The sequence below is a fragment of the Proteiniphilum sp. genome (genome assembly GCF_034331125.1).
Classification (GTDB): Bacteria; Bacteroidota; Bacteroidia; order Bacteroidales; family Dysgonomonadaceae; genus Proteiniphilum; species Proteiniphilum saccharofermentans.
In genome coordinates, this window is record NZ_JAXQGC010000006.1 from 1 (window position 1) to 41,319 (window position 41,319).

The window sequence follows — 41,319 nt, forward strand, 5'->3', positions numbered from 1 at the left end:
TGAACAGGTCTGACTGGTATGCTGTAACTTGCTGTCGCTTCATAGAACAAATTTTTATGTTTTACAGAAATATATATCAAAGATTGAAAGAATGGGCGTCGAATCCGCACCGCAAGCCGCTTATCCTACGTGGAGCCAGGCAAGTAGGGAAAACAACCGTCGTAGAAGAGTTTAGCCGGGAGTTCGACAATTACATCCATCTAAACCTTGAAAGGCCGGGAGATGCGCGATTGTTTACCGAATCAGATACGGTTTCGGAAATAATGCAGGTTGTTAGTTTTCGTCAAAATATATCTATAGAAAAAGGCAGGATCCTGCTGTTTATCGATGAAATACAAACCGAACCGAAAGCGGTGGCGCTATTGCGTTAATTTTGGGGGCTCCGGTTATCTTTCCAAGGATGTCAGGGAGGCATTTACAATAATGGAGAGGGCTTTTCTGTTGGAATTGGTATATCCCGCTACCAGCGTGCAGGTTCCTATTGAAGTGTCTTTTCGCCGAGCGCCAAAATTGTGTTGGGTAGATACCGGGCTTGTTAATTTTACGGCTAAAGGGACTATTGCCGAACAGATTGTAGCACAAGAATTGCGCGTACTATTAAACAATGCACATATTGAGCATCTCAACTTCTGGATACGCAACAAAAAGGGATCCAATGCCGAAGTCGATTTCATTTGGCAACAGGGCACCCATATTATTCCCATAGAGGTAAAATCGGGGACTAATGCCCATTTACGCTCCATACAATCTTTTATGGATTTGTCAGCAGGGAATACAGCCGTTCGTATATGGAGTGAAAAGTATTCTGTGGACACGGCACGGACTCCAAAAGGGAAATCGTTCAAATTGCTCAATATCCCTTTTTATTATGCAGGAGCATTACCCATGCTGTTAGGACGTGAGATGTAAGACTTAGCCCCTTACAGAACCGACTCCATCACCCTGTAATTCAGCAGCTTTACTTCTGAAGAATTATTCTCAAACTCCCCGGTATAAATAATAGTTTTGTCAATTATCCTATCCCCAAGGGAAGAGGTAATAGCACGAATCCCTTTCTCGAAATCGGGATGATACGTTTGAGAAGATTTTATTTCAATAGCTTTATAGTCTTTTCCTTGTTTCAAAAGCAAATCCACTTCATTGCCGTTACTGTCCCTATAAAAGAATAAATTACTTTCTTTTCCCCGATTATATCGGGTTTTAAGTGCTTCGTTGATAATAAGGTTCTCAAATAAATGACCCCGCATTCTATCTCTTTCCAATTGTTGTTCTGTTTCAATTCCCAACAGATAGCAAGCAAGTCCCGTATCACAAAAATAGAGCTTCGGGGTCTTGGTTAGCCGTTTACGTATATTTTCAAAGAAAGGAGGCAATAAGAGAATTACATAAGATGCCTGCAAAACGGACAGCCATGATTTGATAGTATTAGCCGAGACCCCGACTTCGTTTGAAAGTTCCGAGGCGTTAAACAAACAGCCGATACGTCCGGCACAAAGCCTTAAAAAAGTTTGAAATTGCATCATATCTTTTATTTGTAACAAATCCCGCACATCCCGTTCTAAATAAGTTTTTACATACGATGGATAAAATAGGGAAGGTATGTTCTTTCCTGCATATATAACCGGATAAAAACCATCCAGTATCAATCTGTCTACTGTTTTGTTTTGCGCTTCATTTTTCACTTCGGCAAATGAAAGCGGGAGTAGTTCCAGTACAGCGGTACGCCCCGCTAACGATTGAGTTATTTTCTCAAGGATGGAAAATTGAGAACTACCCGAAAGGATAAATCGTTTTTCAGGATCTTTATCGACCATACCTTGTATAAAAGACATCAGGACGGGAGCATTCTGCACTTCGTCCAAAATCATTCCTTCGGGATGCTGGGTAAGAAAACCCATAGGGTCATTTATGGCAAATTGTCTGACATCAAGATTCTCCAATGAATAGTATGGCAGGTTGGCAAAAACTTTTTTCAACAAAGTGGTTTTCCCTGACTGGCGCGGGCCGATTAATGTTATTACCGAAAAATAGTGGTAAACTTCATGCAAAACAGCGGTAATTTTTCTTTCAATAAACAATTTACTCATCTCTTAAATCAATTTATGTAATTTCGAAGTATAACTTCAAAATTACATATAATTACTGAAGATAGAAAATAATTCGCATCAGGATTGTACTATACCCTGTTTAAGTTTACTTATTCTTTATGCAGTAAACTCTTACGGTTTTCTAAGAAAAATCCATACATTTGTAAACTATGGCACGCATACTTAAATTATTGAATGATGAACAGATTCCTTTACCCTCACCGCTGATCAGGGATTAAGTGGTTTTTACATCCGGGTAGCGAATGCGGGGTTGTTTACAAAGAAATGCGGAATGCCCCTAATTTCTGTGATAGATCAGAAAATGCTTTGTTGAGCGTATCTATTTCTTCGGGTGTAAATTGAGCTTGTCTGCCGTTCACATCGTGCCCATTTATACGCTGGCTGAGCCAGCTTTTTGTTTTGTTGAAATAATTCTTCGCGATATACGACATGGATACGAATTGTGTAATCTCCTATATATCCCACCTGACGGATATTTTCCGCATATCACCAAAAAAGCTGCCTGGATTTCTCCAGACAGCTTTTCCTATTAGTTTAATAACAGAATCTAAACTATGTTACTTTTATAATTTCAACTTTTTAGTGATTGGGTAAATTATCGCTCCATCCTTCGTTTTGCGTCACACCAAATCCAGAATTGATCTCCTCAGAAGGGATTGGATATACAAAGTTGGCAGCTACAAACTGATCATCACCTGCAATGGTAGCGACTGCTCCGGTTCTTCTCAGATCATAGAAACGATGTCCTTCTGTGAAGAACTCACGAATTCTTTCGTCCGCTATAAATTCCAATAAACCGGCCTGGGTAGCAGGTAGATCTGCGACTGTGGTTATATCGGTATTTCTTTTTGCAGTATAAAGCAGAGCAGTCTGGGCAGCACTGATATTATTCAATTGTGCTTGAGACTCAGCAACGATCAAATACATTTCAGATAGCCTGAAAACAGGAACGTTACTAACTGCAGCAGCAGAAGGTATTCCATCATATTTTCCGGGATGATTCGTAGCAGAAATTAAACCTCCACGGATATCATTAGCTGCAAATTTTTCTTTTGTAAATTGAGATACCTGTCCTCCATATGATCCGTACAACGTGTTCAATGCATTAGCGGACAAGTTATCATCATTTGATTTTACCAAAGTGAATATATCCTCACCACTTATAGCCGTACTTCTCCACATTGACAAATAGGTCGCATTATCGACTCCATTAGAGTTGCGGAGCTCAATGGCTTTATTGGCTGCTGTGATTGCAGCTTCATACCTATGCATATAGAGATTTACACGTGCTTCCAACGCATAGATGGCCGCTTCATTGAAATAATATTGATTGATCCCTCCTGTTACATACTGCTTGGCACTGTTGATATCTTTCAATACTTGTGCATAGGTCTCTTCTACTGTCGATCTTGAAACTTGTTGAAAATCTTCAATAGGCTCCTGATCTACAATAACTATACCCAACTGAGAGTTATTTCCACCTGCCTTATAAGGAAGACCAAAAAGATTTACTAAGTCAAAATGTGCTAATGCTCTCAATGCATAGAATTGAGAGAGAGCTGATTCCAACCTGGCATCATCACCCTCAGGCAGATTTCCGCCATTAAGCAATTCCAGGGAACCGTTGATCCCTCTTGTGGACTGGTCTATTACTTTATAAGCATATGTCCAGGCATCCAATAATTCACCACTGGTATCGGTAAATGTCCACATATTGATTGCGACGAAGTGACCTGTACTAGCATCCGCTTCAGCTACATCTGAAGCCATATCGCCTATAGCAATCACCCTGTTTCCCCTATAGTAATAACTTCCCACATTTCTATATGCTCCATTCAATGCATTTTCTATATCCTGTGCCGATCCGAAAGCATTATCCATGTCAATGGCTGTGTAGATATCCGTTTCGAAATCACAAGACCAGAATGTCGATAATCCGACAACCAGACTAAATATATATATAAGTATTCTTTTCATAATCTATCAATTTTAAAATCCTAAAGTTAAACCAAACACAAATGAACGTGGAGTAGGATAATTCCACCATTGAACACCATTAGCATCAACGCTTCCGGGATCAAAACCCCTATAATCTGCATCGGCAATCGTGAATAGATTTTCAGCATTGAAAAACAGACGGGTCTTACTCAATCCGATATTCGATACAATGCGATTAGGCAAGGTATAACCTAAAGACAAAGATCTGAATTTCACATAAGAGCCGTCCATCAGGAAACGGGATGAATGCGAATTTTCGGTTACACCGGTGGTAAACATTAACATCGGCACCTTTGCAATATCCCCAGGTTTTTGCCATCTGTTTTCAGCCACATATTTTGTAAATGGAGATCCGAACGAATTACCAATTTGTTCATCATAACGCAGATGGTTTCCATATATTTTACCGCCTACAGAGAAATTAATTTGGAAACTCATATCAAACCCTTTCCATTGGAGATTATTGGTAAGTCCACCTTGAAAATCAGGAGTCGCTTTACCCACATACCGTTTTTTAGCAGCATTATAATTGGTGGTAGTTTCATCTCCTTCTTCGTTCAGGTACCACATACCAACTCCGGTTTCCGGATCAACCCCAGCCCACTCTTTCATCTTGAAAGTATAGTAATCTTTTCCCGGTTCTACAATTTGATAAGTGTACTCAATAGGGTTATCAGTACTTAATTTGATAATCTCATTCTTATTGTGAGAACCGTTTAGGGTCACGTTCCAGGAGAAATCATTCCGGTTGAAGAGACGTGCCATTATGGAGAATTCCACACCTTGGTTTTCCAATTCTCCCACATTGAGGTAAGAAGAACTCATACCTGTAGTGCGTGAAAGCGGTACACCAAATACCATATCCTTTGTTCTGTGTTTATAATAATCGGCAGACACAGTCAGGAAATTAAATAACATAACATCCAATCCCACATTAAATTTGGCAGTTCTTTCCCATTTCAACGAACTATTTCCAATCTGCAAACGGTTTGAACCCGGTTGTCCATTGTAGTTATAACCAAAATCATAGAGATTGCGTGAAGCATACCAACCCTGCATTATATCAAGATTTCCTACTGTTTGATTACCTGATGTACCGTAGCTGGCACGAACAGTCAAATCATCCAACCATTCAATTCCTTGCATAAAGTTTTCACTTGATATACGATACTTAGCACCGGCTGACCAGAAAGGAGCCCATCGGTTTTCCTTTGAGAATCTGGAAGAACCATCCATACGAAAACTTCCGGACAGATAATATTTTTCATTATAGTTATATTCAGCTCTTGAAAAATATGAATTTAAAACCAACTCCCTCCTGGTTGTAGAAGCACTACCCGGAGTAGCTGCCAGTTCAACATCTTCCAAATAGTCAACGGGATAATTTGATCCGGCCAGATAAGTACCTTTATAGTTGGTTTTTTGTCCTTCCTGTCCTAACAATACATCCAGATTATGTCCGTCAAAATTTTTGCCATAATTGAGTGTGTTCGTAATGGTTGTAACAAAATTAGCCCTGTAACCATTTTCACCCAAGCCTCTCATATCCTTACCTTGTGGTTGCAGGAATGACCAGGTTCCAAACTCATCAATCAGGTACCCATCCACACCTAATCGTGATGTAAAACTTAATTCATCAATAAATTTATAAGTTACATAGGGAGAAAAGATAAAACGATACTGTTTTGCTTCACTTTTATCTCCTAACTCACTTCTTTGGGCAACCGGGTTATAACCATTAATGGTATTAAAATTCCATGTGCCGTCTTCATTATAGACAGGAGAAAGCGGACTTTGCATAATAGCCTGCGTGATGGGATCGGAGAAATATCCTCCTCCGGCTCCCATATTGGTAATGGTATGTGCCACATTGGAATTGAATCCATAAGCTACTTTCTCAGTAGGTGCCTGATCAAAATTAAAACGGAAAGAATACCTCTTCATGTCTTTTCCTCTCACGATAGCCTTCGTATCGAAATAATCCACAGAAGTATAATAACGTGCCGCTGTAGCAGTTTCACCGCCTCCATTGAGTGTCAGGGTATAATTTTGAATCAATCCCGTACGTGTAACCTCTTTTAACCAGTCAGTATTATAAGGAGAGTCGTAATCAATTTCGGTATACCAACTGAAAAAATCTTCTGCTCCCGATTCATTATAAGGAAGTCCTAATCCATAAGCGTCATTAAATCGTTGGAAGTTACTTTGTCTTCCTACTGTCGAAGCATAATTATAACCATTCAACAATGCTTCCTTTGAAAGTTGTCTATAGGTATCGGCATCCACAAGTTTATAATTATCTGTATAACTCGGCATACTCTCGGTACCCACTCTTGCCGTAAAATCAATATTCAATCCTCTCTTACCTTTTTTCGTGGTAATCACAATTACACCATTGGCAGCCCTTGCTCCATAAATAGAAGTAGCACTTGCATCCTTCAGCACCGTAACACTTTCAATATCCTGCGCACTAATGGTGGCCAGAGGGCTCATCTGTTGCCCTTCACTCTGACGCATTCCCTGTATACCCGTCTCGAAGGGAACTCCGTCAATTACATATAAAGGTTGTGTACCGGAGTTTACCGAATTTCGACCTCTAATAAAAATATTGGCCGGCGCACCCGGCTGTCCGGAACCTACATTCATCTGTAAACCGGGAACAGTTCCGGCAAGTGCCTTAACAGGATTAATATCAATCTTGTTTTCAATTAAATCATTGGAAACAGAGGAAGCGGCACCGGTGAAAGCTCTCCGGGTTGTTGTTCCATACCCAACCACAACCACCTCATCCAATAATTCTGAATCAGCACTTAATTGCACACTCACATTCGCACTCACGGGCACTTCCTGTGTTTGATATCCCACATAGGAAATTACCAGTGTCCCACCGGCAGGGGCAGACAGGTTGAAATTACCGTCAATATCGGAAACGGTTCCCTGCGATGTACCTTTAATCTGGATAGTAGCCCCAATCACCGGTTCGCCCGCTTCATCCACCACGGTACCGCGTACCTGGGTCTGAGCCACAGCAAGCCCTATCCCAATAAAGAACAGGGCTAAAAACATAGTTAGCTTTCTTTTCATAAACTCTACTTTTAAATTAAACACTATTATAATATCATCTTTCTTATCCTATCAATTCAATAGGCTGGAAGGGTTTTAACTAATAATACAAGATTAATTATCAAAATAATTAACATACAAACACCTTTCCTATCATAGAGACTCTATAACTCTACTATCTTACAACACCACTCTACATTATTTTAACATTTTTGTGGTTATCTATACGTTGCGCAAATATAAATCATTTATTTTAATTACGTGGTTTTTTGCACTTTTTTTTAAAAAAAAACGTCAGACTGAAATTTCCATCCCTGTTTTTGATATATTTCATTAATAATTCCACCGAAACATAATAGCAAAAACGATCATGGAATTTTAACAAATCCAAATACTACAACCTTACAATCTATAATAGTGCAAATATACACCCTCAAAAAACATTATGCAAGTAAAAATTGAAAATTTCTTTATTTTTTATTGAATATTGAAGAAATCAATATAAAAAAGATAAAACCAATCGATTATTCAAAAAACAACAAAACAAAAAAAAGAGTGACCTTTTGGCCACCCTTTCCTTACTTTTATTCCGAGAATTGTTTATTCTTCTATTCCCAGTAATTCTACATCGAAAATAAGATTGGAAAATGGTTTGATGGTTCCACGATCCTGTGCTCCGTATGCCAGATCATAGGGAACATATAATCTCCATTTCGATCCTACGGGCATCAGCTTCAACGCTTCAGTCCAACCGGCAATCACCTGGGTCACGCCAAAAGTGGAAGGCTCCCCTCTGTTTACACTGCTGTCGAAAACCGTACCGTTGATCAACGTACCGTGGTAATGTACTTTCACACGATCGGTATCAGTGGGAATCGGCCCGTTACCTTCACGAAGGACCTCATATTGCAATCCGCTGGGGAGTGTAACCACTCCTTCTCTTTTAGCATTCTCGGCAAGATACGCATCACCGGCGGCAATACTATCGGCATACTGTACCTTAAGTTCTTCTTCCTGACGAGCTTGGCTGGCAGCCTGGGCCTCCTCCATCTTTTTCTGCACTAACGCGTTGGCATCCATCGTACTGATAGCCAACTGTTGATTTTTCAATACAGAGATCAATCCGGCCATAATCTGGTCATTATCCACTTTTTGTGTGGAGTCGGATCCGAAAAGCATCGAATTGAATTGAGGAAGCATCATCTGGGAAAACTGTACTCCAATACTTAACCCCTGGGCATAAGGAGACTTCTCCTCAAGATTCATTGCTGCTTTTAACCCTTTAATAAATTCATTAAGACGGGGAGCATTGATCTTGTTCACTGAGTCGATCTTTGCGGCCATCTCTTTTTGTAATGCTGCCTTTTGGGTAGAATCGGCAGCAGCAATCCTCATCTGATAATCGTATTCGATGTTGGATGCACTTTGCAATACTCCTTGCTGTTCGAGGTATTGCACTAATCCCTGCTCTGCCATACTTACACCATAGGCATAAGAGACACTGTCCACAGAATTTTTCAGGGAGGTCTTCGGCGTGGAGGCTCCTCCGCAGGACACCATCAACACTGCCAGCACAGTCATGGCACAAAATGCGCCTAAAATTGTTTTCTTCATTTTCTTCTATATATTAATAATGTATTATGTTGATTTTGTAAGGGAAAATAAGAAAGTAATATAAGTATTGTTACTCTATTCCCAATAACTCTACATCGAAAATAAGAGCGGAATTAGGTTCAATGGAGTTTCCTGCACCCTGTGTTCCGTAAGCAAGATCGGAAGGAATATACAATCTCCACTTCGACCCTACAGACATTAGTTGAAGCGCTTCTACCCATCCTTTGATCACCTGATTTACACCAAAAACAGCAGGTTGGCCTCTCTGTACGGAACTGTCAAAGACTTGACCATTCAATAATGTGCCGTGATAGTGGCATTTCACTTTGTCGGTAGCTTTCGGTGTAGCTCCGTCTCCTTCTTTCAGCACTTCATACTGTAATCCGCTGGGAAGCGTAACTACACCCTCTTTTTTACGGTTCTCTTCAAGAAATGCTTCTCCCTCTTTCAGATTATTCTCCAACATCTCATCCTGTATCTTGCTAAAATAGCTTTGAATAACCTGATTTGCCTCCTGAGGGCTCATGGAGGGGGTGGTATTATTCATAATTTCCGTAAAGGCTTTCACAAATGATTCCACATCAATCTGCTTCAATCCTGAATTCATCAAATTTGAAGCCATACTCATCCCTAACGCGTAACTTAATTTGTCCATTTAACTTTTTCTTTTGATTTAAACTCACAAAAGTACGATTTTAATATGAAACAACGCTGGTTTTAAGGTGAAAAAAGCTATATTTGAACCAAAAAGAAATCGTATGAAGAAAAAACTGGTCGTACTTACAGGAGCCGGCATGAGTGCGGAAAGCGGCATTGCCACTTTCCGCGACTCGGGAGGTTTATGGGAACAATACCCGGTAGAACAAGTGGCCACACCCGAAGGATTTGAAGCGAATCCCGAATTAGTCCTGAACTTCTACAATATGCGTCGTCGTGAACTAATGAAAGCCAAACCCAACGCAGGGCATTATGAACTGGCAGGGATGGAAAAAGATTTTGACCTGCACATCATCACCCAAAACATCGACAACCTCCATGAACAGGCCGGCAGCACAAAAGTATTGCATCTGCACGGTGAACTGATGAAAGCTCGTTCCACCGGAGATGATTCGCTCATCTACGACATAGATCCGGAACATATAGACCTCCATTTGGGAGACACTTGCGAGAAAGGGTTCCAGTTACGACCGCATATCGTCTGGTTTGGCGAAGCGGTTCCCATGATCCCTGAAGCCGAAAAAATTTGTAACCGGGCCGATATCTTCGTCATCATCGGGACCTCCATGAACGTGTATCCGGCAGCGGGACTACTCCATGACGTGAGAAAAAATGTGCCGGTATATTTAATTGATCCGAAGGATGTGTATACCAGTCGTTATGATATCCATCATATTCAAAAAGGAGCGTCGGAAGGAGTCAAAGAATTAAGACAACTGCTACAGTAATTTTGGGTAATCATGCTTTTTTTGTAATTTCGCTTCTCAGATTCAAGATTTAAGATTCAAAATTCAAGATTCAACAATTTAATGTACTGTGATAATTAGTCATTAGTAATTGGTAATTGGTAATTATAAAAAAGATCTGTGGGAAAAAAGATAGCAGAAACACCGATGATGAAGCAGTACGTTGAGATAAAAACACAACATCCCGACGCTATATTGTTGTTTCGTGTAGGTGATTTTTATGAGACATTTTCGGATGATGCCGTCGTGGCAGCTGAGATATTGGGCATTACACTTACACGGAGGGCGAACGGTACGGCGCAGTTTGTGGAACTGGCAGGTTTTCCTCATCATGCTCTGGATACCTACCTGCCCAAATTAGTGCGTGCCGGCAAACGCGTAGCTATCTGCGACCAGTTGGAAGACCCGAAGATGACCAAGAAACTGGTAAAACGGGGAATCACCGAATTGGTCACCCCCGGAGTCTCCATCAATGACAATATACTGAACCACAAAGAAAATAACTTTCTCTGTGCAATGCATATGGAAAAGGGAAACCGATTCGGAGTTGCTTTCCTCGACATCTCCACCGGTGAATTCCTCACTGCTGAAGGTACGGTCGACGATATCGATAAACTCCTTTCCAACTTTGCTCCGAAAGAGATACTCATTGAACGAGGCAATAAAAAGAAGTTTGAAGAAGCCTTCGGCTCCCAATGGTTCCTTTTTGAACTGGACGACTGGATTTTTACGGAAAGCAGTGCCCGCGACAGATTACTTTCCCATTTTCAGACAAAAAATCTGAAAGGCTTCGGGATCGAGCAGCTTACACAAGGAATTATCGCTTCAGGTGCCATACTCCATTACCTGGATATCACGCAACATAAACATATTGGACATATAACTTCCTTGTTACGTATTGAAGAAGAGCGTTTCGTAAGACTCGACAGATTCACCATACGCAACCTGGAACTGATCAACCCTCTCAACGAAGGAGGAAAAAGCCTTCTCAATGTGCTTGACAAAACCATTTCCCCAATGGGTTCACGACTGCTGCGCAGATGGACGGTGTTTCCCCTGAAGGAAGCTAAACCTATCGAGTCACGCCTGGACGTAGTAGAACATTTTTTCCGGAATCCGGAACTGAAAATGTTGCTTGAACAACAACTCCCACTCATAGGCGATTTAGAGCGGATCATCTCTAAAGCCGCCACGGGGAGGATCAATCCGAGGGAAGTAGCGCAATTGAGAGTAGCGCTCACTGCCATCGAGCCAATCAGGGAAGCTTTCCTCTCATCCGATAACCAAAGTATTGTAGAGATGGGAGAGAAACTCGACCCCTGCCTCGCGATCCGGGATCGTATTGAAAAAGAGATTGTCCCTGACCCACCGACCTTGCTACATAAGGGTGGATATATAAGGAAGGGTGTGGACAAAGAGTTGGACGAACTGCGCCAGATCGCCTATTCAGGTAAAGATTACCTGATGCAAATCCAGCAACGAGAGAGTGAAAGAACCGGTATACCATCGCTAAAAGTAGCTTTTAACAATGTATTCGGCTATTATATAGAGGTACGCAACACACATAAAGACAAAGTCCCGGCTGACTGGATACGCAAACAGACATTAGTAAACGCCGAACGGTATATCACGGCAGAACTGAAAGAATATGAAGAGAAGATACTGGGAGCCGAAGAGAAAATTATCTCACTTGAGAACCGTATTTACTCCTCATTGGTTGAAAGCCTGCTTGAATATATTCCCGCTATCCAGACCAATGCTAACATAATTGCCCGGGCCGATTGCCTTCTCTCCTTCGCCAACGCAGCACAAGAAAACAAGTATATCCGGCCGGAAATCAACGACTCCGAAATCATAGACATAAAAAGCGGCCGCCACCCGGTAATCGAAAAGCAACTCCCTGCCGGAGAACCGTTTATTGCAAATGACCTTTATTTGGATAGTGAAACCCAACAGATCATCATCATCACCGGGCCCAATATGGCGGGAAAATCGGCACTCCTCCGCCAGATTGCACTCATTACATTGATGGCACAGATAGGATCATTTGTACCGGCCGATTCCGCAAAGATCGGACTGGTAGATAAGATATTTACCAGGGTAGGCGCATCGGACAACATCTCACTAGGTGAATCCACTTTTATGGTAGAGATGAACGAAGCGGCGAATATCCTTAACAACTTGTCGGATCGCAGCTTGGTCCTTTTTGATGAACTGGGACGGGGCACAAGCACCTACGACGGTATCTCTATCGCCTGGGCGATAGTGGAATATATACACGAGAATCCGAAAGCACGTGCCAAGACACTCTTCGCTACGCATTATCACGAACTGAATGAGATGGAGAAATCGTTCAAACGCATTAAAAATTATAATGTGGCGGTAAAGGAGATCGATAACAAGGTGATCTTCCTGCGTAAATTGATGCCGGGCGGAAGTGAACACAGCTTCGGTATCCATGTGGCAAAAATGGCCGGTGTTCCACAAAGTATTACCAACCGGGCGGATGCGATCCTTGCCCAGATGGAATCCTCCAACCGGAAAGAGATGATCAAAAAGCCCATTCAGGATTTTGTGGAAAAACGGGAAGGCTACCAGTTGAGTTTCTTCCAACTGGATGACCCAATCCTCAGCCAGGTGCGTGACGAGATCATCAACCTCGATATAAACAACCTAACCCCCATCGAGGCACTCAATAAACTAAACGAGATCAAGAAAATTGTCAAAGGAAAATAATCTCCCTTATATTGCCATACCGGGTAAATCGTCAGAAAACATATCAGGAAAGAACCATCCGAACAGAAGATGTATAACGAAAACAAACTAAACGAAACAGCACGCACCGGACGTATCGAAGTTATTTGCGGATCGATGTTCTCAGGTAAAACCGAAGAATTACTGCGCAGATTACGCCGTGCCCAGTTTGCACGTCAAACGGTAGAAATCTTTAAGCCCGCCATCGATACCCGCTATTCCGGAGAAGAGGTGGTATCGCACGATAAAAACGCCATTCTCTCCACCCCTGTGGAACACTCCAGCAATATCTTACTTCTCTCCTCGGGAGCGGAAGTGATAGGGATCGATGAGGCACAGTTCTTCGACATGGGATTAGTGGATGTGTGCCAGAATCTGGCCGACCAAGGGATCAGGGTGATCATTGCCGGGCTCGACATGGATTTCAAACGTATTCCCTTCGGCCCGATGCCGGGATTATGCGCCATTGCCGATGATGTGATAAAAGTACATGCCATTTGCGTGCGTTGCGGTAACCTGGCGAACTATTCGCACCGGTTGGTAAAAAACGATAAACAGGTGATGTTAGGCGAGACCGACGAATACCAGCCTCTCTGCAGAAAATGCTATCTAGAAGTGAAAAGTGAAAAGTGAAAAACTAATAGTGAAACCGGGAAGAGGTTGGGATGATAATTCGATAATGTTTTTAAATGACAGCAAACAATATGCACGGTTATTTGTTATCTTCCTATATAAACCAATCGTATGAAACAAGTCTGAGAACTGTACTCACACGAGAAGATAATTAAAATGTCTTGTGTCTTGTGTCTTGATTCTCGGTTCTTGTGTCTAATTCTTAATCGTATGAAACTAAAAAAACTACTTTTCGCAGCTCTTCTAATGACAGCTTTTGCAACTACACTCAATGCACAACAGTACAACACCGCCCTCGGTGTGAGATTGGGTTATGACAGCGGTGTAACGCTGAAACATTTTTTCGCACCCGCATCGGCAGGTGAGTTTATCCTTGCCGCATCACCCAATTACTTCTTGCTTACCGGGTTGTACGAATATCAACAACCTATCCCCGGTGCACCCGGCTTAGATTGGTATGTGGGACTTGGCGCCCATCTCGGGGGAATACGCAAAGATAAAAACCGTTACGACAACGCTTTCCTGCTTGGAGCCGATCTGATTGGAGGTATCGAGTATGTCTTCCCCTCGGCTCCGTTTAATGTCTCTTTAGACTGGAAGCCCTCGTTTAATTTCACCAACAGCTATAACGACTATTGGTTTAGCGGATTTGCACTCAGTTTGCGCTATACATTTAGATAAACTTAGACTATTTGAGTCGCAGGCTCCTCGATTTTCAATTCTCGCTATGGCATAGTATAAGCAAGCTTATCATTTGCTCATTTAGCTTAACAAAATAGTTCAGATAAACCTAGACTATTTCTGCGCTCGGCATAACCAAAGCAAGCTTTGTTTCTGCTCTTGCTTAACGAAATAGTTCAGATAAATTAAAAAGGAATCTTCCTTGAAAACCGCCCTCATTTGAGAGCGGTTTTTTTATTCTGTTCTGTCGAACATTCATATTTTTATAGTTATGTAGAAGATCAGTGGCTTTCACCCGAAGGGATCGCCAATGGCTCTCCCCATCCCACGGGAGTTCCAAAATCAGGAGTTCCGTCAGCTTTCCACCCGAATTTTTGAATGAACGTCGACCGGCCTGACGACCAACCGTCGTCATTGCGGTTTTTCACGTGGTAAACAATCCAATCCTCCGTATCATCGGGTGATTTTGTAAAGCTACAATGCCCCACCCCATTGACTCCGTTAGCATGGGCCGTATCGTCGTTGCGGTAAAAGACCTCTGTCACTGATTTAGTCCAGTTAGCCGGTCTGGTCGGATCGGCCAGCGTATCACTGAGCATAATGTAACCCAGTCGATAATGCTTCGTCCATGAACCGTTGCAGGAATAGACCACAAAGAATTTTCCATGCTCCTTATTTTTTAAGAATGCAGGCCCTTCATTGATTTTCGAATTGTGTGTTTCCCAATATTTATCAGCGCTCGATATGGCAGTCCTTGACGAAGAGATGGTCAAGGGATCCGACATTGTCGCGATATAAAGTTTTTGCTCCGAACTCCCTGCCGGATAACCCGACCATACAGCATACAACTTACCATTCAATTGAAAAACCCCTAAGTCAATAGCATATTGGGTATTGTCAGCAGAAGGAACTATCCCCGGTTGATAACCATCACCTGTATAAAGCATTCCCATATCTTCCCATTCACCCATCGGGTCATCGGTTTTAGCCCTTAATACACCACTACGCTGATAGCTGTAGGAATTTGTTTCGGCATGAGGGCGTCCTGCAGCATAATAGATGTACCATCTACCGTCAATACGGTGTAATTCGGGTGCCCAGACATGCGAGACGTTCCACGGCTTGTTGTTTCCCATATCGTACGGGCAACTCCAGACCCTGCGGGTATGGGGAAATTCAGACAGTTTATCTGATCTGGCAATACTGATCCCGTTCCCGTCCGCTTTACACAAATAATAAGACCCATTGTGCTTTATTATCCACGGATCGGGTATTCCAGCGATGGGATTGGAGAAAGTAAGGCCGGTCTGGGTCACGGTCAGTTCAACAGGATTCAGTCCGTCAGTTATAAACCGAACAATACCGGTACGCTTATCCGTGGTACTTCCTTCATATTGGATCCTTACGGATATATTCCCCTGCCCTTCCTGTCTCTCCGGCTTAAGCCATGAATTTTTTGATTCAACCCTCCATGAGGTATTGGAAGTCACGTAGATCTCAAAAGATCCGGCTGTGTTGGCGATCAACTTTTCCTGCGTATTTATTTTTAAACTGGGTTGCTTAGTATCGACGGGATCATCCGAACCATTTTCACAGCCAAAGCAAACAAGAAGGGAAAAGATACATAAGTAACAATATAAAATTCTCATAAATTGGAGTTATTTTAACAAAGTTGGATTTTTTGTGACCCTATTTATCCAGTAAGGCATGGGCACACCATAATATAGGTGCTTGTCCATGAAAATCACCTGCTATACGAGGGCGATCCAGATAATATTGCTTGCTGTTCTTTTTTCCTGTCCCGATACAAACTTCCGTAAGATCATTTTTATCATTAATATAATTACACAATGAGAGCCATGCTCTGCGTGCAACAGGAGCGAACTCCTCTTTGTCAAGCCAGCCATTCTTCACTCCTACGATCATGGCATAAGCGAACATTGCCGACCCGGAAGTCTCTGTCCATGACTCAGGATCATCTATCAATTGATTCCAAAGTCCGTCTTTGTTTATGTATTTTTTCAGATTGTGCATCATCAAAAGATATCCATTCAATATTCGTTCCCGGTGAGGGTCGTTTTGGGGTAAATTGAACAAAAGCTCAGTCATTCCAACGGCCATCCATCCATCTCCACGACCCCAATAAAACGGTACATCCGGAGCATGATAGAAAAGCCCGTTAGGATGTTGCAGCTCATCAAGGTACAAAACCATTTCTTTGGCTGCTCTGTCCATATACTTGGCATCACCGGTAATATTATGCGCTTCCGATTGCACAATGGTAATCATGTACATATCATCTATCCAAAGGCGGGTTTGCCATGAGTATCCTTTCTCATGCCATTTACGCTCTTCCTCGTTCGCATTATCCGGTAAGATCCATTGAGAGTCGGCATACGGCAATCCAAGATCCAGATAACGCTGATCCCCGGTTATACTATACAACCTGAGAGGCAGGCAACCGAACATATTCTGATCTACATGGATCGGTGGGGGAAGGAGATCTTTCTCTATATGGAACAGCAATTCAAAACGATTCCTTAACTGCTTTATCAACTCCTGATTATTGGTTAACTCTGCGAATCTGAGCGCTCCATACCAGGTACATACTTCAGCATAGTGTATGCCTTTGTCGAAATACAACTGATGTTTGCTCTCCAAAAAACGTTTACTCAGTTTTTCACCAACAGTTTTAGGATCAGCATTTACAGGGAAGTCTTCAAAATAATTCTGCGCAGTAGTTACAATTGTTACAAAAAAGAGGGCTACAAATAATAAATAATTTTTTTTCATATGATTAAAATTATTGACTTTCAAATGTATCATATGGAACTCGCTTTTAATCGTGTTCTTGTGTGAGAATGATTATCATGCTCGTTTCATACGATTATTCTATTTTTTACATCAATGTGTTTAGATAGTTCATTTTTTCGTTATAATCCAGTTATCGGTATCCATTTAGCCGTATTTGTGGAGGAGGTATCATGAATAGCATCCAGCCCTCCCTGATTATCGGATATGGAGAAATTGACAAGTAACTCTCCTTCTTTGATAGACAACTTGGATCGTGGAATGGAGATCTCGACGAAGTATCCATGATCTTCATCATGGTTTCTGGAGATAGTGCCTTCGAATACGGCACTTGCCGACACGCCCAGGTTTGCATCCTTCCAGCCGTTTTCATAGATACCCGTACTTCTCAATCCGTCATGCGAGACCCTTATCCGGCAAGCTTTGTCAGTCAGTTTATCATCATCGGTAACAGGGCATATAAAAATTTCAGTATAGTCGTCTTTCGCGATATCCTTATCAAGCACTTCGGCAAGAAAATACAGATTGTCGTTATCGAATGCACACCGGAGTGTTGCCTGTGCCTGTGATTTGCCACCCACAAAAAGCGCATGATCGGTATTTGCCCACTCCGAATTATCGCTGTCCACTTTCACACTCCGTCGTACGGCCTCAATGCGGTGATTGAGGATGAATTGCGCCAGCATGATCTTCCCGGTAGAGGTATGAGGCATTATCCCCAGGAGTTGGTGGGAACCATCGGTTTGCAGTGATCCCCAAAAGCCGCCACCGGAAAACGGAGCATAAGCTTCTCCAAAGTTTTGTGCCCCGACATCACCCATCTTCATATAGAAGGTGGAGGATTTATTGTATGAAACAACTGTTTCTCCCGACGGGAACTGTACCAAATAGGGTGCACTTCCTTCGAATGAAAGATTATCGCTATCTACCGGTCCTTCCTGATCCATATTAAGATGCTGCCATTCGCCATTTTCTGGTGAATAGGCAAACGATATATAATATTTTCCAAAATAATTCGTCTCCATAGCAGCCGCCAGCTTATTGCCGCCATTGAGTTTTATGACAGAGGGCATCTGATGATTAAAGTACGTATTACCATCTTGCTCCCATTTCATCCGTATCACATAGTAAGGAGGATTACTGAACGCAGGAGTCCATGTTTTACCGCCATCTTTCGAGACGATCATGGCTGTTCCTGTGTCGGTGGCATTGGTATTTGTGCGGTTACTATCGGTAAAATAACAATGTATTTCGCCCGAAGGTAACTCTAACAGATACGGTTCCCAGTTTACCCCCTGATATATTTCGACAGGAGCACTCCATCTTGCGCCATTATCCGTACTGACACTTAATGCGATGCCTGCATCAAGAGGAAGTTCCTTATACCCCTTGTCAGCCCGGTACGAAGCCACTGCCAAGATATTCCCGTTGGAAAGAACGAGTGCATCGCAGTTTGAAAAGCGCCTTTCATTGGCATTGCCCTTACTGTCGGTAATACTGTAATTACTGAATAGTTTCCCTTTGGGAGTCCATGACTTAAGATTCTGGGCAACTGCGTAATAACAACTGGCTCCGATCTGGTTATTGTGAAAGAACATAATATAATTTCCATTGGCCATCTTCTTAATTCGCGGATAATGAGGTTTATCTACTCCAAGCGAACTATTGTCCAGTTCGATATAGCTCCTGAAATTCATCTTTAGTGACGACCGCGATACAACACCGGCATGCGAATTAACGGCCAAAGTACCCTGATTAAGCTTCTCAACAGGGGTAATACTGAAAGTTACAGGTTCCGGTGTTCCTCCATTCCCGGGATCTGTATTCTCAGGACCATTATCCTTGTCGCCACAGGCTATAAAAGCACAACATATTGCCAGTAAAACCGTTGTTCTAAAAAATCGCTCCATTATTAATCCTTATATTATTGCTATTCTCCGCTATATCTCCATGCTACAAACCTTTGAACCTGTTTTTAATGACCCGTGATGCAAATACATGCACCACGAGTCAAACATATTCTCAATTCACCTATTGAAGATTGCTATTTTCCTATATAAACTTCAGCTAATTGAACAGATCCCCTGTCTGTTGCAAAGCATTCCTGCTTTTGACAATAGAATTTCAGATACCTGTATTTTGACGCAGGGATTATCAGATTTGGCGTCTCTACGGTGGCAGCTACATCCCAGTTTGGTATGGCAACATCAGTGGCAATGGTTGTGAAGTTCACGCCATCATTACTTCCCGACACTTCCTCGATAATCCGGTATCTGAGAAGTGTATCCGTACCGGCTCTGTGACGAATTCTGAAGTAATTTACATCCCGTTCTTCCTTCATATCGACAATGAAATACACAAATCCGCCATTCGCTGCAGTGGGTATTGAAATACCTGCATGACTTTTACCTGGCTTCACCAAAGCAAACCATGTAGCCGGGTCTCCGTCGAGTGCATGTTCCAACTTATTACTATTTCCTTCGACAAAGAGAGGATTCTGCGAAGCTGCTAAAGTCCATCCTTCACGCGAATAATCTTCAAACACCCTTACATTGAACTCTCCTGAAACAGATGAATCATGTTTAAAGGTCACTGTTATCTTTGCCGTTCCACCAGCAATGCCTCTAATGATCCCATTCTGGTTTACTTCCACGACTGATTCCTGGTCTGAGCTATACTCCAGATCATTGATGGAAGCTTCAGCGGGATATATGATTATCAACTCTTTCAGATCCAGAGTAGATCCCGCATTGATACTCACATCCGGATCTATTATTTCTATTTCTGTAATTTCGATAATATCTCTTTCACGCACTGTCAATGTAAACTCGTCGGTTTTCCCGTCTACAGTGACGGTTATCACAGTAGTACCCACAGAATTGGTATTTATTTTTCCTCTGCCGTCCACTACCGCCACATCTTCATTGGAAGAAGAAAATGTCTGCATTTTATTGGTAGCATTTTCCGGAAAAACCGTTAATTTATTTGCAATCACCAAAGAATCACCAATTTCTATACTTACTCCTTTTTTGAGATCTTCGTCCAACGTGATATTCTCTACACTCACATTATCATATTGAGGCATATTATCATCACAATTTGTAAATGATAATCCGGCAACAAAAGCTGCTAAAAGGATGACCATTAATTTATTTTTATTTTTTGTCATAGCATTCTGTTTTTATATTGTTATCATCCATCATTTATTTTACCACCCCGGATTCTGGACAAGTTGTTCACTTTTCTGAATAGCGGCATAAGGAATAGGATCAAAATAATTTTTCCTTTTAAAGCTACGGTTATGTATGACCGTTCTGGTATGGAATGTTGTTTTGTTACCGTACATGTTCATGCCGTGGAAGTTACCTCCCTGTCCTCCTTCACCCGGAGCATTTTCAGCGATCATCCATCGTCTTACATCGAAATAACGCTGCCCTTCGGTGGCCAGCTCGATACGCCTCTCCCTGCGAATAGCTTCCCGTTGCAGGTCCTGGTTCCCTTTGATAGCAGGATTAAGATCTTCAAGTTTTGGTAATCCGGCACGTTCCCTTACACGGTTCACATATTCTAATACATCAGGATCAGATGGGTTCACTTCATTCAATGCCTCGGCATATAGCAGGTAAAAATCTGCCAGACGGAAGATGATGGAGGGTCTGAATTTGGACCTTACTCCCGGAGAATCCATATGTACGGTACGGTTTACCCTTTTATACAGGAGATAGCCCGTTCTCGGGGATCCTTCCACCCTGTTATCTGCATTCCCGCCTCTATAGAATTGCACCTCTTTATTGCTGATATGCCATCTTTTTCCGGAAAAGGTGATGGTATTATAAAACCGCGGCTCACGATCGATATACATATTGAAAACCTCTATACCGTTGTATGTACCGAATCCCGTTTCGCTGTACAATGGAGATCCGGTCAAGAAAGATGTATTCTTTATTGGCAACCCATCTTTCATATAAAAATCGTCCACCAGTTCCTGCACGACAGCTATATCTCCCAAGCCTTTACTTTCGCTTCGCGGTGTAGTAAAGGTGTCATAATCATTTCCGTCCGCACCTCCCCATGAATTGACCGAGGTTGCCCAGATGATCTCTTTATTATACTCCTGAAAAACTCCGTACACGGATTGATCCGGATCTAAGACCCCGTTGACCATCACTTTATAGAGTTCATACCTGTTATTCTCTTCAGCATAATCTATAAAAGCCTTACAGGCATCGAACGCTTTCTGTTTTTTATTTTCATCTTTCGCCGGGAACAGGTATTTACCATCTTTATTCTGTAATTGTAAAGCCTCTGTATATTCCCCGTTATAAAGAGGACTGGCGGCATACATCCATAATTTTGCAAGCACCGCCAATGCAACTCCCTTAGTGGGTACCGCCCTGAAACTTTCATTATCATGGTAGGGCTCCTGCTCCATCCCTTCCATTGCTTCCCTTAGTTCAGTATCTATAAAATTAATGACTTCATCTAATGAGTTGCGTGGAATATCCAGATCATCCTCCAACGTAAAAGATTGGGTGATAATAGGTATCGGACCGTTCAACTCCATCAGGTAAAAATGGTAGAGTGCCCTCATAAAACGTACATTGGCTTTATAGCGATCGACTTCGACCTGTGTGAGTCTGGCAGCATTGGGACCTCCTTCCTCCATAATCGGCCTGGCTTTTTCCATGAATATATTGGCCTGTCTTATCCTTTGATACATCTCAACCCACCTTTCCGAATTGTTGTTCGTTGCATTCCAGTCGTTATATCGCCCTGAATTATTGGCCCATCGGTTATAGACCTCATCGGCATATGCACTCCATATACCACCCATTCCGTTCGGATTACAAAACCGGGAATAATTAGGTACGTTGGCGTAAACATTGGCATACCACCTTTTTGTATAATCTACATTACTGAACACCTGTTCGAATGTGGAAAGTCCTCCAGAGAGCTCATCCGACACATCCAGATAATCGGAGCATGCATTCAAAGAGCCGAGGAGTAAGCCTATTATCACTGTTTTTATTGATTTGATTTTCATATGATTAAAATTATTGATTTTCAAATGTATCATATGGAACTCGCTTTTAATCATGTTCTTGTGTGAGAATGATTATTATGCTCGTTTCATACGATTATTCTTTTAAAAATTTAATTCAACACCCAATGTAAAAGTCCGGGGCAACGGGTAACTATTTCCTCCGTTCTGGTTACCGAGTTCCGGATCCCAGTATTTCACATCATCCCATACATAAAGGTTATATCCTTGCAGGTATACTCTGGCACCATTCACCAGTAAATTCTGGGTATATTGCTTCGGGATGTTATATCCTACTTCAAGGTTTTTGAAACGAAGGAAACTTCCGTTTCTCAACCACCATGTACTGGGCTCTTTGTTCACATTCTTGGCATAACCTACGTGTAACCTCGGCATGATCACATCCTGACGCGGATTGTCGGCTGTCCACCGGCTATTAAGGAATTCCTTACGGATATTCGATTTTTCTATTCCCCAGTTGAAAGGCCAGAAGGTATTGTTACCACTTGCCAGAAGAATGGCTGAGTTGCCTGTTCCTTGGAAAAAAGTACTTACATAGAATCCTTTATACTCGACATTGATCCCGAAACCATAATTGATTTCCGGATTGTAAGGGTGGCCGACTCCTCTCACCTTATCGAAATTATCGATCCGCCCATCATTATTGATGTCCCTGTATTTGATATCACCGGGACCTAATATACCCTCCAACGTCACTTCGGGTAGGCCGGGTCTCAACTCATAGGTATAGGTGCCATTCGCTTTTTGAGTTTTTATGAAATCCTCTTCCGTATACAGCCTTTCAGCAATATACAATTCATGGTCTCCCACCCTTGTGCCGGTTACGGCCTGCCAAGGGTATTCCTTGGGCAATTCATCGTATTCGATAATCTTATTGCGGGCAAAGGTGAATGTCCCTCTCATACTAACTTTTACCGGGCCGAGATCTTGACGAACATTTAAACTGGCATCTACCCCCCAGTTATCCACGATCCCGTAATTTTCCCATGGTCTTGTATGAAATCCGGCTACACCGGGGATGGTGTTCCGCTCCATCAATATATTCTCCCTTCTGTTATTGAAATAATCGGCGGTCAGTTCAATCCTGTTATTCATAAATCCGAGATCAACGCCTACATTTCTTTTTTGCTCAATCTCCCATTGTATGTTGTTATTCACGAACCGGGTATCTTTAATTCCAGCTCCCAATCCATTGGTGCCGCCGTTGGAGCCTATTCCCTGATTGAAACCACCTGCATCCATCTGAAATGTGGCGCGGTAAAGGAAACGGGCGCCTCCGGTATCATCATTCCCGGTACGTCCATAAGAAAGCCTTATCTTGGCTTTATTCATTACATTGCTCAATGCTTCGGGATAGAATTGTTCGTTCGAGATATAATAACTCAACCCTACGGCAGGGAAGAATCCAAACTTTTTACCTTTGGCAAAGGTCTCACTACCGGTATATCCGAAGTTACCTTCGATAAAATAGCGGTTGTCATACGAATAGGTGGCACGTCCTACCATACCTTGTTTTCTGAATGGAAGAACCACATTCGACACCTGCGATTCTTTCTGCATATAGAGGAACATCCCCCCTACCGTATGTTTTTCCTTAAAAGTACGTGAATAATTCAAAGCGCCTTCAATATAGATCCTACGGTACGATACGCTTTCCTGCGTTTCAGGGTCTCTTAGCTCCGGAGAGCCGGACTCAGAGGTGGCAAAGATAAGGTTTCCCTCTTCGTCACGCCCGATCGCATTGAACAAGCTTGGCCAGTGATTTCTTAAGGTGGAAAAGTTGCCGTCATAATCGAGACTGACCTTTCCGTTAAACTTCAACCCGGATGTGATGAAACTAAGATCCTGGTTTAGTCCTATATTCGATTGTATCAGCGTTCCCCACATTTTCCGGTATCCCTGGTTCATCAGCATATTGTATGGATTCCTGTTATTACCGTCGCTTTGGGTAAGATAGGTAGCCAGCGTGCCATCACTGTAAATAGGGGGGAACAAATGGGGCGGGGTATGCAACATGAACCTAAAAATATCAGCAGGGGAACGGTTGGAGGTCGTACGATTGACATATTGCCCGCTCAGATCGATGCTTAGACTGGTTGTCCTTGTTACATTCAAATCGATATTGCTCCTCAGGTTATACCGCTCGAATCCGAAGTCGCCTTTATACTTCTCCATGGGATTTTGTTTGAAGATCCCTTCCTGCTGGAAATAGGCCATCGATACGAAGTATTTGGCATTCTCGGCCCCACCCCTGAAATTCAAGGTATAACGTTGATTGGCATAATTTTTTGATAATAATTCATCCATCCATTTACTATTCGGATAGAGATCATTGTCAATCTTATTACGGTATCGGTCTATTTCTTCCGGATATTTATACGGATTTTCACCATCATTAAAGTTGGCCTCATTGGCCAGTTCTATATAATCCCACGAATCTACGAATTCAGGTAAACGGGTCGGTTGCGACAATGAATATTCACCACGGAACGAGATCTTCGGTTTTGAGATGTTCCCCCGCTTAGAGGTGATCAGTATAACTCCATTTGCTCCCTCCGCACCATATACGGCTGTTGCCGCAGCATCTTTCAACAGGCTGAAGGTTTCGATTTCATCGGGTTCAATATTGCTGATGGCCCTTGGAATTCCATCTACTAAAACAAGGGGATTGGTTCCTCCTTTGAATGTACTGATACCGCGTATCCAGAATTCCGCATCATCCCGGCCGGGTTCTCCCGAACGCTGGATACTGATCAGACCTGCAAGCTGGCCCGCCAGATTATTGGTGAGATTACTGGTCGGCGCAGTTAATTCCTTGGAAGTAACAGTACTCACGGAACTCACCACGCTGGATTTGCTCTGTTGCCCATAACCCACAACGACCAGCTCCTCAAGCATCTGATCATCTTCCTGGAGAATTACATTCAAGACCTCTTTGTCCCCTAAACGGACCTCCTGTTTCAAAAACCCCACATAACTGAATACGAGTATATCGGTATCTTTGGCATCGATCACATACATTCCATTTATATTGGTAACCGTACCGTCTGTTGTATTCTTGACCGATACGGTAACACCTATGAGCGGATCACCATATGAATCGGTCACAGATCCCGTAATACGTCTCTTCCCTGCTTGCCGTGGCTCCTCCGATGCTTTCCTTGTGATATACACCTGACGGTCTTTGATTGAGTAGCCCGTATCGGTCGACTCGAAGATCTGGTCCAGTATTTCGTTGATTTTCTTTCCCTTTACGTTCACCGAAACTTTCCTCTCCAGGTTGACATCATCATGGAAGTAGAAGAAAACAAATTCACTATTCCTTTCTATTTCCGCAAAAACCTCCTTTATGCTCTTGCTTTCAAGACGCAAAGTAAGTTCGGTATTTTGTGAATAACTATTGGTAGCGCCACAGACACCTATACAGAGCAATAAGAGTATACTTGTTACCTTCATAGTACGTAGTAGCTGAATATTAATGACATTTTTAATGTCGGATTTATCAAAATTTCTCATACATTTGTAAATGGTTTTAAGAATGTTATTATAATTGCTAACTTGTTGAAACCGGACCGGACGGTATGTGAGAGTGCTGTTCCGGTTTTTTCTTTTTTAATGATCCGGAGGTGATTTCATAGGCAGTGTTTTTTAATAGAATAAAACTTTTCTTATCTGGTGAAGTTATTCTTTTGCATCGGCACACAAAGCATCGGCGCACCATAGAAGGGGTGCTTGCCCATGCAGGTCGCCGGTATTCCGTCTGCGGTCGAGATAATATTGATGGTCGTTCTTGGCATTTGTGCCTTCACAGACATTCGTGATATTGTCATCATTGTTTAAATAAGTTAACAGGGCAAGCCATCCCTTACGGGCAGCAGCGCCGTATGTTTTGGCATCCAGCCAGCCATTTTTCACCCCTACAATCATCGCATACGTAAACATAGCGGAACATGATGTTTCTTTCCATGAGGTAGGATTATCAATGAGCTGTGTCCACATGCCATCATGAGCCTGAAACTTGAGTAAGGTACCCATCATTAACCTGTAAGCTTCTTCAATTTTCGCCCTGTCGGGATTATCTTTGGGGATCACTTTCAATAAGTCTGCCATACCCACAGCCATCCATCCGTTGCCCCGTCCCCAGAAGAACGGAACATCAGGGGTATGGTAAAACAAGCCGTTAGGCCGTTGTATCCGGTCGAGATACATCACCATTTCCCGTGCTGCCCGGTCAATATATTTCCTGTCTCCTGTTACAAGGTATGCCTGGGTCTGTATGGCCGTGATCATAAACATATCATCAATCCAGATACGTGTCTGCCATGAATAACCCTGTTCATGCCAATTTTTTTCCGCCTCCTTAGGATTGAGTGGTAATTCCCATTGTGTATCCGCGTATCTTAACCCCATCCTGAGGTATTTATCTTCTTTCTTTTTTTTGTATATTTCCAGCGGAACCGATCCGAATACGTTGTTATCCACATGATTTGGAGCTGGGAGCAAGTTTTCTGATCCTGAAGAGAAAAATATATTATCATACCTATCGAGCAACCTGTTATACAAATTATCATTTTTTATCGTTTGTGTAAACCGGAATGCACCCAGCCACGTGCAGACATAAGGGTAGTTGACACGGGGAGCCTGTGTATCTACAGTCCGGATGTACCGTTCAGTAAGTCTGACTCCAATTTCCCGGGGATCAGCTCCTTGGGGAAAGTTTTTTAGGTCCCAATTCTCATCCGTTATCTTCGGATCGTCTATATTGGTAGGACTATCAGACGTACAACCAAATAAATTTGACGCAGTCCATAAAGAAAGAAAAGTGAAAGCTATTAGAATTCGTTTCATAAATAAGATAAAAAATTTTATTGGTTTAGTGAATATTAATATATGATATAAGTAAGCATATTTTTTCAAGCATAGAACTCCCATGGCCGGATCAATGCGGTAATCATTAATCCAGTGAAATATTAATAAAATCGGGAATAAATTCTTTCAGGGAAAGATCAGGTATTCTGAAATAAATGATCTTTTAAATAGGTCCTTTAATTTTCATGCACATATTCTTTTTTAACAGTGTTATTATATCAGGTTTGAAGTATCCGGATGCGGGAACTAATAAATTTGATAGTGATTGTTATCTGATGTATATTTCAGGCTAAGATTATCCAGGATATCATCCAGTTTCTCTTTCAGATCAAGTTTTCCCGAACACCTTACCTTGGCCATATCAGGGCTGCATTTTATATTCTTTCCATAGTATTTCGACAGCCGTTTCATAACTACATCCAATCTCTCATTGTCGAACATGTATAATCCATTGACCCATGAAGTATACCATTCGGCATCCACATTTTTCTTAAGGGAGCGTCCGTTTCGTAGCTCAAACATCTCATTTGGCTGTAAAAAAACCTCCTGAGAGTTATCAGACTGCAATATTTTTACCGCGCCCGAGACCAACACAACACTATTGGTTTCATCTTCATAAGTGGAGATATTGAACTTTGTGCCAAGTACCCGGATGTCAAAGTGATCCGTTTTTACGGTGAAAGGACGATCCTTATCGTGCGTTATATCTAAAAACATTTCCCCTCTCACATACAGGGATCTCTCATCACCTTTAAATTCTACGGGGTAAATAACATGTGTACCCGCATTGATCCATATCTTAGTACCGTCGGATAACGTTAATCTCGATCTTTTTCCATAAGGAACGATTAACTGGTTAAATTCAGCCGATTCCGCTTTAGCGATTTCTATCGCTGCTAATTTGATCTCTTCCGAATCATAAGCAACCAGAGGTTCATATTCTTCGGCTACAATCATTTTCTGATCCGAAATAATCAACTTCACAGTGGAATCATTCAAATCAACTACCTTATTTTTTTCCACATACGATAATAACTCATTCCCCGTAACAGGCAATGGTTCGGGCCTCTTCATTATAAATATCACGGCAATAACAGATGCCGCGATACCTGCGGCAATTCCAACCCAATATTTCATGGGTCGACTTTTCTTATTCTTTGTTCCCCGATTGATACTCATAATATTGTCCAGCAACTCATCAATCTCTGCCTCAGGCAACATAGCAGTTTCATCATCCTTAATCGCAAGAAGGATCTCTCTTGCCTGAACGAACTCGGTTGCATTAGGCGGATCACTTGCTATAAACTCAGACCAGAAACGTTCAGATACTTCTGTAGGTTTCTTTATAGAGTGTATAAAAAAAGTATCTAACAGAAACTCTTCAACCGTATATGTTGCGTATTCTTTTTTGCCGTTTAAATGAAGCATATCAAGCTCTCTATATATATATAACTTCGGATTTGTTTTTTTATACTCACTCGGGAAGATCTTTTTTTACATATTGGCGTATTTTTTTCAGGGATCGGGATAAGATATTTTGCAAAGACTGGTAGTTCAGCCCCATTAATGAACAGATCTCCTCAGGACTTAAACATTCTATGTAGCGGTAACGGATTGCCTCTTTTTGCCTGTCGGTAAGAAGAGACATGATTAGATTGATCTTATCTTCAAGGGTCATATTTTCTTCCTGTTCAATAAGTATCTCTTCAATATTCTTTTCGAACAGACTCTCCGAATTGGTGTTTTCCGACTCGGTATCTACATATATCTTCTCTTTGGATAATGTCGTCAACAATTGATTCCGCATCGATGTCAGAAGGTAATATTTTATATTGTCGGTCTCTCCTATGGTAGCACGGTATTTATATAACTTTGTAAAAACATCCTGGATACAATCTTTTATGATCTCTTTATTCCGCGTAAATTGAAGTCCCTGAAGATATAGATCCCGGACATATTTTCTGTAAATAAGGATATAAGCTTCGTCATTACCGTTCCTGAAACTATTCCATACTATAACATCATCGGTTGTATTCTTTTTCATGTTCGTCTCATAATCACTGATTATCCAAAATAGACCCGGCGATTCCCGAGATATCCACTCACTGGTTGAAACTACTCACCTGACAAAGGTATCTTTTTTTTCTTAAACTTTCACCTTTCACCCGATTCGACACTCGCTTTTTCACTCGAAAATTCGTACTTTTGCAGCTATGGAGAAAACTGAAACAAATAGTGATCCCAGCCTGCTCAGCCATCTGAACGAAGCACAACGGGCAGCCGTAGCATTTTGCGACGGCCCATCGCTCGTGATCGCCGGAGCAGGATCGGGCAAAACACGGGTACTCACCTATAAGATCGCCTACCTGTTGGAACAGGGACTCCCCCCCTACTACATCCTGGCACTCACCTTCACCAATAAGGCAGCGCGTGAGATGAAATCCCGTATTGCGGATCTGGTGGGAGAGAAAAGGGCACGACGACTCTGGATGGGCACTTTCCACTCCATCTTTGCACGGATATTACGGAGTGAAGCGGAAGCGGTCGGTTTTCAGTCGAATTTCACCATCTTCGACTCATCAGACTCCGGCAATCTTGTCAGGCTGATCATCAAAGAGATGCAACTCGATGACAAGCAATACCGTCCGGGCGCTGTACACGGGCAGATATCAAGGGCAAAGAACAGCCTGATCACCCCTGCCATGTATGCTGCCAACGCCGAGATCATACAATACGACCGGATGGCGAAAAGGCCGCAGCTCTTCGAAATATACCAACGTTACCAGGGCAGGCTCCGTTCGGCCAACAGCATGGATTTCGACGACCTGCTGATGTACACCAACATTTTGTTCCGCGACCATAAGGAAGTACTGGAAAAATACAGGAACCAATTCCAGTATATATTAGTAGATGAATACCAGGACACCAACTTCGCCCAGCACCTTATCGTGAAGCAATTGGCTGAAGCACACCACCGTGTATGTGTGGTAGGTGATGATGCCCAAAGTATCTATTCTTTCAGGGGCGCCAATATCGACAATATCCTGAAATTCAAATCGAATTTCCCCAATACACAGATATTCAAACTGGAGCAGAACTACCGCTCTACCCGAAATATTGTGAATGCGGCCAACAGCCTGATCAAGAAGAACAGTGAACAGATCTTCAAGAATGTCTTTTCTGAAAATGAAGAGGGAGAAAAAATCGGGATCAAGAGTGCTTTTTCCGATTTTGAGGAAGCGCTGATCGTCTCCAATAAAATCTCCAGGATGCGACTCGAAAAGTATGCCGGTTACAATGATTTTGCCATCCTCTACCGTACAAACTACCAATCCCGGGCATTTGAAGAGGCGCTGAGAAAGAACAATATCCCCTACAAGATATATGGGGGATTGTCATTCTACCAACGTAAGGAGATCAAAGATATCATCAGCTATTTCCGCCTGATCGTCAACCCTAATGATGAAGAGGCGTTCCGGCGTATTATCAACTACCCGACCCGGGGCATTGGCGCTGTTACCGTCGCGAAAATCACCTCAACTGCACAACTGCACAACGTCAGTCTCTGGCAAGTGCTTACCGCTCCACTGGAATATAATCTGGATATAAACACAGGTACGGCAAAAAAACTGGAAGGTTTTTATTCCCTGATACAGGATTTTATCGATAAAAACATGGCGATGAATGCCTTTGAACTGGCACAGGAGGTGATAAAAAGCAGTGGTATCGCCAAGGAGGCGTATGACGATATGACACCCGAAGGGATGAGCCGTGCCCAGAACATGCAGGAGTTGCTCAATGCAATGAGCGAATTCGTAGAAACACAGCAGGAGCAGGGTGAAGAAAATATCCGTCTGGCAGATTTCCTGTCTGAAGTATCGTTGCTCACCGACCAGGATACCGATAATGAAGCCGACAACGAAAGGGTAACGCTTATGACGGTCCATTCCGCCAAGGGGCTGGAATTCGACCATGTATTTGTGGTCGGGATGGAAGAAGATCTCTTCCCTTCTGCCATGGCAAAATCGGAAATACGGGGTATGGAAGAGGAACGCCGCCTTTTCTATGTGGCAATTACCCGCGCAAAAAAAAGTTGTACCATCACCTACGCAAAAAGCCGTTTCAAGAACGGACAGACCAATCCTGCCGCTCCAAGCCGTTTTCTGAAAGATATCGATCCGGCGTTTATTGAAGGAGGCGGGGATGAAAATACCGCATGGCAGTCACCCTCCGATGATTTTTGGGGTTCTATGCGGGAACGGCGAGAACAAAGAGAACAACAAACAGCAGGGGGCAGTTACGGAAGAACCCCTATTACCCCAAAACGAGCAGTACCCATCCAACGGGTCGGTCCATCTGCGGCCCCTCTATCCAAAGAAGCACAGGAACTGCAAGTGGGAAATGTGATAGAACATGAACGGTTCGGCCGCGGGGTTGTCACCTCCATCGAGATGAGCGGTAATGACCGCCGCGCTTTTGTAGAATTCGAAGCCGCCGGTAAAAAACAGCTCTTGTTGAAATTCGCCAAGTTCTCGATTGTTGAGTAAAATCAGATACCCAGTAACGCTTTCTCCCCGTTAGTTGGCCCGAACAACATATCGGTCGGTTTTTCCAGTAATTGTTTAACCCTGACCAGGAATCCGACAGACTCACGGCCATCGATCACACGATGGTCATACGACAACGCGATATACATCATAGGGCGAATCACTATCTGGCCGTCTATAGCTACCGGGCGTTCCAGGATATTGTGCATACCCAGTATTGCTGACTGGGGCGGATTGATAAGCGGCGTGGACATCATAGAACCGAACACACCTCCATTGGTCACGGTAAACGTGCCGCCGCTCATTTCGGGAATCGATATCTTACCGTTCCGGGCCTTCCCTGCCAGCTCTTCAAGAGCCTTTTCGATTTCGGCCAATCCCAGACTTTCAACATTTCGGATCACAGGCACCATCAATCCTTTGGGTGTACTCACCGCCACTGATATATCGGCATAATCATAGGTGATCATATTTTCGCCATCAAGCATGGCATTTACATTGGGAAACTCTTGCAGGGCAATGGAACAAGCCTTCAGGAAGAAAGACATGATTCCCAACTTAATGCCATGTTTCTCCACGAACCGGGTTTGGTATTTCTTCCGCAGATCCATGATCGGTTTCATGTCCACCTCGTTGAAGGTAGTCAACATGGCTGTCTCGTTCTTTACCGACACCAACCGTTCACTCAATTTCCGGCGTAATGAACTCATCCGTTCACTCTTCGACCCACGGCTGACCGGTTTTTTCAAGCCTTTTGTACTGATCCCGTCCGATGCACCCATCACGGCTTCTACATCTTCACGTTTCAATCTCCTCAAACCGTTGATCACATCCTCTACCGACAAACCGTTCTCCAACATCACTTTTTTTGCCAAAGGGGTGATTTTTATTTTGTCGTAACCGGCTTCCGATTCAGAAGGTTTAGCGGCTGTTTTAGCAGTAGGAGTATCGGTCGGGGCAGACTTTCCTGCAGACGAAACAGATGTTTCCTGTATGGTCTGCGGCACTTTCCCTTCTGTTTCATTACCCGCAGAAGATTGTGCTGAAGAGGGTTCCTCTTCTACAGGAGGAGCCGCAGGCACTTCGGGTTGTACAGAAGTATCAATCGTACAGGCTACGGCGCCTACCTCTATCGATTCCCCTTCTGCCGCTTTGAGAGATATTTTCCCGCTCCCTTCCGCCACCAGCATTAACGTAGCTTTTTCCGACTCCAACTCCGCAATTTCAGTATCTTTTTGTACGACGGCACCTTCTTCAACCAACCAACGGGAAAGTTCCACGCTTGTAATGGATTCTCCGGGACTCGGTATTTTTATTTCTATTATTGCCATAAATTTAATGTGCTAATAAGTCAATATATCAATGCACCAATGCGAATAATTATCAACGAATTACCAATCTTGAATTTTTAATCTTGAATCAAATTTAATGCTTTATCCATGATGACCGCCTGATGCACTTTATGTTGTGCCGTAAGGCCTTCTGCTGTAACACCGCTGGATGGGCGACTGATAACCCGTAAGGTACAGCCGATTTGCTGTTTTACAAAAAGGGCCGCCCCCATATTGAGCGGTTCTTCCTGCACCCACACCAATTCCACATTTTCGGGATAGCGCTGTAATATCTCCTTGATCTGTTTTTCCGGGAAGGGATAAACCTGTTCCAGACGTAATATGGAAATATCATCTATTTTTTTCTCCTTCCTTACCGCATTGAGTTCATAATAGATCTTACCACTACAAAGCAACACCCTTTTCACTTTCGACGGATCTTCTATATATTTATCTTCTATCACTTCCAGAAACCGTCCTTCAGTGAAATCGGCAAGAGAAGAGGTACACTCGGGATGACGCAGCAGGCTCTTGGGCGTAAAGACGATCAGGGGAAGGCGGATATCACGGTGCAACTGCCTGCGCAGCACATGGAAAAAGTTGGCAGGCGTGGTACAGTTCACCACTTGTAAATTATAGTTGGCACAGAGGCTCAGGAAACGTTCTATCCGTCCACTCGAATGTTCTGCCCCCTGCCCTTCATAGCCGTGCGGAAGGAACATCACCAACCCGGACCTTATACCCCATTTCTCCTGTGCTGCCGAGATATACTGGTCCACAATCACCTGTCCCACATTGTAGAAGTCACCAAATTGTGCCTCCCAGATGGTAAGTCCATAGGGGTGAGCCAGAGAGTAACCATACTCAAATCCCAATACGCCATATTCATTGAGAGGTGAATTATAGACCCGCACAGGTGCCTGCCCTTCTCCCAGGGTCTTCAGGGGGAAATATTTCTCTTCTCCGTCTTCAGTGATCACCTCAGCATGGCGGTGTGAGAAGGTCCCCCGTTCGGAATCCTGGCCACTCAACCTCACCGAATACCCTTCCTTGGCTAAAGAAGCGTACGCCATCAGCTCACCCATCGCCCAATCATAATTGTCCTGCCCAATCATGGCTGACCGCTGTGCGAACAGGCGCCGGGTCTTGTTGAAGAATTTTTTATCCTCCGGTAATTTTGTAATATCCTTTGCCAACTCAAGGAATAACTCTCTTGAAATGGCCGTATCGACACTCTTCTCGAAATCGGAGGCTTCCGGATAACGGATATTCTTGTATCTGTTCGGGAAAAAAGGTTGAAGGTTCAGTTTATCCGATTTGAGCGACTCTTCATAAGCCTCCTCTAATCGCCGGTGAAACCCGGATACTTTTGCCTCGAACTCCTGGCGGGTAATGACATCTTCGGCAATCAGTTTTTCCGCATAGATATCCCGCGGGTTTTTATGCTTGGCTATGATATCATAGAGTTTAGGTTGCGTAAAACGCGGTTCATCTCCCTCGTTATGGCCATACTTCCTGTAGGATAGCAGATCTATAAAGACATCGGTATTGAATTTCTGACGAAATTCCAATGCCAGTCTGGCAACATATACCATCGCTTCTATGTCATCCCCGTTCACATGGAATACGGGAGAGTGTGTCACCTTTGCCACATCGGTACAGTAGGTACTCGACCGTGCCTGCAAGTAATTAGTAGTAAATCCTACCTGGTTGTTAATCACTATATGGATAGTGCCACCCGTTTTATAACCTTCGAGCTTTGAAAACTGGATGGTTTCATACACGACACCCTGTCCGGCGATAGCCGCATCCCCATGGATAAGGATCGGCAGTACCTGGTCGTAGTCATAATCATGCACGTTCTCCAGCATGGCCCTGGCAATACCCTCCACTACAGGGCCTACCGTTTCAAGATGAGAAGGATTGGGGGTAAGGCTGAGTGTAATAGTACGCCCTTCATATTCGATAGTACTGTTATAGCCGAGATGGTATTTCACATCCCCATACTTGATCTCCTCTGCATAATTCTGGGCATTGAATTCACGAAACACCTGTGCATAGGGTTTTTTCATCAGGTTGGTGAGCACGTTCAACCGTCCCCGGTGTGCCATCCCTATCACGATCTCATTCACGTCATACGCACCGCCACGCGACATGATGGCATCCAATGCCGGAATGATAGACTCTGATCCCTCTAAAGAAAAACGCTTCTGTCCAACAAACTTTCTATGAAGATAGTCCTCGAAACCGGAAGCTTCGATAAGCCGGTCAAGTATCCTTAGCTTCGCCTCCCGGGGGAGCATCTCCCGGTTTTCAGAGAGTTCCATTTTTTCCTGTAACCATCGCACGATCTCCGGCTTGGTCATATAACGGTATTCCACTCCGATCGACTTACAATAGGTTTTCTCGAGGCGGGTTATGATCTCCCTCAGGGTAGCTTTACCCAGGCCTACCTCATGCCCGGCTTCAAATTCCAGGTCGAGGTCACCCTCGGTAAGATCGAAATTCTCAATGGCAAGTGTCGGCGAATAGCTACGACGTGTACGTACAGGATTGGTCTTGGTAAAAAGGTGGCCTCTTCGCCTGTAACCGGTAATTAGTCTCATTACGGCCAACTCTTTCCGGGAGTTCTCTACTGAGGTACTACTCTCTCCCGGTTTTACCGGAAAACGGGTAATGGCTAAGTCAAATCCCTGAAAGAAATAACGAAAACTCTCATCCACACTCCCAGGATCTGCTTTATATCTTCTATATAAATCCTCTATGGCGTCCAGATCCACTGCATTCATCTCATCTTTGGCATTCATCGGTCAATCTTTGAATATTCGTATAAATGAAAAGTGAATATCCTTTCCACTTATATCGTATGAATGGTAAAGATAGTAAAATTGTTCATTATTTCAGGAAAAAATAGTACTTTTGAGGTTGAACTTCATCGACTGTCAGTCGTTGCCCGGCCGTATTAATCCGGGTGGAGTTTCTTCTACCCGTTTGCTGATCGCAAAGTCCGGCACAAACTATCCGAGAAGAGACAAATACAATTTATCATAAAAAAAATCGATCTAATGACAAAAAGTGCTTTACAAATTGCAAGGGCAAGTTATGTGCCCAAAATGCCCGAAGGTTTGAAGGGTAATGTGGACATCAGGGAAGGTGCTGCCACACAATCAGTACTGGACCAGGAAGAGATTCAAAAACTCTTCCCCAATACGTATGGGATGCCGGTTGTTCAATTTATACAAGCAGCCGGTGAACCCGGAGTATCGGAACCGGTAAATGTGGGAGTGATCCTTTCAGGCGGACAGGCTCCCGGAGGGCACAATGTGATTGCCGGAATATTCGACGGCATTAAAAGGTTACACAGCGACAGCAAGCTATATGGTTTCATTCTGGGGCCTGACGGGCTGGTCAAGCACACATATAAGGAACTTACCGCCGACATCATTGATGAATATCGTAATACGGGAGGGTTTGACATCATCGGCTCCGGACGCACAAAACTGGAGACAAAAGAGCAATTCGACAAAGGGCTCGAGATACTAAAAAAACTGGATATCAAAGCGCTGGTCATCATCGGGGGGGACGACTCCAATACCAACGCCTGCGTTTTGGCCGAATATTACGCATCAATCAACGCAGGTGTGCAGGTGATCGGTTGTCCCAAGACCATTGATGGCGACCTGAAGAACGAGCAGATCGAGACCTCATTCGGTTTTGACACGGCCTGTAAAGTATATTCGGAGTTGATTGGCAATATCCAGCGCGACTGTAATTCAGCGCGCAAATACTGGCATTTCATCAAGGTAATGGGTCGTTCGGCATCGCACATCGCACTGGAATGTGCATTGCAAACACAACCCAATATATGCCTGATCTCGGAAGAGGTGGCCGCCAAAGAACAGTCACTCGACGACATTATCGACTACATAGCCGGCGTGATCACCCAACGGGCGGAAAAAGGACTGAATTTCGGCACAGTGATCATACCCGAAGGATTGATCGAATTTATCCCGGCAATGAAGAAGTTGATCCATGAACTGAACGACTTCCTTGCACACAATCAGGAAGAGTTCAACCTGGTACGTCGTTCCGGACAACGCGATTACATTATCAGCAAGCTCTCAAAAGAAAATGCCGATATTTACGCCAGCCTTCCCGAAACGGTAGCACGCCAGCTCACGCTGGACCGTGACCCGCACGGCAACGTACAGGTATCGCTGATCGAGACCGAGAAGCTGCTTGCTGAAATGGTGAAAAAACGCCTTGACGCATGGACGAAAGAGGGTCGCTATAAAGGTAAATTCTCCAGCATCACCCATTTCTTCGGCTATGAGGGACGTTGTGCCGCTCCGTCGAACTATGATACCGATTATTGCTATTCACTCGGTTATACAGCCTCCATGCTGATTGCGGCAGGCAAGACCGGGTATATGTCATCGGTACGCAACACCACTGCTCCTGCCGCAGAATGGATCGCAGGCGGAGTGCCCATCACCATGATGATGAACATGGAACGTCGTCACGGAGAGATGAAACCGGTAATCCAGAAAGCATTGGTGGAACTGAATGGTGCCCCGTTCAAATATTTCGAAAGCCAACGTGACCAGTGGGCGGTTGAAACCGACTATGTATATCCCGGCCCTATCCAGTATTTCGGCCCGACCGAAGTATGTGACCAGCCAAGCAAAACATTGCAATTAGAACAGAAGGGCAACATCGAGTAATAACTCACTTTATACGAATAGTAAAAGAGGTGGCCTCCGTTGTGGAAGCCACCTCTTCTTTTTGTTTTGCCAAGGATGTAATCAGAAGAATCTGAAACGATTGTCTTCTACTCCCAGTTTATCTTTCAAAACCTCTACCGATTGCATCTGCAAGCGATAAGCATTGTTATTCAGTATACGGTTTTTCTGCTCGTCGGCATCATATTCGTCTGTTCCTTCGGTACGATTGACTACTGTAGCCACATACACACCCATATTCCCCTTCATCGGACCTACGACCTTATTAAGTGGGGCAAATGCAGAAACAGCATTCAAAGCCGGTTCAAATCCCAATCCTGTAATATTCTGGGTATTGAAATTCACAAAACGGACGGTATCGGTATTGGTGTTCATCACTGTTGCATAGGCATCCGTAGAGGAGAGGTTCTGTGATTTCAGATCGCTAATGATCTTTTCAGCCTTCTTCTCGTTCACCAGTTGGGAACGGATACCGGAAGAGACTTCCGACAAAGGCGTCGTGCCTGACGGTATCACCCTTTCTACCCTTGCGATGATACGTAAGTTAGTAAGGTCGAACTTCTTCACGGCGCCTGCCTTCTTCTCATTGGCAGCCCAACTGATCACCTGACGCGAACCGGGTATCTGCGCCAATGTGAAATCATTTGCAGAAACAGTAATACCGGGCATCACCATATATCCTTTTTCAGAGGCCAGTTCATTGAACTTCTGCTCTACACCGGGCGTGGAGACGAACTGATTCAGTTCGTTATCGATATTGTTCGAGGTCTTTTCACTCGGCAACACCGGCATATCCACAATGGCCAGCTTATATTTATTGACCGGACGTGTACGCTCTTCCACCTGAAGGATAAGTTGCTGTCCGGGGATAGACAATTTAACAGGTTGGCCTATAGGTGCATTAAAAGCAGTTTTTACCAGATCTGTGCTGAAGCCTGCAAGATCGATCTCTCGTGCCCATCCCATATCTCCGCCGTTGGAATTGGGGTTGAGGCTGTTGGCAACCTCTGCAAAAGGAGTACCTCCGACAATAGCCCCGTAAATACTATCCACAAAGTGGGTGATGACAGAATCCTGCCCCACCATCGAAGCATCGGGAATAGCCATCATCCTCAAATGTACGGAGTCGGGAGCGACAGTCTTATCGATCAACTTGTAAATATGAAATGAGTCACCTTCACGTTTCGGACCATACATTTCATTGATTGCAGCAGAGCGGACAAACTCCACCTGCGTGGGAGTCAGCATATGCTCGCTTACAAATACATCACGATAGGGCGTTTGTGAATAATCGGCCACAATAGCCGCAGGATTGGCAGCACCGCTCAGTTCATCAAAGGCTTTGCGCGATTCTGCTTCTACTTCGGCATAATCTTCTTCACTGGGAGTGATGCCTTTGGTAAAGTAGGAAAGCTTCACCAGAGGGGCTTCCATCCTGAAAGATGACTTATGTTTGTTATAAAACGCTTTTACTTCTTCATCGGTTACATTTACCACAGAATCAGGAACGGTGAAGTAGCTCTTCATCGCATACTCTATATCGGCATTCCGTTGTGAGTGTTCGAACGCTGTTTTCGCCTCCACATCATTCACAATAACCGCATTAGACAGAAGGGAGATATATTTTTCTTCCAGCCGTTGTGTCCTGATCATCTCCTCGATGAACAACCACAAACTCTTGTATTGATTCACCAAAGCCTGTTCCTGGGGATTAGGACTTGGGATGTTTACCGTATTGATAAACTCTATCAGAGCTCTCCTGTCAAACATACCGGTTTGCGGGTCGAGGAAAAACGGAAGTTGCTGTAACACAGGCGAAATAGATTGTCCATGCACCAGATCATTCAGTTCCTCTTTGGTTACAGTGAGTCCCAGTTTTGCTGTCTGGTGACCAAGCAAACGATCCCGCACCATTTGCTGATACACGGCTTCGCGTATCTGCGACGACACATTTTCATCGAGGGATGACTGTCCGCTTACCATCTTCTGGAATTCTTCGAACTGTGTAATCTTATCGGCATATTGCTGAGTTGAAATTACCTCGCGGTTAACTACAAACGCCTTGTCTTGCGCCCTTCCAAATAATGTTGTTCCGGAAGTGAGTAAATCTCCCAACACAAAGGCAAGCAACGCCAAGCCGATTACAATGACGAGGAGCGTACCTTTATCTCTAATCTTCTGTAAAGTAGCCATCTAACTATCTTTTTATTGTACTTAGAACGTGATAAATTGTTATAATTCAAATAAGGGCACGAAGTTAGCAAAAATAACGCAGACAGCGTTATTTTTTTAAGGAAAAAGTGCAGATTAACGTGTCTATATAATCAGGACAACATCTCCTCTGCTGTTTTGCTTTTGGTAATAAGCCTTACGACTTCTATTTTCCGTGCCGTTACTTTTAGTATTTTAAAGGTATATTTTCCGATAATAACAGTTTCATAGGTTTTCGGGAAACGTTGAGTGTGAAACAACAGGTAGCCGGCAATGGTAGAATATTCATCCGACCTGGGAATATCAAGGTGGTATACTTCGTTCAGATGGTCTATTTCCACACGTCCCGACATCACCAATTCGTTTTCGCCCTCTCGTTTTACAAATTTCGACTCCACGTCATATTCATCCTCTATGTCGCCGAATATCTCTTCCACCAGATCTTCCATAGTGACAATCCCTGAAGTACTTCCAAACTCGTCCACTACCACGGCAATACTTTTACGATGCTGCATCAGGTCGCTCATCAACCGGTTAGCCTGCATGCTTTCAGGCACGAAAGAGATAGAAGCAAGATTATTTGTCCAGTCCTGCGGATTATTGAAAATCTCCCACATATGGATATAACCGACTATATTATCGAGATTTTCTTTAAAGACCAAAATCCTGGAGATGCCGGATTCGATGAACAACTCTTTTAACCTGTCGAGGTCGGTATCGAGGCTCACCGCCACAATATCGGCACGGGGCACCATACAATCCCTCACTTTTTTGGAGGAAAAATCGAGGGCATTACGAAAAATCTTAACCTCAGAATCGACCTCCACCTCTTTCGACATATCACTGCTATTATTCTCTATAACGGCATCGAAATTAACCCGGTAAAAGAGATCGTCTTGTCCCGAGGCAGACAATTTAACACCTGAGAGCCTAAGTATAAATTTCGAGAACCTTTCAAGTAATCCGGCAACAGGATAAAGCAATATGTGAAATAAAAAAGCAGGTAAGAGAAACAGTTTCACCCAGAGATCGGGCTTTTTTCCAAACAGGATACGCGGCAGGAACTCATTCGTCAGCAAGAGGAAAAAGGTGGCAATCAAGATGATCAGGGATATTCTGAGAAAATCGTTGCCCGGTGCACCACTCGGGTAGTGGCATATGACCAGGCCGGTAAAATAAACAAAAAGAAGAAGCAGGATAATCCTTCCCACCATCATTGCTGCCTGAAACCGGTGAAAACGGCTGTAAATAGCATTCAGCATGTAGCTGTAAGCACGTGTTGAACCACTGTTGACTACATATTGCAACTTACCGGAAGAAATATAAGCCAACTCCATCCCCGAAAAAAGAAGGGAGAGAAACAGGAATCCAACCCACCACCCTATTTCTACATGGGTATACACTTTAGTTATGAGTTATGAGTTATAAATTA

At 43.4% G+C, this 41,319-nt stretch carries 27 protein-coding genes; 8 read left to right on the forward strand and 19 right to left on the reverse strand.

Features of this window, described 5'->3' with window-relative positions; all coding sequences use genetic code 11:
* Both U2P89_RS01515 and U2P89_RS01520 read left to right on the forward strand, forming a co-directional pair.
* On the forward strand, nucleotides 1-371 hold a 371-nt coding region (locus U2P89_RS01515; RefSeq protein ID WP_322190403.1), incomplete at its 5' end, for an AAA family ATPase.
* Nucleotides 372-423: 52 nt separating this feature from the next.
* Nucleotides 424-909, forward strand: a complete 486-nt coding sequence (locus tag U2P89_RS01520; RefSeq protein ID WP_322190404.1) for a DUF4143 domain-containing protein — start codon at nucleotides 424-426, stop codon at nucleotides 907-909.
* Between the two features lie 11 nt (nucleotides 910-920).
* On the opposite strand, the gene U2P89_RS01525 is transcribed toward U2P89_RS01520, so the two are convergent.
* The 6 genes from U2P89_RS01525 to U2P89_RS01550 all read right to left on the reverse strand — a co-directional run bounded on the left by U2P89_RS01525 (nucleotide 921) and on the right by U2P89_RS01550 (nucleotide 9,438).
* Nucleotides 921-2,087, reverse strand: coding sequence for an ATP-binding protein (locus U2P89_RS01525; protein ID WP_091910310.1), 1,167 nt, complete (start codon nucleotides 2,085-2,087; stop codon nucleotides 921-923).
* 275 nt (nucleotides 2,088-2,362) lie between these two features.
* Nucleotides 2,363-2,557 (reverse strand): DUF5053 domain-containing protein, encoded by a 195-nt coding sequence (locus U2P89_RS01530; protein ID WP_322190502.1) that lies wholly within the window; start codon nucleotides 2,555-2,557, stop codon nucleotides 2,363-2,365.
* Nucleotides 2,558-2,687: 130 nt separating this feature from the next.
* On the reverse strand, nucleotides 2,688-4,085 hold the full coding sequence (locus tag U2P89_RS01535; RefSeq protein WP_092027893.1) for a RagB/SusD family nutrient uptake outer membrane protein: 1,398 nt from the start codon (nucleotides 4,083-4,085) through the stop codon (nucleotides 2,688-2,690).
* 12 nt (nucleotides 4,086-4,097) lie between these two features.
* Nucleotides 4,098-7,190 carry a TonB-dependent receptor gene (locus U2P89_RS01540; protein ID WP_322190405.1) on the reverse strand — a complete coding sequence of 1,031 codons (3,093 nt, stop codon included), beginning with the start codon at nucleotides 7,188-7,190 and terminating at the stop codon, nucleotides 4,098-4,100.
* Nucleotides 7,191-7,769: 579 nt separating this feature from the next.
* A complete protein-coding gene (locus tag U2P89_RS01545) occupies nucleotides 7,770-8,783 on the reverse strand; it encodes an FKBP-type peptidyl-prolyl cis-trans isomerase (RefSeq protein WP_322190406.1) in 1,014 nt (337 codons plus the stop codon).
* A gap of 70 nt (nucleotides 8,784-8,853) precedes the next feature.
* A complete protein-coding gene (locus U2P89_RS01550; protein WP_322190407.1) occupies nucleotides 8,854-9,438 on the reverse strand; it encodes an FKBP-type peptidyl-prolyl cis-trans isomerase in 585 nt (194 codons plus the stop codon).
* 103 nt (nucleotides 9,439-9,541) lie between these two features.
* Here U2P89_RS01550 and U2P89_RS01555 point away from each other — a divergent pair, with 103 nt between their 5' ends.
* The 4 genes from U2P89_RS01555 (at nucleotide 9,542) to U2P89_RS01570 (ending at nucleotide 14,314) form a co-directional block, all read left to right on the forward strand.
* The gene (locus U2P89_RS01555) at nucleotides 9,542-10,228 is read left to right on the forward strand and encodes an NAD-dependent deacylase (RefSeq protein ID WP_322190408.1); all 687 of its coding nucleotides are present in this window, start codon (nucleotides 9,542-9,544) and stop codon (nucleotides 10,226-10,228) included.
* A 165-nt stretch (nucleotides 10,229-10,393) separates the two neighbouring features.
* Nucleotides 10,394-12,982 (forward strand): DNA mismatch repair protein MutS, encoded by a 2,589-nt coding sequence (gene mutS, locus U2P89_RS01560; protein ID WP_322190503.1) that lies wholly within the window; start codon nucleotides 10,394-10,396, stop codon nucleotides 12,980-12,982.
* A 69-nt stretch (nucleotides 12,983-13,051) separates the two neighbouring features.
* The gene (locus U2P89_RS01565; RefSeq protein WP_322190409.1) at nucleotides 13,052-13,633 is read left to right on the forward strand and encodes a thymidine kinase; all 582 of its coding nucleotides are present in this window, start codon (nucleotides 13,052-13,054) and stop codon (nucleotides 13,631-13,633) included.
* 210 nt (nucleotides 13,634-13,843) lie between these two features.
* Entirely contained in the window at nucleotides 13,844-14,314 is a 471-nt protein-coding gene (locus U2P89_RS01570; protein ID WP_322190410.1) for a hypothetical protein, read from the forward strand.
* Between the two features lie 281 nt (nucleotides 14,315-14,595).
* Here the strand turns inward: U2P89_RS01570 and U2P89_RS01575 are convergent, their stop codons facing one another.
* From U2P89_RS01575 to U2P89_RS01615, 9 genes are all read right to left on the reverse strand, one after another.
* Nucleotides 14,596-15,963, reverse strand: coding sequence for a family 43 glycosylhydrolase (locus tag U2P89_RS01575; protein WP_322190411.1), 1,368 nt, complete (start codon nucleotides 15,961-15,963; stop codon nucleotides 14,596-14,598).
* Nucleotides 15,964-16,003: 40 nt separating this feature from the next.
* Nucleotides 16,004-17,107 carry a glycoside hydrolase family 88/105 protein gene (locus tag U2P89_RS01580; protein WP_322190412.1) on the reverse strand — a complete coding sequence of 368 codons (1,104 nt, stop codon included), beginning with the start codon at nucleotides 17,105-17,107 and terminating at the stop codon, nucleotides 16,004-16,006.
* A gap of 140 nt (nucleotides 17,108-17,247) precedes the next feature.
* Entirely contained in the window at nucleotides 17,248-19,035 is a 1,788-nt protein-coding gene (locus U2P89_RS01585) for a sugar-binding protein (protein WP_322190413.1), read from the reverse strand.
* A 134-nt stretch (nucleotides 19,036-19,169) separates the two neighbouring features.
* The gene (locus tag U2P89_RS01590; RefSeq protein WP_322190414.1) at nucleotides 19,170-20,294 is read right to left on the reverse strand and encodes an Ig-like domain-containing protein; all 1,125 of its coding nucleotides are present in this window, start codon (nucleotides 20,292-20,294) and stop codon (nucleotides 19,170-19,172) included.
* Nucleotides 20,295-20,333: 39 nt separating this feature from the next.
* The gene (locus U2P89_RS01595) at nucleotides 20,334-22,169 is read right to left on the reverse strand and encodes a RagB/SusD family nutrient uptake outer membrane protein (protein WP_322190415.1); all 1,836 of its coding nucleotides are present in this window, start codon (nucleotides 22,167-22,169) and stop codon (nucleotides 20,334-20,336) included.
* Between the two features lie 102 nt (nucleotides 22,170-22,271).
* Nucleotides 22,272-25,703, reverse strand: a complete 3,432-nt coding sequence (locus U2P89_RS01600; protein WP_322190416.1) for a TonB-dependent receptor — start codon at nucleotides 25,701-25,703, stop codon at nucleotides 22,272-22,274.
* Between the two features lie 165 nt (nucleotides 25,704-25,868).
* Nucleotides 25,869-27,035: a glycoside hydrolase family 88/105 protein gene (locus tag U2P89_RS01605; protein ID WP_322190417.1), complete on the reverse strand. Its 1,167-nt coding sequence runs from the start codon at nucleotides 27,033-27,035 to the stop codon at nucleotides 25,869-25,871.
* A gap of 267 nt (nucleotides 27,036-27,302) precedes the next feature.
* Nucleotides 27,303-28,484 carry a FecR family protein gene (locus U2P89_RS01610; RefSeq protein ID WP_322190418.1) on the reverse strand — a complete coding sequence of 394 codons (1,182 nt, stop codon included), beginning with the start codon at nucleotides 28,482-28,484 and terminating at the stop codon, nucleotides 27,303-27,305.
* Between the two features lie 46 nt (nucleotides 28,485-28,530).
* Nucleotides 28,531-29,100 (reverse strand): sigma-70 family RNA polymerase sigma factor, encoded by a 570-nt coding sequence (locus U2P89_RS01615; RefSeq protein WP_322190419.1) that lies wholly within the window; start codon nucleotides 29,098-29,100, stop codon nucleotides 28,531-28,533.
* Between the two features lie 169 nt (nucleotides 29,101-29,269).
* On the opposite strand from U2P89_RS01615, the gene U2P89_RS01620 reads away from it, so the two are divergent.
* The gene (locus U2P89_RS01620) at nucleotides 29,270-31,603 is read left to right on the forward strand and encodes an ATP-dependent helicase (protein WP_322190420.1); all 2,334 of its coding nucleotides are present in this window, start codon (nucleotides 29,270-29,272) and stop codon (nucleotides 31,601-31,603) included.
* Nucleotides 31,604-31,605: 2 nt separating this feature from the next.
* On the opposite strand, the gene odhB is transcribed toward U2P89_RS01620, so the two are convergent.
* Both odhB and U2P89_RS01630 read right to left on the reverse strand, forming a co-directional pair.
* Nucleotides 31,606-32,934: a 2-oxoglutarate dehydrogenase complex dihydrolipoyllysine-residue succinyltransferase gene (gene odhB, locus U2P89_RS01625; RefSeq protein ID WP_322190421.1), complete on the reverse strand. Its 1,329-nt coding sequence runs from the start codon at nucleotides 32,932-32,934 to the stop codon at nucleotides 31,606-31,608.
* A 77-nt stretch (nucleotides 32,935-33,011) separates the two neighbouring features.
* A complete protein-coding gene (locus U2P89_RS01630) occupies nucleotides 33,012-35,741 on the reverse strand; it encodes a 2-oxoglutarate dehydrogenase E1 component (RefSeq protein ID WP_091907679.1) in 2,730 nt (909 codons plus the stop codon).
* Between the two features lie 258 nt (nucleotides 35,742-35,999).
* On the opposite strand from U2P89_RS01630, the gene U2P89_RS01635 reads away from it, so the two are divergent.
* Nucleotides 36,000-37,658, forward strand: coding sequence for a diphosphate--fructose-6-phosphate 1-phosphotransferase (locus U2P89_RS01635; RefSeq protein WP_076931554.1), 1,659 nt, complete (start codon nucleotides 36,000-36,002; stop codon nucleotides 37,656-37,658).
* An 81-nt stretch (nucleotides 37,659-37,739) separates the two neighbouring features.
* On the opposite strand, the gene U2P89_RS01640 is transcribed toward U2P89_RS01635, so the two are convergent.
* Together U2P89_RS01640 and U2P89_RS01645 are read right to left on the reverse strand one after the other, a co-directional pair.
* Nucleotides 37,740-39,869, reverse strand: coding sequence for a peptidylprolyl isomerase (locus U2P89_RS01640; protein ID WP_322190422.1), 2,130 nt, complete (start codon nucleotides 39,867-39,869; stop codon nucleotides 37,740-37,742).
* A gap of 131 nt (nucleotides 39,870-40,000) precedes the next feature.
* Nucleotides 40,001-41,290, reverse strand: a complete 1,290-nt coding sequence (locus U2P89_RS01645; RefSeq protein WP_322190423.1) for a hemolysin family protein — start codon at nucleotides 41,288-41,290, stop codon at nucleotides 40,001-40,003.
* Nucleotides 41,291-41,319 lie beyond the last annotated feature (29 nt).

Excerpts from the sequence above, each read along its gene's own strand:
- U2P89_RS01525 (WP_091910310.1), bottom strand. The coding sequence starts at position 2,087 with ATGAGTAAATTGTTTATTGAAAGAAAAATTACCGCTGTTTTGCATGAA.
- U2P89_RS01635 (WP_076931554.1), top strand. The coding sequence starts at position 36,000 with ATGACAAAAAGTGCTTTACAAATTGCAAGGGCAAGTTATGTGCCCAAA.
- U2P89_RS01545 (WP_322190406.1), bottom strand. The coding sequence starts at position 8,783 with ATGAAGAAAACAATTTTAGGCGCATTTTGTGCCATGACTGTGCTGGCA.
- U2P89_RS01640 (WP_322190422.1), bottom strand. The coding sequence starts at position 39,869 with ATGGCTACTTTACAGAAGATTAGAGATAAAGGTACGCTCCTCGTCATT.
- U2P89_RS01575 (WP_322190411.1), bottom strand. The coding sequence starts at position 15,963 with ATGAGAATTTTATATTGTTACTTATGTATCTTTTCCCTTCTTGTTTGC.
- U2P89_RS01565 (WP_322190409.1), top strand. The coding sequence starts at position 13,052 with ATGTATAACGAAAACAAACTAAACGAAACAGCACGCACCGGACGTATC.
- U2P89_RS01605 (WP_322190417.1), bottom strand. The coding sequence starts at position 27,035 with ATGAAACGAATTCTAATAGCTTTCACTTTTCTTTCTTTATGGACTGCG.
- U2P89_RS01590 (WP_322190414.1), bottom strand. The coding sequence starts at position 20,294 with ATGACAAAAAATAAAAATAAATTAATGGTCATCCTTTTAGCAGCTTTT.
- U2P89_RS01520 (WP_322190404.1), top strand. The coding sequence starts at position 424 with ATGGAGAGGGCTTTTCTGTTGGAATTGGTATATCCCGCTACCAGCGTG.
- odhB (WP_322190421.1), bottom strand. The coding sequence starts at position 32,934 with ATGGCAATAATAGAAATAAAAATACCGAGTCCCGGAGAATCCATTACA.
- U2P89_RS01630 (WP_091907679.1), bottom strand. The coding sequence starts at position 35,741 with ATGAATGCCAAAGATGAGATGAATGCAGTGGATCTGGACGCCATAGAG.
- U2P89_RS01540 (WP_322190405.1), bottom strand. The coding sequence starts at position 7,190 with ATGAAAAGAAAGCTAACTATGTTTTTAGCCCTGTTCTTTATTGGGATA.
- U2P89_RS01570 (WP_322190410.1), top strand. The coding sequence starts at position 13,844 with ATGAAACTAAAAAAACTACTTTTCGCAGCTCTTCTAATGACAGCTTTT.
- U2P89_RS01595 (WP_322190415.1), bottom strand. The coding sequence starts at position 22,169 with ATGAAAATCAAATCAATAAAAACAGTGATAATAGGCTTACTCCTCGGC.
- U2P89_RS01585 (WP_322190413.1), bottom strand. The coding sequence starts at position 19,035 with ATGGAGCGATTTTTTAGAACAACGGTTTTACTGGCAATATGTTGTGCT.
- U2P89_RS01600 (WP_322190416.1), bottom strand. The coding sequence starts at position 25,703 with ATGAGAAATTTTGATAAATCCGACATTAAAAATGTCATTAATATTCAG.
- U2P89_RS01620 (WP_322190420.1), top strand. The coding sequence starts at position 29,270 with ATGGAGAAAACTGAAACAAATAGTGATCCCAGCCTGCTCAGCCATCTG.
- U2P89_RS01610 (WP_322190418.1), bottom strand. The coding sequence starts at position 28,484 with ATGCTTCATTTAAACGGCAAAAAAGAATACGCAACATATACGGTTGAA.
- U2P89_RS01580 (WP_322190412.1), bottom strand. The coding sequence starts at position 17,107 with ATGAAAAAAAATTATTTATTATTTGTAGCCCTCTTTTTTGTAACAATT.
- U2P89_RS01550 (WP_322190407.1), bottom strand. The coding sequence starts at position 9,438 with ATGGACAAATTAAGTTACGCGTTAGGGATGAGTATGGCTTCAAATTTG.
- mutS (WP_322190503.1), top strand. The coding sequence starts at position 10,394 with ATGATGAAGCAGTACGTTGAGATAAAAACACAACATCCCGACGCTATA.
- U2P89_RS01535 (WP_092027893.1), bottom strand. The coding sequence starts at position 4,085 with ATGAAAAGAATACTTATATATATATTTAGTCTGGTTGTCGGATTATCG.
- U2P89_RS01615 (WP_322190419.1), bottom strand. The coding sequence starts at position 29,100 with ATGAAAAAGAATACAACCGATGATGTTATAGTATGGAATAGTTTCAGG.
- U2P89_RS01555 (WP_322190408.1), top strand. The coding sequence starts at position 9,542 with ATGAAGAAAAAACTGGTCGTACTTACAGGAGCCGGCATGAGTGCGGAA.